The following is a 55095-nucleotide window of genomic DNA, read 5'->3' on the forward strand; positions in this document are numbered from 1 at the left end:
GATCCAGAGCCTGAACCTGATCCCCGTGTCGATCAGCTACGAGTACGACCCCTGCGACCAGGCCAAGGCCCGCGAGCTGTACATCCGCGCCACCACCGGCACCTACAAGAAGGCCCCCGGCGAGGACGACAACAGCATCGCCCAGGGCATCACCGGCTACAAAGGGCGGGTTCACATCAACTTCGCCCCCCCGGTGACCGAGTACCACGAGGACACCAAGCAGCTGGCGCAGGCAATCGACCGGCAGATCCTCGGCGGCTACCGGCTGTTCCCGGTGCATTACCTGGCCTATGCGATGTGGGCGGAGAAGGATGCGGCACTCGAAGTGCCGAGCGCGGAGAAGCTGTTCCCGGCCGATGAACTGGCCAAGGCCAAGGAAGAGTGGCAGCGCCGCCTGGACGCCTGCCCGGTCGAGCAGCAGCCGTACCTGGTGCAGCAGTACGCGACACCCGTGCGCAATCAGTACCAGGTGAAGCGTCAGCCGGCATCGGTCTGACGAGACGTGGGAGCGGGCTTGCCCCGCGATAGTGTCAACTCAGGTGACAGCGTCGCCCGAAAATATGCAATCGCGGGTCAAGCCCGCTCCCACGCAGCAACCGAAACGCCTTTAGATCCAGGTGCTGAACCAGGACAGCAGCAACGCCATCGCCAGGCAGCAGAAACCGAGGATGTAGTAATAGCGCGGCACCCGCTGCTCGAGTACGTCCACCACACCTTCATCCATCGCCAGGCTTTCCTTCGCGAGCGCCTCGCGGCGTCGGGCGCCATGCAGCAGCAGCCCGCCCGGGCAGGTGATCAGCAACGCCAACAGATTGATCAGCTTGGCCGGATGAGCGGCCAGGAAGCCCCAGAGCACTTGCAACGACATTACGCGACCTCGATATCACGTGTGGCAAAGCCCGGCATTCTACCCAAGCCGACTTCAACCACCGCCACTTTGCGACCAGCTGTCATCCAGGCTCTGTACGAAATGTATCTGCACTCGCCCATACTGCGTTGAAACGGGGCTCGGAATGCTCATGTACTCTAGTACAGTCGGGCGCGACCCCGGCCGTTCCTCTCCCCGTTTCGCCTTGTCTGGCCTTCGCGCAGACACATTTCGTACAGCCCCTAATTTCATCTGTCACACGCTCGTCATCAACACAGGCCACCCTGTCGGCCTTCAACTGACCGGAGCTTGTCATGCTGCACGCCGAAAACCAGGACCGCCTCTACCTCGTGGCCCAGAGCGACGAACAACAGGCGCTGATCGACGGCTTCGCGATCAACGTCCAGGACCGTCAGTGGCTGGTGTATTGCGCCCTGGGCGGGCATGCCCACGACGACCTGCCGGAGATCGACCCGCACACTGGCATCAGCCTGCTGGACTTTCACGTCCAGGCCGCCTGATCGGCCTACTTACTCGCCCAGCACCTGACCGACGGTCGGGTCCTTGAACAGGCGGGTCAGGGCATCACTGAGCACGTCACTCACCAGCTTGGTGTTGGTTTCCTGGTTCGGCGCCATGCCGAAGCGCTGGTCCAGCGACGCACCGTAACGGCCGCTGTAGCGACGGTTGGCATTCGACACGTCAGCGCGGAAGGTGGCACCGATGGTCGCCTCGGTCACGTACATCTTGTCCTTGGGCGACTGGTACTTGAGCTCGGCCAGGGTCACGGTCAACTGCGGGGCATTGCCGGCATTCGGCGTCGGGGTGAAGCCCAGCAGGCGCACCGCCGCCTCGGCCTGGGCCTGCAGCTTGGGCACCACGTCATTGCCATTGACGGTGATGGTGCTGGTCTCGGGGTACATGCCACCACGGGTGCCGAGCGACTGCGAGGCGCGCCCGTCGACAACCCTGACCACCACTGGCTGGCCGTGGCCGACCGGAGCCAATTGCTGGGTGAGCTTGGGTTGCGGGCTGAGTTGCTGCGGGCTGTGGGCACAACCGGCCAGACTCAGGCTGGCCACCGCGAACAAACCGACCAACAGACGTTGCAACATGCGCATTTCTCCAGAAAAAGCGGCAAAGGCCCACAGTATACCTAGCGCGCCACACGCCAGCCATCGCCCGGCCCGCTTGTCACAATCGTTTCATGCCCCTGCGTTTATCCTTGCGCCAGCCCTCACTCACAGGACGCCACGTCATGGCCTCGCTCTGGACCCTGCTCTTCCACCGCCCGCGCCACGCCACCTACGCCCGCCTCGACAGCGATGGCACCTGCCTGGCCTTCAAGCACTGCGCCACACCGCCGGGCAACGGCACCTGGGTGCAGGTCAGCGAAGCGCGACTGGCCTGGCTGGGCCACCCGCTACCGGCCAGCGCCCGGGTTTGCGACGGTGCAACGCGCCGTTGGCAGCAACGCACCCTCGCAGCCTGACAAACGCTGCAATAAAAACCCAACAAGTACGCCCTTTCCGCCCGCGACATCGTTATAATCTCCCCCCGATTATAAGGACGTCTCCTGATCGGGCCCCGCATTCGCCGCTTAAACCCGGCACCCTCGACGCTTCGCCCACAGAGAGCCTTCCACTCAGGTCTTGCATTGGCTGTCGTGCCTGCTGTTTCCGGCCGTCCGCTGCGCATGAACCTGCGGGTTGCCATCGCGCAGTCCACTTTTGAGGTTCACGACTCCAAAAGAGCGTGAAAAAACGGTTTTTCACAACTTCACGAGAGTGTGGCGAGCAAATGAACAGTCTGGCATGTGCAAGAGCGGCAGATGTGTACCGAACAGCCCTGAACAGACGGCAAAAGCGCTCATCCCTGATGAACGCCTGAGACCGGTCCATAACGCACGACGGACCACTTGACCATAAGTCGAATTGCCGCACCCGTGGCAATGGGCGTTCAATAGCCGAACACCCAAGACTGATTGGCGGTGTCCGCGGAAGTTGCAAGAACTGCGAAGAGTCGGACATGGCGATCCTGGCCAACCCAGGGATCCTATGCTGTCAATTAGGTGCTGTAGATTGTGGAGACGCGTTAATGGCGCAGAACGAATCGGTTGATGTGGTACTGGTAGGCGCGGGCATCATGAGTGCCACCCTGGCCGTACTGCTCAAGGAGCTCGACCCGACCCTGAAGCTCGAGGTCGTCGAGGCGATGGACTCCGGAGCCGCGGAGAGTTCCAACCCCTGGAACAACGCCGGTACTGGCCATGCCGGCCTGTGCGAGCTCAATTACACCCCGCAGGCCGCCGATGGCAGCATCGACATCAAGAAGGCCGTGCACATCAACACCCAGTTCGAGGTTTCGCGCCAGTTCTGGGCCTACCTGAGCCGCAAAGGCAACTTCGGCTCGCCGCGCGCCTTCATCAACCCGGTGCCGCACCTGAGCTATGTCGAAGGTGACAAGGGCGTCTCGTTCCTCAAGAAGCGTTTCGAGCTGCTCAAGCAGCACCACGCCTTCGCCGAGATGGAATACACCGAAGACAAGGCCGTGATGAAGGACTGGATGCCGCTGATGATGCCCGGCCGCCCAGCCGACCAGCACATCGCCGCCACCCGCGTGATGAAAGGCACCGACGTCAACTTCGGCGCCCTCACCAACAAGCTCCTCAAGCTGCTTGGCGACTCGCCGGATGCCCAGGTCAAGTACAGCAAGAAGGTCGTCGGCCTGCGTCGTAACGGCAGCGGCTGGACCGTGAGCATCAAGGACGTCAACAGCGGCGGCAGCCGTGAAGTGGACGCCCGCTTCGTCTTCCTCGGTGCCGGTGGCGCCGCCCTGCCCCTGCTGCAGGTGTCCGGTATCCCCGAGAGCAAGGGCTTCGGCGGCTTCCCGGTCAGCGGCCAGTGGCTGCGTTGCGACAACCCGGAAATCGTCAAGCAGCACCAGGCCAAGGTCTACAGCCAGGCGGCGGTCGGCGCCCCGCCGATGTCGGTGCCGCACCTGGACACCCGCGTGGTCGACGGCAAGAAATCGCTGCTGTTCGGACCATACGCCGGCTTCACCACCAAGTTCCTCAAGCACGGCTCCTTCATGGACCTGCCGTTGTCGGTGCGCATGGGCAACATCGGCCCGATGCTGGCCGTGGCCCGTGACAACATGGACCTGACCAAGTACCTGGTCAGCGAAGTGATGCAATCGATGGAGCAGCGCCTGGAATCGCTGCGCCGCTTCTACCCGGAGGCGAAAGCCGAGGACTGGCGCCTGGAAGTGGCCGGCCAGCGGGTGCAGATCATCAAGAAGGATCCGAAGAAAGGCGGCATCCTGCAGTTCGGCACCGAGCTGGTCTCGGCCGAGGACGGCAGCCTGGCCGCGCTGCTTGGCGCATCGCCGGGCGCCTCGGTGACCGTGTCGATCATGCTCGAGCTGATCGAGCGCTGCTTCCCCGAGCAGGCCAAGGGTGCCTGGGCGGCCAAGCTCAAGGAGATCTTCCCCGCCCGTGAGAAGACCCTGGCCACCGACGCGGCCCTGTACCGCAAGATCAGCGCTGAAAACGATGTGGCGCTGGAGCTGGTGGAAAACAGCCCGGCCAAGCATTACGCCTGATCCGGCTGAAACGAAAAAACGCCCTTCGGGGCGTTTTTTGTTTGCGGGCAAATCCTCGTGGGAGCGGCGGTGCGCCACTCCCACGCAACGCCACGGATCAAACTCGGGCGTTGTCGATGATCTCGATGTACTCCGGCGCATTGCGCTGGTCGGCGATGGCCTCGACGAAAGTCTTGCCATGTTCGTCCTTGCCATCCAGGTCGTAGCCGGCCGCCACGAAGAAACCGACGTAACGTTCGAAGTCGTCGACGCGCAAGCCGCGGTATCCCTTGATCAGCTTGTGATGCGAAGGCGAAGTCAGGCCATCGGCCGGCTCGAACTGCAGGAACGTCTTGATGTACTCGTCGCTGATCTCGTCACCAATCACTTGTTTCTTGTCTTTACGCATCGCCGACTCCAACTGGACCATCACGGACATTTTCGAAGGACGGCAGTTTACCCCCCGGCGACGGCGAGCCTCAACGCGTACGTACGGTGCCGGTGTGCAGGTCGGCCCAGATATGGCCGTTGGCATAGGTGAGGAACTGTACGTAGAGCGTCTCGTTACGCAGCAGGTCCATGACCGCACGGTAGTTGGCCAGCGGGTAGTTGAGCGTCAGGGTACGGGTCTTGTCGTCGTACACCGGTTTCTTCAGGCTCTTGCCGCCCTCGCCGTCGAAATTGAGCAGGACCTGGCCGATGGTCGAGCCCTTGCTCAGCGGTTTGCCCTTCAGGCGCACCAGCAAGGAGGAGGTGATCGGGATCGGCTGCTGGTCGGACTGGCGCTGGGTGCCGACCACCACACTGTAGTCGGTGACCTGCAGCAGTTGCTGGCTGGCCGGTGCTTCCTGGCGCAGTGAGAGGTCGTCAGGCGGGAGGAACTGGCTGTGCAGCGGTGCGGCGGCAAGCGGCAGGCTCACCGCCATCAAGAGGGGGACGATCGCACGCATGTAGGGCTCCTTGGCATGAGCAGGCACTCTACGCACAGGCCCTGTCGCGGAGCAAGCCCGGCCCTGAAGTAAGGGAGCGGGCTCAAGATTGGGCACAAGCTCAATCGAACTGCGCGCGCATCCAGGCGTGATACTCGGCAACAGCCGCTTCACCTTCACGCGGCGCCCAGTGAGCGTGCTCCCCCTCGCCCACCGCCCGGTACGGCCCGGCCTTGCACTCGAACATGACGCTGTCGGCCTCGAGCACCACCAGGCCATGGTAGGTGCCAGGCACCAGGTCGACCCCAAGACACTCGCCGCCCGCCTGCAGCACACGTTTGTCGGTGACCTGTCCCAGGTCATCGAAGATCAGCAACCCCAAGCGCCCCTTGAGGACGATCAGGACCTCGGCCTTGTCGTCACTCAGGTGCCTGTGCGGTGGGATGTAGGTAGCTGGCTGCAAACCCACCGCCATGCGGTGGCAGGGCTCTTCCATCTGGTGGAAGTTGTGGTGCTGACGGCCACGCGGACTCTCGGCGGCCTTTTGTACCAGCCCGACGAACAACGACTGATCGAGGAACGCAGGCTGGCGCATGCTCACATCCCCTTGACGGCGAAGAGGCCGTTGGCGTTGCGCCAGTAACCCTTGTAGTCCATGCCGTAGCCGAAGACGTAGCGATCGACGCACGACAAGCCGGTGTAGGTGGCCTTCAAGTCCGGGCTGGCCTTGCGGTCGTGGTCCTTGTCGATCAGCACTGCGGTGTGCACGGCGCGGGCGCCGGCGTGCTTGCAGAACTCGATGATGGCGCTGAGGGTGTGCCCTTCGTCGAGGATATCGTCGACGATCAGTACGTCACGGTCGATGAACGACACTTCCGGCTTGGCCTTCCAGAACAGCTCGCCACCGCTGGTGGTGTTGCGGTAACGGGTGGCGTGCAGGTACGAGGCCTCCAACGGGAACTGCAGGTGGGTCAGCAGCTTGCCAGAGAAGATCAGGCCACCGTTCATCACGCAGAAGACCACCGGGTTCTTGTCGTGCAGGTCCTTGCAGATCTGTTTACCGACCTCGGCGATGGCGGCCTCGACCTCGGCTTCGTTGTACAGGCAATCAGCCTCGCGCATCACTTGACGGATATGCTCGAGATCGGCGGACATGGCGCTCTCCAGGGGGTGCGTTTTGGAAAAGCGGGCAAAGGTACGCATCCGCTCGTCCCAGATCAAGCCTTTATGGACTAACGTGCACAATGACTGCACGACATCAAGGACTGAATAGATTAATCTAGCGCGGTTTTTTTGCCCGCCTCCCGGAGCCCTCCCCCTATGCCTACTCGTGAGATCCGCCATCCGCTGATCCGCCACAAGCTCGGCCTGATGCGCCGTGCCGATATCAGCACCAAGAATTTTCGCGAACTCGCCCAGGAAGTCGGTGCACTGCTGACCTATGAAGCCACCCAGGACCTGCCGCTCGAAACCTACGAGATCGACGGCTGGTGCGGCAAGGTGCAAGTCGAGAAAATCGCCGGCAAGAAGATCACCGTAGTGCCGATCCTGCGCGCCGGCATCGGCATGCTCGACGGCGTGCTCAGCCTGATCCCCGGCGCCAAAGTCAGCGCCGTGGGCGTGGCCCGCAACGAAGAAACCCTCGAGGCCCATACCTACCTCGAGAAGCTCGCGCCGGATATCAACCAGCGCCTGGCCCTTATCATCGACCCGATGCTGGCCACCGGCAACTCGATGGTCGCCACCATCGACCTGCTGAAAAAAGCCGGCTGCAAGGAAATCCGCGCCATGGTCCTGGTCGCGGCGCCCGAAGGCATCGAAGTGGTGGAAAAAGCCCACCCGGACGTGCAGATCTATACCGCCTCGATCGACCAGCGCCTCAACGAGCACGGCTACATCGTGCCGGGCTTGGGTGATGCCGGCGACAAGATCTTCGGCACCAAGCAGAAGGACGCCTGACCATGCAGGACGGCTTCAACGACCCGCTCTGGCGCCAGGTCGTTTCGGGCGCGCAGATGCTCTTCGTGGCATTCGGCGCGCTGGTGCTGATGCCGCTGATCACCGGCCTCGACCCCAATGTGGCGCTGTTCACCGCCGGCATCGGCACCCTGCTGTTCCAGCTGGTCACGGGCCGTCAGGTTCCGGTGTTCCTGGCCTCGAGCTTCGCTTTCATCACCCCGATCATCCTCGCCAAGGGCCAGTTCGGCCTGGCCGAGACCATGGGCGGCGTCATGGCGGCAGGCTTCGTGTACACCTTCATGGGCCTGATGGTGAAGATCAAGGGCACCGGTTTCATCGACCGCATGCTGCCGCCGGTGGTCATCGGCCCGGTGATCATTTCCATCGGCCTGGCCATGGCCCCGATTGCCGCCAACATGGCGATGGGCAAGGGTGGTGACGGCGCTGCGCTGATGCCGTACAAGACCGCCATGCTGATCTCCATGCCGGCACTGCTGACCACGCTGATCGTGGCCGTGTTCGGCAAAGGCATCTTCCGCCTGGTACCGATCATTTCCGGCGTGCTGGTGGGCTTCGCTCTGTCGTTCGCCTTCGGCGTGGTCGACACTGCCAAGATCGCCGCGGCCCCATGGCTGGAACTGCCCAACTTCACCGCGCCAGCCTTCAACTGGCAGGCCATTCTGTTCATCGTGCCCGTGGCCCTGGCCCCGGCGATCGAACACATCGGCGGGGTGATTGCGGTGGGCAGCGTGACCGGCCGCGACTACCTGAAAAAACCCGGCCTGCACCGCACGCTGCTGGGTGACGGCCTGGCCACCACGGCAGCCGGCCTGTTCGGCGGCCCGCCCAACACCACCTACGCCGAAGTGACCGGCGCGGTGATGCTGACCAAGAACTACAACCCGAAGATCATGACCTGGGCCGCGGTCTTCGCCATCACCCTGGCCTTCATCGGCAAATTCGGCGCATTGCTGCAGAGCATTCCGGTGCCGGTGATGGGCGGCATTCTCTGCCTGTTGTTCGGCTCGATCGCCGCGGTGGGCATGAACACCATGATCCGCCACAAGATCGACCTGGCCGAAGCCCGCAACCTGGTGATCGTCTCGGTGACCCTGGTATTCGGTATCGGCGGCGTGCTGATCGGCAGCGGTGACGGCCCGGACGACTGGGGCCTGAAGGGCATCGCCCTGTGCGCCGTGGTGGCCATTGCCCTGAACCTGATCCTGCCGGGCAATGATGGCTGGAAGAACAAGAAGCTGGATGATCAGTTGCCTTGAATGACGAAGTAGCTGCACCTATGTGAGAGCGGGCTTGCCCCGCGATGGCGTCAGCCCAGGCCATCGCCATCGCGGGGCAAGCCCGCTCCCACGCAGCACCACGAACTCACGCTCAGGCCTTCTCGCACATCCCCGCCAGCACCCTCACCCACTCCGGGTGATCGTTCAGGCACGGCACCAGCACCAGTTCCTTGCCGCCGGCCTCGATGAACTGCTCACTGCCGCGCATACCGATCTCTTCCAGCGTCTCGATGCAGTCGGCAACAAAAGCCGGGCACATCACCAGCAACTTCTTCACCCCCGCCTTGCCCAGTTCATCCAGCCGCGTTTCGGTGTAGGGCTCGATCCACTTGGCCCGGCCCAGGCGCGATTGGAACGATACTGACCACTTGCCGTCCGGAATGCCCATCTTCGTCGCGAAGGCCCTGGCCGTGGCCAGGCACTGGCCGCGATAACACACCGCGCGCATCTCGGCGCTGGCGTCCTTGCAGCAGTCGGCGGCCTGGAAGTCGTGATTGCCGGTGAGGTCGAGCTTTTTCAGGTGTCGCTCAGGCAAACCATGGAAGCTCAGCAACAGGTGATCGTAGTCCTGCTCGAGGTACGGGCGGGCGCTGGCGACCAATGCCTCGATATAGTCGGGATGCTCGTAGAACGGCTGGAGCACGCGGGTCTGCAGGGGCAGCCGGCGCTCGGCGATGGTCTGCTTCGCCAGTTCCACCACCGTGGTCACGGTACTGTCGGCGAACTGTGGATAAAGCGGTGCCAACGTCACCTTGCGCACACCTTGCGCAGCCAGGCGCTCGAGCACGCCAGGCAGTGCCGGCTCGCCATAGCGCATGGCGATCTCCACCGGGCCATGGGGCCAATGCTCGACCATCGCCTGGCGCAGGCGGCGGGTCAGTACCACCAGGGGCGAGCCTTCGTCCCACCAGATCGACCCATAGGCATGGGCAGACTGCTCCGGCCGCTTGATCAGGATCAGCGACACCAGCAACCGCCGCACCGGCCAGGGCAGATCGATCACGTACGGGTCCATCAGGAACTGGTTGAGGTAGCGGCGCACGTCGGCCACCGAGGTGGAAGCCGGCGAACCGAGGTTGACCAGCAGCAGGGCATGATCGGTCATGCAGCGTCCTATGTCAGAGGCGGCTGGACAGGTTGTCCAACGCCGATTGCAGATCGTTGAAACGGAACGTGAAACCCGCCGCCAGCAGACGCACAGGGCGGGCGCGCTGGCCACCGAGCAGCAGCGTCGACATCTCGCCGAGCCCGGCCTTGAGCAGCAGCGCCGGCATCGGCATCCATGCCGGACGATGCAAGGTGCGCCCCAGGCGCTTGGCGAACTCGCGGTTGCGTACCGGCTCCGGCGCGCAGGCATTATAGGGACCGCTGGCTTCCTTTTGCTGCATGAGAAAATCAATCAAGGCGATTTGATCGTCGATATGCACCCAAGGCATCCACTGCCGACCATCGCCCAATGGCCCGCCAAGGCCCAGTTTGTAGGGCAGGCGCAGGCGTGACAAAAAGCCGCCATCGGCAGCCAGCACCAGGCCGGTGCGCACCAGCACGACGCGGATACCCAATGCCTGCGCACGCAGGGCAGTCTCCTCCCAGGCGATGCACAGCTGGCTGGCGAAGTCCTCCTTCACCGGGGCCGAGCTCTCCGTGAGCTCGCGCTCGCCGCCGTCGCCGTACCAGCCCACCGCTGAGCCCGAGATCAGCACCGACGGGCGCTGGTCGCGGCGCTCCAGCCAGGCCAGCAGCTGCTCGGTGAGCGCCACCCGGCTGGCCCAGAGCAGGGTGCGGCGCGCCGCAGTCCAGGGACGATCGGCGATGGGCGCGCCGGCCAGGTTGATGACCGCATCCACTGGGGCGTCGGCGGCGATATCGTCCAGCCGCGCGACGCCACGCACTCCAGTGCCACAGATTTTCGCCACCTGTTCCGGCCGGCGGCTCCAGACCGTCAGCCGATGGCCCTCGGCCTGCCACCGTTGGCAAAGGTGTTGGCCGATAAGGCCGGTACCGCCGGTCAGCAATATATGCATGGCTGTGTCCTCACAGTTGGCGGCCGTGGTCTATTTTTAAGATCAAGGCACTTTTTTGACCGATCGCTCTCGGATAAACATAGGCCACCTGCCTATCGAGCGGAATAACCTTATACAAACATTGTGCATTGTACAGGTTTGCCTGGCAGCGTACGCTGCGTAAAGCTAGGTTCGAAGAGGCCATCATGACAGTACCCATCGCCATCATCGGAGCCGGTATCGCCGGCCTGTCCGCAGCCCAGGCCCTGCAGAAGGCCGGGCAGACCGTCCACCTGTTCGACAAGGGCCATGGCAGCGGAGGCCGCATGGCCAGCAAGCGCAGCGAGGCCGGAGCCCTCGACCTGGGCGCGCAGTACTTCACGGCACGTGACCGGCGCTTCGTCGAACAGGTCCAGCACTGGGTCGCCTCAGGCTGGGCCGAGCAGTGGAAACCGCAGTTGTACAACTACCGCGATGGCGAACTGACGCCCTCCCCCGACGAACAGGTCCGCTGGGTCGGCGTGCCGCGCATGAGCGCCATCACCCGTGGCCTGCTCAAGGATGTCACGGTCAATTTCGGCTGCCGCATCGCCGAAGTGTTCCGTGGCAAGCAGTACTGGCACCTGCAGGACACCGAAGGCTGCAGCCATGGGCCGTTCAGCCGCGTGGTGATCGCCGTGCCGGCCCCTCAGGCCACACCGCTGCTGGCGGCCGCGCCGAAACTCGCGGCGGTTGCCGCCGGTGTACAGATGGAGCCGACCTGGGCCATCGCCCTGGGCTTCGAGACACCACTCGACACCCCGATGCAGGGCTGTTTCGTCCAGGACAACCCGCTCGACTGGCTGGCGCGCAACCGCAGCAAGCCAGGCCGTGACGAGCAACTCGACACCTGGGTGCTGCATGCCACCTCCAGCTGGAGCAGGCAGCATATCGACCTGGCCAAGGAGGAAGTGATCGAGCAACTGCGGGGTGAGTTCGCTGAACTGGTCGGTTGCGTGGTGCCCGCGCCAACCTTTGCCCTCGCCCACCGCTGGCTCTACGCCCGCCCCACCAGCAACCATGAGTGGGGCGCGCTGGCCGATGCCGACCTGGGCCTGTACGCCTGTGGCGACTGGTGCCTGTCCGGGCGCGTCGAGGGCGCCTGGCTTAGCGGCCAGGAAGCCGCCAGGCGCTTGTTGGAGCACCTGGAATAGGCGCTCATTAAACTTATACAAAAAAATTGTTTGTATAAGTTTTCATCTGTGCTGAAATTGCCTTGTACAAATTGTGCTGCCTGTACAAGTCATTCGGAGACAGTGATGAACGCTCCCACGCCCAACGGCAAGCCACGCCTGGCCATCAGCGCCTGCCTGACCGGCCTCAACGTGCGCTACAACGCCGGCCACAAGGCCTCCAGCCTGTGTCTTGACCTGCTCGATAAGCACTTTGACTGGGCGCCGCTGTGCCCCGAAGTCGCCATCGGCCTGGGCACCCCGCGCGAACCTATCCGCCTGGTGGGGGACCCTGCACATCCAGCGGTCACCGGCACGCGCAACAGCACCACCGACCTCGCCGGCCCACTGCGCGCCTACGGTGAGCAGATGGCCGGCGAACTGGACGATATCTGCGGCTACATTTTCATGCAAAAGTCACCGTCCTGTGGCCTCGAACGGGTCAAGGTCTATCAGGAAGACAGCCGCCCGCCTCACCATGGCCGCGGTGTCTATGCCGCGGCTTTCTGCGCCCTGCGCCCGGACCTGCCGGTCGAGGAAGAAGGTCGCCTGCACGACCCGGTACTGCGAGAAAACTTCATCGCCCGTGTGTATGCCTACGCCGACTGGCAGCAGCAGCTGCGCCAGGGCATGAGCCGCGGCGCTCTGATTCGCTTCCATGCCCGCTACAAGTACCTGTTGATGGCCCACAACCCCCAGGCGTACCGAACCCTTGGCCGCCTGCTTGGCAACATGCGCCGGGACGACGACCCGTTGCAACTCGGCCTGCAATACTTCAGCCAGCTGATGCAGGCCCTGCGCCGATGCGCCAGCCGCGGCACCCACGGCAATGTGCTGCAGCACCTGAGCGGGTACCTGCGCAACAACCTGGGCCAAAGCGACAAGGCCGAGCTGCAGCAGGTCATCGGCCAGTACCAGAGAGGCGTAGTGCCGCTGGTGGTCCCACTGACCCTGCTCAAGCACCATTTGCGCTGCCATCCCGACCCTTACCTGTTGCAACAGGCCTACCTGCAACCCCACCCGGAAGACCTTGGATTACGCAATGCCATCTGACGAACTGCTGCCCATCGGTGAGGTGGCGCGGCTCACCGGCGTCAATCCGGTCACCCTGCGCGCCTGGGAGCGTCGCTACGGCCTGATCAAGCCCCAGCGCACACCCAAAGGCCACCGCCTCTATCCACAAGACCAGGTACAAAGGGTCCAGGCCGCGCTACGCTGGCTGGAGCGCGGCGCCGCAATCAGCCAGGTGCGCGAGCTGCTGGACAACACCAAGGCCGCCACGCCAACCCTCCAAGGCGAATGGGGCGAAAGCGTCGAGCAATTGATCACGGCGATCGCCCGCCTTGCCCAGCGCCCCCTGGACCAGCTGTTGAACCAGATGATGGCCCTCTACCCTGCCGTGACCGTGTGCGAATACCTGCTCCTGCCCCTGCTGGAGTCCCTCACCCTGCGCTGGCAAACCCATTTCGATGCCCGCCTGGAGCAAGTGTTCTTTCACACCTGGCTGCGCAGCAAGCTGGGGGCGCGGGTCTATCACGACGGCCACTCGCTCACCGGCCCCTGCGTGCTGCTCGCCCGTACGGACGATACAGCCTTCGACCCGGAGTTCTGGCTCTGCGCCTGGCTGCTGAGCAGCAATGGCCACCCTCTGGAGATTCTCGAGTGGTCGGTCGAGCCTCGTCAGCTGCGCCAAGCCGTGGAGCGCTTACAGCCACAAGCGCTGCTGCTGCACCTCGGACGCCGCCCCGACCTCGCCGCACTGGGCCGCATGCTGAAGGAGATCACCGTGAGGAAACTCCTGGGCGGCGGCCGGGTCACTCTCCATGAGGCCGAGCTACGCGCATTGTCGCTATCCGATCTGTACTTGTTCGATAGCCCGCAAGCTGCCTTGCGCGGCCTTCAACAACCCTGACCAACTTGGGCTCGTTTTCCATGCAATTGATATGGCTACGCAATGACCTGCGTGTGGACGATAACACCGCTCTCGCGGCCGCCTGCCAGCGCGGCCCGACCGTGGCCCTGTGGGTCGCCAGTCCTGGCCAGTGGCTGGCCCATGACGACGCACCCTGCAAGGTCGACTTCTGGCTGCGCAACCTGCGGCTGCTGCGCCAGTCACTCGCGGCGCTGAATATTCCGCTGTTGATTCGCCAAGTCGATACCTGGGAAGACGTCCCGCAATGCGTGCTCGATGTCTGCCGCCAGCACAGCATCGAGGCCGTGCACTGGAACGAGGAATACGGCATCAACGAGACCCGGCGCGACGAAGCGACTCGGAACCTGCTGCAACACGCAGGAATTGGCGCTACCGCCCACCTCGACCAGTTGCTGTTCAGGCCCGGTAGCGTGCTGACCCGCGCAGGCCAGTATTTCCAGGTCTTCAGCCAGTTCAAACGGGTCTGCCTGGAACATCTGCACCGCAGCCTCCCCTCTCTCGTTCCACCTGTACGTCGTCAAGAGATGCTGGGTATTCACGGCGACGCCATACCCGAGCATATCGAAGGCTTCGAAGCACCTTCCGACGCCCTGCGCCAGCACTGGCCCGCCGGTGAGGATGAAGCACGGCAGCGGTTGCAGCGTTTTGTCGACGAAACCGTCGAGGATTACGCACAACTGCGCGACTTGCCCGCCAAGGCCGGTACCAGCCAGCTTTCGCCTTACCTGGCTGCGGGTGTGGTCTCGCCACGTCAGTGCCTGCACGCGGCCCTTGGGAGCAACCGGGGTGAATTCGACAGTGGCAGCGTCGGTGTGCAGACCTGGGTCAACGAGCTGCTATGGCGCGAGTTCTACAAGCACACCCTGGTGGGTTATCCCCGGGTCTCGCGGCATCGCGCCTTCCGCCCACACACCGAGGCGCTGCCTTGGCGTGATGCGCCTGGCGACCTGCAAGCCTGGAAGGAAGGCCGCACCGGCTTCCCTATCATCGATGCAGCCATGCGTCAGTTGCTGCACACCGGCTGGATGCACAACCGGCTGCGCATGATCGTCGCCATGTTCCTCAGCAAGAACCTGCTGATCGACTGGCGATATGGCGAGAGGCATTTCATGCGCCACCTGATAGACGGCGATCTGGCCGCCAACAACGGCGGCTGGCAGTGGAGCGCCTCTACAGGCACTGACGCAGTGCCCTATTTCCGCATTTTCAATCCTGTTACCCAGTCGCAGCGCTTTGACCCGAAGGGCATGTTCATTCGTCGATGGCTGCCGGAATTGAAGGGCAGGGACGATAAATCGATTCACTACCCGGTGAAATCTCCCGATCTATTTGCTACTAATAATTACTCGGGCCCGATAGTCGATCTCGATAGCAGTCGCCAACGCGCATTGGAAGCCTTCAAAAGCTTGTCCAGCTGGCAGGATCAGGGGGCATAGAGCATGACACGTCGCTTCTGTATTACGGGCGCCAGCCACGGACTTGGCCTGGCCTTGGTGGAGCAGTTGCTCGCGCGCGGGCACGAGGTTGCCGCCAGTGGCAGGGATAGCCAGGAACTCGACAACCTGGGCCAACGCTACGGTGGGCACTTGGTGCGCCTTGGGGACCACTTGCCGGACGCCGCCCTGCGCCTCCCGAGCCGCTGGAGCGCGCTGGATTGCCTGATCATCAATGCCGGAACCTGCGATTACCTGCCCGTCGATGTGACGGATGCGCAACTGTTCGAACAGATCGTCAGCAGCAACCTGCGCGCCACCGAACAGAGCCTGGTCGGCGCATTGCCGCATCTGGCCAAAGGTGACCAACCCCAGGTCATGGCCGTTCTAAGCCGTTACTCGGCATTGCAGTTGTACGAGCCGAACCAGCCAGCCAGTGGCAGCAACAGCCTGCCACAGTGGCTTCGTCTGCAGCGTCCCGCCCTGAAGGCGCTGGGTATAGACCTGACCGTGGTGGCGCCACAATCGCTGAAAACCCCGGTGACCTCGGCACAGGTCATTCCGGAGCCCTGGGCGGCGCAAAGTGCTGCCCAGGAGTTGCTGGCACGCCTGGGTCAGCGTCAACCCGAACTGGTGCTTGAGGTTCTCGAGCCAGGCGAGTTGTGGCCGCTACCGAAGCACAGCTGATACATGCAGGTGCGGGCTTGCCCGCTCCTGCATGGGTCAGCTCAAGGCAGGAAGCGCTGCACGCTGCCAGGCTGATGCCATAACAACGGCAAGACCTTCTGCAGGCGCTCCGGCTCTCCACTGCTCCAGAATGCAGTCGCCTGCGCCGGGCCCTCGCCGAGGAGCCCGCGTGCCTCCAGCAGCCTTTGCAGTTGGCGCGCCACGGCAGCCCCGGTGTCGATGATCGCCACCTCAGCAGGCACCATTTCGGCCAGCATCGGCCGCAGGAAGGGATAGTGGGTGCAGCCCAGGATCAAAGTGTCACAGCCGGCCGCCAGTAACGGCTTCACATAGCCTGACAGCAATTGGCGCAGCTGCTCACTGAACAGGTCGCCCGCCTCGATACGCTCGACCAGCCCGGGGCAAGGCTGGGTGACCACCCGCACATCATTGGCGAAACGGTCGAGCAAGGCGGCGAACTTGGCGCTCTGCAGGGTACCGGTGGTCGCCAGCACACCGACCACGCCGGAACGGGTCGCCGCCGCCGCCGGCTTGACTGCTGGCTCCATGCCCACCAGCGGCCAGTCCGGGTACAGCTCGCGCAGGTCAGCCACCGCAGCCACGGTGGCGGTGTTGCACGCCAACACCATGGCCTTGGCGCCCTGCTCGTGGAAAAACCCGGCGATGTGCCGCAGGCGCTGGCGAATGTAGTCCGGCGATTTCTCGCCATACGGCACATGGCCGCTGTCGGCCACGTACAACAAGGACTCGCTGGGCAGCAGGCGCTGGATTTCGGCCAGCACCGACAAGCCGCCGACGCCGGAGTCCATCACGCCCACCGGCGCCGTGCGCTCAGCCATGGCGCGTGGCACACACGGCGCAGGCCGGATCGCGCTTGACCCGCAGCTCGCGCATGCGGGTACTCAAGGCGTCGATCAGCAACAGGCGCCCCACCAGTGGCTCGCCAAAACCGGCCAGCAGCTTCAGGGCCTCCAGTGCCTGCAGGCTACCGACCAGCCCCACCAACGGGCCGATCACCCCGGCCTCGCTGCAAGTCAGTTCGGCTTCGCTGCCATGGCCATACAGGCAGTGGTAGCAGGGGCTGGTGTCGCGCCGTGTGTCGAATACCGACAACTGGCCCTCGAGGCGGATCGCCGCGCCGCTGACCAGCGGTTTGCCAGCGGCGACGCAGGCGGCGTTGACCGCCTCGCGAGTGCTGAAGTTGTCGGAGCAATCCAACACCACATCGACTGCCGCCACCGCGGCGGCCAGCGAATCCTCGTCCAGCGCCTGGCGATGGGCAATCAGGCTGACTTGCGGGTTGATCGCCTGCAGACGCCTGATAGCCGAGTCGACCTTGCTCATGCCGACGCTGTCGCTGTCGTGGATCACCTGGCGCTGCAGGTTGGTCAGGTCGACGGTGTCGAAATCGGCCAGGTGTAGCTCACCGACACCCGCCGCGGCGAGGTACAGTGCCACCGGCGAACCCAGCCCGCCCAGGCCGATGACCAAGGCCTTGCCGTGTTTCAGGCGCAACTGGCCGTCGATATCCACCTGCGATAACAAGATCTGCCGGCTGTAGCGCAACAGCTCCTGGTCGCTCAGCATGGCAGGCGCCCCAGGCTGATGCGCTCATGGCCACCCAGGTCAACGCGGCTGACCACCTCGGTGAAGCCGCCGATCACCAGCAATTCACGAACCGCGGCGGATTGATCGTAGCCATGTTCGAGCAGCAGCCAGCCACCAGGCAACAGATGCCCTGGTGCCTGGGCGACGATCACGCGCAGATCGTCCAGCCCGTCTTCACCGGCCACCAGTGCGCTGCTGGGTTCGAAACGCACGTCACCGGCCACCAGGTGCGGGTCGGCGGCGCGGATGTAGGGCGGGTTGCTGAGGATCAAGTCGAAACGCTCACCGGCGAGGGCGTCGAACCAGTGGCTGGCACGCACCTGGACATTGCCCAGGCCCAGGCGCTGGCGGTTGCGCTCAGCCAGGGCCACGGCCTCGTCGATACGGTCCACCGCCGTCACCTGCCAACCAGGACACTCGCTGGCCAGGGCCAGAGCGATGGCCCCGGTGCCGGTGCCCAGGTCGAGCACCCGGGCGGGCTTGGGCGCAACCAGCTCCAGGGCGGTCTCCACCAGCAGCTCGGTGTCCGGGCGCGGGATCAGTGTGTGCGGCGCCACTTCCAGGTCCAGCTTCCAAAACCCTTGCTGGCCGAGGATATAGGCCACCGGTTCACCGGCGCGACGGCGCTCGAGGTAGCCGGCGAAGGCGGCTGCCGCCTCGCTGCTGACGATGCGCTCGGGCCAGGTGTGCAGGTAGCTGCGCGATTTGCCCAGGGCCGCGGCCAGGAGCAGCTCGGCGTCCAGCCGTTCGGTCGGCGAATCGGGCAACTGTGCATTGCGCAACAAGCTGGCGATGATGGTCATCTCAGTCCCCCAGGGCAGCCAGCTGATCGGCCTGGTATTCGGCCAGCAACGGTTCGATCACCGCGTCTACGCCACCGGCGAGAATATCGTCGAGCGAGTAAAGGGTGAGGTTGATGCGGTGGTCGGTGACCCGGCCCTGCGGATAATTGTAGGTACGGATGCGTTCGGAGCGGTCGCCCGAGCCGACCAGCAGCTTGCGCTCGCTGGCAATGGCGTTCTGCGCGGCGCTCGTCTGCATGTCGTTGAGCTTGGCCGACAACCAGGACATGGCGCGGGCACGGTTCTTGTGCTGCGAACGTTCTTCCTGGCACTCGACCACGATGCCAGTGGGCAAGTGGGTGATGCGGATCGCCGAATCGGTCTTGTTGACGTGCTGGCCACCGGCACCGGATGCGCGGTAGGTGTCCACGCGCAGGTCGGCCGGGTTGATCTCGATCGCCACCTGCTCATCGGGCTCGGGCAAAACCGCCACGGTGCAGGCGGAGGTATGGATACGGCCTTGCGACTCGGTTTCCGGCACACGCTGCACGCGATGCGCACCGGACTCGAACTTCAGCTTGCCGTAGACGCTGTCCCCTTCGACCCGGGCAATGATCTCCTTGTAGCCACCGTGCTCGCCTTCGTTCTCGGAGAGGATCTCCAGGCGCCAGCCGCGCTTCTCGGCATAGCGCGAGTACATGCGGAACAGGTCGCCGGAGAAGATTGCCGCCTCGTCGCCACCGGTGCCGGCACGGATTTCCAGGAACACGTTGCGCCCATCGTTAGGGTCCTTCGGCAGCAGCATGCGCTGCAGCGTCGACTCAAGGCCCACCAGTTGCTCCTTCGCCTCGCGCACCTCCTCGACCGCCATCTCGCGCAGGTCAGGGTCGGCGTCCTTGAGCAACGCCTGAGCACCTTCGAGGTCGTCCTGGACCTTGCGCCACTCTTTATAGGCCCCGATGACCGGTTCCACTTCGGCATATTCGCGGGAATAGGCGCGAAAGCGCGTCTGGTCGGAAATGACTTCGGCATCACCGAGCAACGCGGTGAGTTCCTCGAAGCGGTCCTGGAGCGTGTCCAGTTTGTTCAGCAGCGACGCTTTCATTGCGGGGATTTGTCCGTCGAGCCCTCGTCGAGGGCGAAGAGTTCCTGGGCCATGGCCAGCGCATCGACGCGGCCTTCGGCGGAGAGCTTTTTCAGTTGCACGCTGGGAGCATGCAACAGCTTGTTGGTCAGGCCCCGGGCCAGCTGCATGAGCACGTCCTCGGGGTTGCCGCCATTGGCCAGCAGGCGCTGGGCCTTCTGCAGTTCCTCGTCGCGCAGGCGCTCGCTCTGCTGGCGGTAGGCCTTGAGCACGTCCACCGCCGCCAGCTCGCGCAGGCGCACCATGAAGTCGTCCGCGCCCGCCGATACCAGTTCCTCGGCGGCCTGGGCCGCGCCCTGGCGGCTCTTGAGGTTTTCCGCGACCACTTCATGCAAGTCGTCGACGGTATAGAGGTAGACGTCGTCCAGCTCGCCGACCTGCGGTTCGATGTCTCGCGGCACGGCGATGTCGACCATGAAGATCGGCTTGTGCCGGCGCTGTTTCAGCGCACTCTCCACCGCGCCCTTGCCCAGGATCGGCAACTGGCTGGCGGTGGAACTGATGACGATGTCACTGTTGGCCAGCTCCTGCGGGATGTCCGCCAGCAGCACCGCATGGGCACCGAACTGCTCGGCGAGGATACTGGCGCGCTCCAGGGTACGGTTGGCCACGACGATACGCCGCACGCCCTGCTCGTGCAGGTGACGGGCGACCAGGGTGATGGTCTCGCCGGCGCCGATCAGCAGCGCCTGGCTGCGGCCCAGGTCGGAGAAGATCTGTTTGGCCAGGCTGACCGCGGCAAATGCCACCGACACCGGGTTCTCGCCAATGGCGGTGTCGGTGCGCACCTGCTTGGCGGCACTGAAGGTGGCCTGGAACAGGCGCCCGAGCAGCGGCCCGACGGTGCCCGCCTCGCGCGCCACGGCGTAGGCCGACTTCATCTGGCCGAGGATCTGCGGCTCGCCGAGCACCAGCGAATCGAGGCCGGAGGCCACCCGCATCATGTGCCGGACCGCGTCGTGCTCCTCGTGGACATAGGCGCTGGCGCGCAGCTCGTCGAGGCTCAGCTGGTGATAGTCGGCCAGCCATTGCAGCACAGCATCGGCGGCAAGGTGGTCCTGTTCTATATAGAGTTCGCTACGGTTGCAGGTCGACAGGATCGCCGCTTCGCGGCTGGCGGTCAGTCGGCACAGCTGCTGCAGGGCATCGACCAGCTGCTCGGGCGTAAACGCCACGCGCTCGCGTACGTCTACCGAGGCAGTCTTATGGTTGATACCAAGGGCAAGAAAGGCCATGCAAGATCGCTGGTTGGGACGTGAAGCCGATAATTGTCCTACTTCGCAGGTTTTAGAACAACCACCGTTCGCTATTGTGCTAATGCGGCCAGGCTATCGGCTGTCCCGCCACCTCTATCTGCCTTTGCCTTTTTAGAGCATGTGTATTGAAAGCTGCATGCGCATTCATTCGTAGCGGCGACTCACAGTCACCTTTCCGCCCTTACGGCGGGTTACTTTGGACGGCCAAAGTAACCAAAGCCGCCCAGCTCCATTCATCCAGCCCCTACGCTTCGCTCCGGGGTCCCCTCACTCCGGTCTTGCTCCCGGGAGGACCGCGCTGAACGCCCCATCCTGGGGCGCAGCGCTTGACGGGCATCCATGCCCGTCACCTCCCTCCGCAAGACCTGCGTTCGGCCTCCTGAAGTCGCAATTGGCGTTGCCTGAACTACCGCGCGCTTAGAAGCAAAAGCAAAAGCAAAAGCAAGGGCAAGGGCAAGGGCAAGGGCAAGGGCAAGGGCAAGGCCGTTTGCGAACCACCACCGCCATACATTGTCCCTATACTCCGAAGCGCCGCTTCACACCACGACCTTCGCAGGTGGGTTTGCCATCGCGCTTGTGTCATCATGCTCCGACCGCCGGTTTAGCCTCTTTATAAGCCCCTATGAACAAATCCTACGCATTGCTGCTTGCCCTCGCCCTGCTTCAAGGCTGCCAGAGCCTGGCCCCGAAGACGGACGTCCAGACGCCCGCCCCCGTAGCCGGCAAGAGCGCGGAAAAGCCCGTGGTGTACGGATCGTTCAAGCAGGACACGCTGTACAGCCTGCTGGTGGCTGAGCTGGCCGGCCAGCGCAACCGCTTCGACATCGCCCTGGCCAACTACGTCGACCAGGCCGAGAAGACCCAGGACCCGGCTGTCTCCGAACGCGCCTACCGCATCGCCGAGTACCTGGGCGCCGACGAACCGGCCCTGGACACCGCGCTGATCTGGGCCCGCAACGTCCCGCAGAACCTCGACGCCCAGCGCGCCGCCGCCATCCAGCTGGCCCGCGCCGGGCGTTACGACGACTCCATGACCTACATGGAGAAGGTGTTGCAAGGCCAGGGCGATACCCATTTCGACTTCCTCGCCCTGTCGGCCGCCGAGACCGACCAGCATACCCGCGACGGCTTGATGCAAAGCTTTGACCGCCTGCTGGTGAAATACCCCGAGAACAGCCAGCTGGTGTTTGGCAAGGCCTTGCTGCTGAACCAGGATGACAAGCCGCAACAGGCCCTCGACCTGCTCGAGGCCCACCCGCCACAGAATGGCGAGATCGCCCCGGTGCTGCTGCGCGCCCGCCTGCTGCAGGCCCTGGACCGCGGCCCGGAGGCCCTGCCGCTGCTGCGCGGCGCAATCCGCGACAACCCCGAAGACAAGCGCCTGCGCCTGACCTACGCGCGCACCCTGGTCGAGCAGGACCGCATCGACGACGCCAAGGCCGAGTTTGAGAGCCTGCTCCAGCAATACCCGGAAGACGACGAGATCCGCTACTCGCTGGCCCTGGTATGCCTGGAGACCAAGCACTGGGACGAGGCCGAAGGCTACCTGCAGGAGCTGGTCGAACGTGAGGCCAACGTCGATGCCGCCCACCTCAACCTCGGCCGCATCCGCGAAGAACGCAGCCAGCCGGCAGCCGCCCTGCGCGAGTACGCCCTGGTCGGCCCCGGCCCGGACTACCTGCCGGCGCAACTGCGCCAGGCCGATATCCTGATTGCCAACGGTCGCAGCGCCGAGGCCTCGAAACTGCTCGCCGAGGCCCGCGAGGCGCAGCCGGACTACGCTATCCAGCTGTACCTGATCGAGGCCGAAAGCCTGGGCAACAACGGCAAGGAAACCCAGGCCGGCCAGGTACTGGAGCAGGCGATAAAACGCTACCCGGACGACCTCAACCTGCTCTACACCCGGGCCATGCTCGCCGAAAAACGCAACGATCTGGCGCAGATGGAAAAAGACCTGCGCGCCATCATTGCCCGCGAGCCGGAAAACGCCATGGCCCTCAACGCCCTGGGCTACACCCTGGCCGACCGCACCACCCGCTACGGCGAAGCCAAGGCGCTGATCGAAAAAGCCCACCAGCTCACCCCGGACGACCCGGCCGTGCTCGACAGCATGGGCTGGATCGCCTATCGCACGGGCAACCTCGAGGAAGCCGAGCGCCAGCTGCGCCTGGCCTTCGAACGCTTTCCCGACCATGAAGTCGCCGCCCACCTGGGCGAAGTCCTCTGGGCCAACGGCAAACGCCGCGAAGCCCGCCAAGTCTGGGCCAAGGGCTTCGAAGCCCAGGCCGACAGCCCCATCCTGCGCAAGACCCTCCTGCGCCTGACCGGATCCGAGAGCCTGTAAATCATGTTCCTGCGTCATTGCATCACCTTCACCCTCATCGCCCTGCTCGCCGGCTGCGCCGGTTTCGGCAGCAAGGAAGCCGTGCAGGGCCAGGGCAACCCGCAGCTGTGGCGCGAGCACAAGCAGCAGTTGGGCAATCTCGACGGCTGGCAGATCAACGGCAAGGTCGGCATCCGCGCCCCGCGTGATTCGGGCAGCGGCACGCTGTTCTGGCTGCAGCGCCAGGACTACTACGACATCCGCCTGGCCGGCCCCCTGGGCCGCGGCGCGGCACGCTTGACCGGGCGCCCCGGCGGCGTAGTGCTGGAAGTCGCCAACCAAGGTCGCTACGAGGCGGCTAACCCCGAGGCGCTGCTGGAAGAACAACTGGGCTGGCGCCTGCCGGTGTCGCACCTGGTTTGGTGGGTGCGCGGCCTGCCCGCCCCGGACAGCAAGAGCCAGCTGACCCTCGACGGCGACAGCCGCCTGGCCAGCCTCGCCCAGGACGGCTGGAAGGTCGAATACCTGAGCTATGTGGAGCAGAACGGCTACTGGCTGCCCGAGCGCCTGAAGCTGCACGGCGAGAACATCGACGTGACCCTGGTAGTCAAGGACTGGCAGCCACGCCAGCTGGGGCACTGATTCGATGCAAATGCTGACACTGCCGGCCCCGGCCAAGCTCAACCTGTGGCTGCACATTACTGGGCGCCGCGCCGATGGCTATCACGAGCTGGAAACCGTGTTCCAGTTTCTCGAGCACGGCGACGAACTGAGCTTCGCCCTACGCGACGACGGCCAGATCCGCCTGCAGACTGAAATTGACGGCGTGCCCCACGACAGCAACCTGATCGTCCGCGCGGCGCGGATGCTACAGGCACAGTCCGGCACTCCGCTCGGCGCCGATATCTGGCTGCGCAAGGTGCTGCCCATGGGCGGCGGCATCGGTGGCGGCAGCTCCGACGCGGCGACTACCCTGCTGGGACTCGCGCACCTGTGGCACCTGGACTGGAACGAAGATCGCCTGGCGGCCCTGGGCCTTTCGCTCGGCGCCGATGTGCCGGTGTTCGTCCGCGGACATGCTGCCTTCGCACAGGGTGTCGGCGAGCAACTGACCCCGGTCGACCCCGCCGAACCCTGGTATGTCGTGCTGGTGCCGCAAGTGTCTGTCAGCACAGCGGAAATTTTTTCGCATCCAGAGTTGACACGTGATTCCCTCCCCCTTAAGATGCGCCCCGTTCCCGAGGGAAACAGTCGAAATGACTGCCAACCGGTAGTAGAGCAACGGTATCCTGAAGTTCGCAATGCGCTGATTTCACTGGGTAAATTCACTGAAGCTCGAATGACCGGCACTGGAAGTTGTGTGTTTGGGGCCTTCCCAAGCAAAGCCGAAGCTGATAGAGTTCTGGCCCTTCTTTCAGAGACCCAAACAGGGTTTGTGGCGAAAGGAAGCAATATTTCGATGTTGCATCGCAAGCTGCAAAGTCTGATCAAGAAGTCGAGTTCATAAGAATTCGCAGCAACAGATACAGGGGCGTCGCCAAGCGGTAAGGCAGCAGGTTTTGATCCTGCCATGCGTTGGTTCGAATCCAGCCGCCCCTGCCATTTCTTATACTCATCCAGGTTACCCTCAGCCTTCAGGTACTGCGCGTGTCCAAGATGATGGTCTTCACGGGGAATGCAAACCCCGATCTGGCTCGGCGTGTCGTACGTCAGCTGCATATTCCACTGGGTGATGTTTCTGTCGGTAAGTTCTCCGACGGCGAAATCAGTGCTGAAATCAACGAAAATGTCCGCGGTAAAGACGTCTTCATCATTCAGCCCACCTGTGCCCCTACCAACGACAATCTGATGGAACTGGTAGTGATGGCCGATGCCTTCCGCCGCTCCTCAGCGTCGCGAATCACTGCCGTGATTCCTTACTTCGGATACGCCCGCCAGGATCGCCGTCCGCGTTCGGCACGTGTAGCCATCAGCGCCAAAGTCGTCGCTGACATGCTCACTGTCGTGGGTATCGACCGTGTACTCACCGTCGACCTTCACGCTGACCAGATCCAGGGTTTCTTCGATATCCCCGTCGACAACATCTACGGCTCGCCCGTACTGGTCGACGACATCGAAGACCAGCGTTTCGAGAACCTGATGATCGTCTCCCCGGACATCGGTGGTGTGGTGCGTGCTCGCGCCGTCGCCAAGTCCCTGGGCGTCGATCTCGGGATCATCGACAAGCGCCGCGAAAAGGCTAACCACTCCGAGGTTATGCACATCATCGGCGACGTCGAAGGACGCACCTGCATCCTGGTAGACGACATGGTCGACACCGCCGGCACCCTGTGCCACGCGGCCAAGGCCCTGAAAGAACACGGCGCTGCCAAGGTTTACGCCTACTGCACGCACCCTGTCCTGTCGGGCCGCGCGATCGAGAACATCGAGAAGTCGGTACTGGACGAGCTGGTGGTGACCAACACCGTTCCGCTGTCCGCCGCTGCTCAAGCCTGTGACCGTATCCGCCAGCTGGATATCGCACCGGTTGTCGCTGAAGCGGTACGCCGCATCAGCAACGAAGAATCGATCAGCGCGATGTTCCGCTAAGCGGAACACGTGTTGGTATGAAGCGCCCCGCCCCAGCATTCGTTGGGGCGGGGCTTTTTTGCCATCCCCGTTGGCGCTGGTCGCAAACGCCCTCGGGGGGCTATTTTGGAGAAGCAAAATGACTGATTTCATCCTGAACGCCCAAGCGCGTACTGACCTGGGGAAAGGTGCGAGCCGCCGCCTGCGTCACTCCGCCAACATCCCTGCCGTTGTCTACGGTGGCGATAAAGAAGCCCAATCCCTGACCATCGTGGCCAAGGAAATCGCCAAGCTGTTCGAAAACGAAGCTGCCTTCAGCCACGTTATCGAACTGAATGTCGACGGCGCCAAGCAGAACGTCGTGGTCAAGGCCATGCAGCGTCACCCGGCCAAAGGCTTCATCATGCACGCCGACTTCGTTCGCGTCGTTGCTGGCCAGAAGCTGACCGCCAAGGTCCCGGTTCACTTCGTCGGCGAAGAAGCCCCGATCAAGAAAGGCGGCGAGATCTCGCACGTTGTTTCCGAGATCGAAGTTTCCTGCGAAGCCAAAGACCTGCCTGAGTTCATCGAAGTCGACCTGGCCAACGCCGAAGTCGGCACCATCATCCACCTGTCGGACCTGAAAGCTCCGAAAGGCGTAGAGTTCGTTGCTCTGGCCCACGGTGATGACAAAGCTGTTGCCAACGTCCACGCCCCGCGCGTTGCCGCTGAAGCTGCTGAAGGCGCTGCCGAGTAATCCACTCGCACGCCGGCGTTGATCGGGTTACAGTGCCGCGCGCACCGTAACCCACCAACTCCAAGGAAGAGCCCCTGACGTGACCGCCATCCAGTTGATCGTCGGCCTGGGTAACCCCGGCCCCGAATACGAACAGACCCGGCATAACGCAGGGGCTCTTTTCGTTGAACGCCTCGCCAGCGCCCAGCGCGTCTCGCTGTCCGCTGACAAGAAGTATTTCGGCCTGACGGCTAAGTTCAGCCATCAAGGCAACGATGTTCGTTTGCTGATCCCCACCACCTACATGAACCGTAGCGGCCAGTCCGTGGCGGCTCTGGCCAATTTCTTCCGCATCAAGCCGGAAGCGATCCTGGTGGCGCACGACGAACTCGACCTGCCCCCCGGCGTCGCCAAGCTCAAGAGAGGCGGCGGCCATGGTGGGCACAACGGCCTGCGCGACATCATCGCGCAGCTCGGCAACCAGAACGACTTCCACCGCCTGCGGCTTGGCATCGGCCACCCGGGTGACGCCAAACTGGTCTCCAACTTCGTCCTGGGCCGCGCGCCGCGCGCCGAGCAGGAGAAGCTCGACGCCAGCATCGATTTTGCCCTCGGCGTGATGCCCGACGTGCTTGCCGGCGACTTCGCCAAGGCGATGCGCGAACTGCACAGCCAGAAGGCCTGACACTTTTAGATAGGGGAATACCCATGGGTTTCAATTGCGGCATCGTCGGCCTGCCCAACGTCGGCAAGTCCACCCTGTTCAACGCCCTGACCAAGTCCGGCATCGCGGCGGAGAACTTCCCCTTCTGCACCATCGAGCCGAACAGCGGCATCGTGCCGATGCCCGACGCACGCCTGGCCGCGCTGGCCGAGATCGTCAAGCCGAACCGCATCCTGCCGACCACCATGGAATTCGTCGACATCGCCGGCCTGGTCGCTGGCGCCTCGAAAGGTGAAGGCCTGGGCAACAAGTTCCTCGCCAACATCCGCGAGACCGACGCCATCGCCCACGTGGTGCGCTGCTTCGAAGACGAGAACGTGATCCACGTTTCCAACAGCGTCGACCCCAAGCGCGACATCGAGATCATCGACCTCGAACTGATCTTTGCCGACCTCGACAGCTGCGAGAAGCAACTGCAGAAGGTCGCCCGCAACGCCAAGGGCGGCGACAAGGATGCCCTGGCACAGAAGGCCATCCTGGAAAAACTGATCCCGCACTTCACCGAAGGCAAGCCGGCACGCAGCCTGATGAAGAACATGGCTGACGACGAGAAGGCCGTCATCCGCGGTTTCCACCTGCTGACCAGCAAGCCGGTGATGTACATCGCCAACGTTGCCGAAGATGGCTTCGACAACAACCCGCACCTGGACGTGGTCAAGGCCATCGCCGAGGAAGAAGGCGCGGTCGTGGTACCGGTGTGCAACAAGATCGAAGCCGAGATCGCCGAACTCGACGACGGTGAGGAGAAGGACATGTTCCTCGAGGCCCTGGGCCTGGAAGAGCCTGGCCTGAACCGCGTGATCCGCGCCGGCTACGAGCTGCTCAACCTGCAGACCTACTTCACTGCAGGCGTGCAGGAAGTGCGTGCCTGGACCGTGCGCGTGGGCGCCACCGCGCCGCAGGCGGCCGGCGTGATCCACACCGACTTCGAGAAAGGCTTCATCCGCGCCGAAGTGGTGGCCTATGACGACTTCATCCAGTTCAAGGGTGAGAGCGGCGCCAAGGAAGCCGGTAAATGGCGCCTTGAGGGCAAGGACTACATCGTCAAGGATGGCGACGTGATGCACTTCCGCTTCAACGTCTGAGTACCGCTCGGCGCCCTCCCATCGCGGGGCAAGCCCGTTCCCACGTAGTCTGCACTGGACGCGTGGGAGCGGGCTTGCCCCGCGATGCATTTGTGCAGGGAAAAAATGAGTGTCAACGCGACTGACTGCCAGCACCTGTAGGCCGACGTGCTTCACTCACTTCCTGCAACCGGCTACACTCCCCCTTGCTTGAACCGGGATAACCGAAGCACTGCCTCGAAACCCGATGGACCTGACCCTTGCCGGTCAACCGTCGGGACAAATGGGTCCGGACCTTGGCCGGCCTGTTTATCGGAGGCAATACAATGAGCCCGCGTATTTGGCTGCTGGCCCTGGCGACTTTCGTCACGGGCATGGCAGAAAACATCACGGTCGGCATCCTGCCGGCCCTGGCCGATGGCCTGCAAGTCCCACTCGGTATCGCCGGGCAGCTGACCACGGTGTTCTCCCTGAGCTTCGCCCTCGCCGCGCCCTTCTCTCCCCTGCTGACCACACGCCTGCCATTGCGCCGCCTGCTGTGCGCCACCCTGGCGATTTTTGCCCTGTGCAACCTGGCAGCAGCCTTGGCGCCTGGCTATACCGCGTTGTTGGTGGCGCGCATAGGCATGGCCGCGACCAGCGCCCTGACCTGCCTGACTTGCACCCTGATGGCCACGCGCATGGTGCCCGAGGCCCTGCGTGGCCGCGCCATCGGGGTGATCTTCATGGGCATCTGCAGCTCGCTGGTGCTGGGGGTGCCGGCCGGGATGCTGCTGTGCGACGTGCTGGGCTGGCGTGGCGTCTTCACCGGGCTGAGCGTGCTGGCAATGGCAGTGCTGCTGATGGCCTGCCAAGGGTTGCCGCAGTTGCAGAGCAGCGAACGCATCGCCCTGCACAGCTATGTCCGCCATCTGCGCGACAGCCGCCTGATGGCAGCCCAGGGCGTGTCGTTGCTGATGATTGCCGGGCACTTCACGGTCTTTGCCTACCTGGCCCCCTATGCCCACCAGGTCGCCGCCATTCCGCTGCAATGGCTGGCGGCAGTGTTCGCCGCCTTCGGCATCGCCGGTGTTTCGGGCGGCTATGTCGGCGGCTGGATGGCGGACCGGCTCGGCGCAGGCCGCTCCATCGCGCTGGCGCCGCTGCTCTATCTCGCCAGCTTGCTGGTACTGCCCTTGAGCGTGGACACACCAGGGTTGTTCCTGGCGACCATGATGCTCTGGGGCGGGCTGAGCTGGACCACCTCACCGGTGGTGCAGAGCTACCTGGCGACCCGTGGCCCGGACACCTTCCCAGCCGGCATGAGCCTGAACATGTCGGCCATGCACCTGGGCGTCGGGCTGGGTTCAGCCATCGGCGGCGTGGTGATCACCGGGGCGACGCTGGCGGCCACCCCCTGGGCCGGCGCCGCGCTGACCGCCTTGGCGGCGGGCCTGGCGTTCTGGTCGGCCCGCCCTCCTGCCGAGCCAGGCTTCAGCGAGCGCGAACCGGCGTAGCGACCTGCTGCTCCTGCTCGAAGGCGTCGGCCAGGTAGTCGATCAGCTTGCGCACCGCGGGCATCAACCCGCGCCGGGAAGGGAACAGCGCCACCACCTCCCCTTCCCGTGGCGCCCAGTCGTCGAGAACATGTACCAGCCGCCCGTCAGCAAGGTCAGCACGCACCGCCTCCTCGGGCAGCAGCACCACGCCCACGCCGGCCAGGGCGGCCTCGCGCAGTACCGCGAGGTCGTCCGACACCACGCGGGGACGATGGCGCACGGCAGCCTCGGCGCCAGCAGGCCCGACCAACATCCAGGTCGCGTCCTGCACATTGGCGCCCCAGTTCAGGCTCGGCAGGAGCTGGAGCCCTTCCGGCGACACGGGCCGCCCGTGTTCGGCCAGCAGGCCCGGCGCAGCCACCAGGCACTGACGGCTCGGGGCCAGGCGACGCATCACCAGCTCGCTGCTTTCCAATGGCTGGTGCTGCACGCTCAGCACCAGGTCAAAGCCCTCGCCGATCACATCCACCCGACGGTTGTAGCTCTTGACCAACAACTCGACCACCGGACATTGCGCCATGAAGCGCGCCAGCATCGGCGCCAGGCGTGAATCGAGCAGCGCGGTGCTGCTGGCCAGGCGCACGATGCCACGGGGCTCGGCGCGGTTGCGCTCGACGGCATCCTCGGCGGCGACGGCCTGCTCGAGCATGCCCAGGCAATGGCGGTAATACTCCAGGCCCACCTCGGTTACCTGGAACTGCCGCGTGGAGCGCTGGATCAGGCGCACGCCCAGGCGCTCCTCGAGCTTGGCCACGCGCCGGCTGAGGCGTGACTTGGGCAGGCCAAGGATGCGCCCGGCGGGCGCGAAGCCGCCGTGCTCCACCACCTTGGCATAGAGATAAAGGTCGTTCAGGTCGAACATCGGCAACACTCGTCCACGGCTCACCGCTGCATCATCCGCCATTCTCCAGGGATCGTCACAGGGGCCGTGGGCGTCATCAGGCCCGGGCCCCGGCAACGGGGCCCGGGCTGGCGGTCATTTGGCCAGCTTGCTGTAGCTGGTCATCAGGTTGCGGTAGTCGGGGATGTGGTTGGAGAACAGCGTGCCCAAGCCTTCGATGTCGTTGCGCCAGTCACGGTGCAGCTCGCAGGCCACGCCGAACCAGGTCATCAGCTGGGCGCCGGCGGCTTCCATGCGGCGCCAGGCCGAGTCGCGGGTCAGTTCGTTGAAGGTGCCGGAAGCGTCGGTGACCACGAACACCTCGAAGCCCTCCTCCAGCGCCGACAGCGCCGGGAAGGCCACGCACACCTCGGTGACCACACCGGCGATGATCAGCTGCTTCTTGCCGGTGGCCTTCACCGCCTTGACGAAGTCCTCGTTGTCCCAGGCATTGATGTTGCCGGGGCGGGCGACGTAGGGCGCCTCGGGGAACTGCTCCTTGAGCTCGGGTACCAGCGGGCCGTTGGGGCCGGTCTCGAAGCTGGTGGTGAGGATGGTCGGCAACTTGAAGTACTTGGCCAGGTCGGCCAGCGCCAACACGTTGTTCTTGAACCGGTCCGGGTCGATGTCGCGTACCAGCGACAACAGGCCGGTCTGGTGATCGACCAGCAGTACCGCGGCGTTGTTCTTGTCCAGACGCTTGTATTGGAATGCCATGATGGATCTCCTTGCTTGGATGGGAAACAGCCAGGTTCAGTTGCGTTGCGAGTCCAGTTGCTCATGGCCGGTGACGACGGCCTGGGCCTTGGCGTAGCTCTCGATCAACAGTTGATAGTGCGGGAACACCGCACTGTAGGCCTCGGCCCACTGTGCGGCATCCGGGCGGTTCCAGGTGCGCTGCACCTCGGAGCAGACGGCGGCGGTGTCCATCGGCACCACGCCGGCCTGGACCACCCGCGCCAAGGTCACTTCCTGGGCCATCTTGGAGTAGGTGCCTGACGCGTCGATGACCGCGAACACCTGGTAGCCGGCGGCCACCGCGCTGATGCTGGGGAAGGCCATGCACACGCTGGTGATGGTGCCGGCGATGATCAGTTGCTTGCGCCCAGTGGCCTTCACCGCAGCGACGAACTCGGGGTTGTCCCAGGCGTTGATCTCACCTTTGCGGGCCACGTATTGCGCGTGTGGCGCAGCCTCGTGGATTTCCGGGATCAACGGGCCGTTGGGACCCTGGGGTACCGAGGCGGTGGTGATGACCGGGATCTTCGCCAGGCTGGCGACCTTGGCCAGGGTGATGGCGTTGGCCCGCAGTGCGGTCATGGGCATGTCCTTGACCGTCTGGAACAGGCCACTCTGGTGGTCGATCAGCAGCATCGTGGCGTTGTCGGGGTCGATGCGTGGCACTTGGCCTTCGAAGTTGGCGGCTTGCGAGAAATTGCTCATCGTTCTCTCCTCTTGGTGTGAGAACAGGCCATCCTGGCCGCTGCGGTCGGGCCGCGCCCCACACATCCACAGTGGGGACTATGAGAGTAGGCAACGCAGGCTGAACGAAGCGACCGTCAGTCGGCGGGCCGTGGCAAATGCCCGTGTGGCCTGTGGCCAGGCGGGCGGCAGGGCTAACGGTAGAGAGCAGAGACGCGGGCCGGTAGGCCCATGGGTGAACCCTCAGAGTTGCGCTGGGAGAACGATGATGAAATGCCAGCGCGCAATCACCGATCCGATGGATCGGCAATTTTCAGCAGCGCTTGGTCGATAACTTAGTCGGTTACTTGGTCGGTCAGCCCATTGGTTCACGATTTCCTGAACTGATTATTTGTCCACAGCGATTTTTCCCCCCGCCTGCCCCCACCAGAATCGCTTCACCAACAATCACAATAAACCGTGAGGCCACTCCCGTGGACCAGACACTCCAGGTACGGCAGGCCGCCGCCGGCCTCGTAGCCGCCTTCGCCAGCAACAACACCGCCCGCTACTTCGCCTGCTTCAGCGAAGACGCCACCTTCCTCTTCCACACCTTGCCGCAACCGCTGCTGTCGCGCCGTGCCTATGAAGATCTCTGGGCCAGCTGGCAGGCGGACGGTTTCGCCGTGCTCGGCTGCGAGTCGAGCAATGTCCAGGTGAGCCTGCAGGGCGACGTGGCGATCTTCATGCACGACGTGGCCACGCGCCTGCGCGTCGCCGGCGAGATCCTCGACCAGAACGAGCGCGAGACCATCGTCTTCCGTCTGCACGGCGACCGCTGGCTGGCCTGTCACGAGCACCTGTCGGTCGTCTCGCCGGCCTGATCCCCTTTCAAGCGGCCCTGCCGCACTGCCATCGCACCCACAACAAGGCCGCCCGACGGCCGACAACATTCGCGCTGGAGCATCACCATGAGCCACTCGACCGGTATCGAGACCAATGGCGTCGAACAGATCCCCGACGATCAACGCGACGCCGCCCCGCTGGACCTGTTCCGCCTGATCTTCGGCGGTGCCAATACCTTCGCCACCGCCGTGCTGGGCAGCTTCCCGGTGCTGTTCGGGCTGTCGTTCCAGGCCGGGGTCTGGGCGATCCTGCTCGGCGTCGGCGTGGGTGCGCTGATCCTCGCGCCGATGGGCCTGTTCGGCGCGCTCAACGGCACCAACAACGCGGTATCGTCCGGCGCGCACTTCGGTGTGCACGGGCGTATCGTCGGCTCGTTCCTGTCGCTGCTGACCGCCGTCGCGTTCTTCTCGCTATCGGTATGGAGCTCCGGCGATGCCCTGGTCGGCGGCGCCAAGCGCCTGGTCGGCCTGCCGGAAACCGACCTGACCCTCGGCCTGGCCTACGGCCTGTTCGCGATACTGGTGCTGGTGGTGTGCATCTTTGGCTTCCGCTTCATGCTGTGGGTCAACAAGATTGCGGTGTGGGCCTCGAGCCTGCTGTTCCTGCTGGGCATCTTCGCTTTCGCCGGGCCCTTCGATGCAGGCTACGCCGGCAGCGTCAACCTCGGCCAGGCAGGCTTCTGGGCGGCGTTCGTCGGCGCGGCGATCCTGGCCATGAGCAACCCGGTGTCGTTCGGCGCCTTCCTCGGCGACTGGTCGCGCTACATCCCGCGGCAAACGCCCAAGTCGCGCATCATGCTGGCGGTGATCCTCGCCCAGGCCGCCACGCTGATCCCGTTCCTGTTCGGCCTGTGCACCGCCACCCTGGTGGCCAGCCAGGCACCGGACTACATCGCCGCCAACAACTACGTCGGCGGCCTGCTGGCGATCTCGCCGGGCTGGTTCTTCCTGCCGGTGTGCCTGATCGCGGTGATCGGCGGCATGTCCACCGGCACCACAGCGCTGTACGGCACCGGCCTGGACATGTCCAGCGTGTTCCCGCGCCTGCTCAGCCGCGCCGCCGCTACCTTGTTGATCGGCGTGCTGGCCATCGGCTTCATCTTCGTCGGCCGCTTCACCTTCAACCTGGTGCAGAGCGTGTCGACATTCGCCGTGCTGATCATCACCTGCACCAGCCCGTGGATGGTGATCATGATCCTCGGCCTGATCACCCGCCGCGGCTTCTACCATGCCGACGACCTGCAAGTGTTCACCCGTGGCCAGCAAGGCGGTCACTACTGGTTCGACCACGGCTGGAACTGGCGCGGCATGGGCGCGTGGATCCCCAGCGCGGTGGTTGGCCTGTGCTTCGTCAACCTGCCCGGGCAGTTCGTCGGCCCGCTGGGCGAGCTCGCCGGCGGCATCGACCTGAGCCTGCCGGTGACCCTCGGAATCGCCGCCGTGCTGTACCTGATCCTGCTCAACCTGTTCCCTGAACCTGCTGGCGTGTATGGCCCCCTGGGCCCGCGCTGGGTGCGTTGCAAAAGCACGCCGTTAAAGCCCGTGACCACTGCCGAAATGGCCTGACTGGAATCCGACCATGACCACTCCTCACTACATCGACGGCCGCTGGGTCGAAGGCCAGGGCAGCGACTGTATCGTTGTCCACAACCCGTCCGACGGCCAGGCGTTCGCCGAACTGATGGCCGCCAGCAGCGCCCAAGTCGACCAAGCCGTTGCCGCCGCGCGCCGGGCCCTGGCGGCCTGGAAGACGGTCAGCGCCACCGAGCGTGCCAACTACCTGCGCGGCTTCGCCGAACAGCTGGGCCAGCGCCGCGACGAATTGATCACCCTGCAGATGCGCAACAACGGCAAGCCGCGCCACGAGGCCGAGATCGACCTCGACGACGCCATCGCCACCTTCGCCTACTACGCCGACCTGGCCGAGCAGTTACCGGCGAAGAACCGCGACGTACCCCTGGCCGCGCCGGGCTTCACCGCCCGCACCCGCCTTGAGCCGGTGGGCGTGGTCGGCCTGATCGTGCCGTGGAACTTCCCGCTGGTGACCAGCGCCTGGAAGCTCGCCCCGGCCCTCGCGGCCGGCTGCACCGTGGTGCTCAAGCCCTCCGAAATCACCCCGCTGATCGAGCAGGCCTACGGCCAGATCGCCGAGGTGCTTGGCCTGCCGGCCGGCGTGCTGAACATCGTGGGCGGCAAGGCCGAGACCGGCGCTGCGCTGAGCGGCCACAACGGCCTGGACAAGCTGTCATTCACCGGCAGCAACGGCGTCGGCAGCCAGGTGATGCGCGCCGCCGCGGCCCAGTGCCGGCCGGTAACGCTGGAGCTGGGCGGCAAGTCGGCCATCGTGGTGTTCGACGATTGCGATGTCGACCAGGCGGTGGAGTGGATCGTCGCCGGAATCACCTGGAACGCCGGGCAGATGTGCTCGGCCACCTCGCGCCTGCTGGTGCAGGACGGCATCGCCGATGCCCTGCTGCCGCGCTTGCAGGCGGCGCTGGCGGCGTTGCGCGTGGGCAACCCGCTATCTGAAGAAGTGGACATGGGACCGCTGACCAGCCAGGCGCAGTGGCTCAAGGTCGCCGGCTATTTCGCCACAGCCCGCGAAGAAGGCCTGAAGTGCCTGACCGGCGGCACCGCACTGGACCGCGACGGCTGGTTCGTCAGCCCGACGTTGTATGTGGATGTACCGGTAAGCAGTCGCCTTTGGGGCGAAGAAATCTTCGGCCCGGTGCTGTGCGCGCGGCGCTTCGGCAGCGAGGCCGAGGCCATCGCCCAAGCCAACGACAGCCGCTTCGGGTTGGTCGCCACCGTGTGTTCCACCGACCTGGAGCGCGCCGAGCGCGTGGCCGATGCGCTGGAGGTGGGGCATGTATGGATCAACTCTGTGCAGGCGGTGTTTGTCGAAACTTCGTGGGGCGGCACCAAGGGCAGCGGGATCGGGCGTGAGCTCGGGCCTTGGGGGCTTTCGGGGTATCAGTCGGTGAAGCATGTGACGCGGTGCTTGGGGTGATTTTTAAGCGTCCCTTTTAAAGAAAGGGGGAGGCAGGCAGGTGTTCGACGACTGCCTTGCAGCGCCTGTCAGATCGAGCGCCGTCCACACGGCGCATCGCTGGCAAGCCAGCTCCCACATTTGTTTCGGGCCAGTCTCTCCTGTGAGGTTATCGCTGCCCGCCTTGGTGGATGTCTTGAGAAAGGTGGAGCGCCGTGGTGCCCCCACTGAAACTGCGTCGTACTCACAAGGCGTACAGCCGCGGCAGCGCAGGCATAACTGGCCCGAAACAAATGTGGGAGCTGGCTTGCCAGCGATGCGCCGCGCGGGCGGCGCTCGATCTCATAAGCGCTGCAAGGCTATTGGCGAACACATGGTCGCCTTTTCGCGATATCACTTAGAACATTAGCGGGGCCAGTCGCATCGGTGCGCCGATGCGACTGGCCCCGCGATTGGCCTTATGCCGGTTCGTCGGCCTGGCGCCCGTTCTCCTGCACCAGCACCATGCTCGCCGGCGACGACAGGGCGATGCCTTCCTCACGCAAGCGCCCGAGGATAGTGAACAACAGGTCGCTGCGCGTGCCCGATACCTGTCGAGGCGAAGCGACATAGCCGCTCACCCCGATGACCATGCCACTGCTGGTCAGATCCTTGAAGGTCACCGAGGTGGCCGGCGCGTCGAGGATCGACTCATGCTCCTTGTACGCCGCCAGCAGTACCTCGCGCACTTTCGCAGGATCGGTCTCCAGCGGCAGCGTCAGGGTGATGCCCACCACCCCAAGAGCATTGGCCATGGTCACATTACGCACGTTCTGCGAGATGAACTGCGAATTGGGCACGATCACCGTCGAGCGGTCGGACATCTGGATCTCGGTGGCGCGCACGTTGATCCGGCGAATATCACCCTCGACACCCGCCAGGCTCACCCAGTCGCCCACCTTCACCGGGCGCTCGGTGAGCAGGATCAGGCCGGAGATGAAGTTCTGCACGATCTGTTGCAAGCCGAAACCGATACCCACCGACAGCGCACTGACTACCCAGGTCAGGCTGGTCAGGTTGATGTGCAGGGTGGACATCACCAGCATGGCCAGGAACAGGAAGCCCAGGTAGCCCACCAAGGTCACCAGCGAGGCGCGCATGCCGGCGTCCATGTCGGTTTCCGGCAGCAGGCGTTCGCTCAGCCAGCGCTTGACCACGCGAATGGCGAACCAGCCACCGAGGAAGATCGCCACGGCCAGGAAGATGTCCTGGGGCACGATGTTCAGGTTGCCCAGCACTTTGCCACCGGTGCCGTCCCAGTCCGCCAGGCTCAGCAGCAGCTCGCCCGGGCTGGTGCCCGATGGCATGAATATCAGCAACGCGGCGGCGAACAGCAGCAGTGTGCGGCCGATGCCAGCCAGCACCGTGCTGGCCTGGGCCTGGTGGCGTTGCTGCAGGCCGAGCGCCGAGGCCAGCGCCAGGCCACCTGGCTGCCGCGGCGACAGCAAGGTTTCGCACAGGTCGCCGAACACGGTCACCAGCAGGTAGGCGCAGGTCACCACCACGCTGACCCACAGCAGCTTGGCGGTGAGGAAGTAGGCCAGCGTCAGGTAGCCGGCGAGCAGGGTCAGCAGGATAGCCGCCACCCAGGCCACGATCACGAACGGGATCAACCCGGCCAGGCCCTTGGGACGCTCAAGGTCGTGCAAGCGATGGGCACGGCGATAGCGCAGCAGGGCCACGACGAACAGCAGCGACACCACCAGCGCGGTCAGGCCATTGGTGGCCAGGGTCAGCGCCAGGCTGGTGCCGATCACGCTGTTGATGCGTTCCTGGGTCAGCAGCACCATCAGCGCCAGGGCCAGCACTTTGGGGAACCAGCCCAAGGCGCTGGCCACCTCGTCGGCGATCGGCGGCAGGCGCCAGGACGGGCGCTGCAGCATCAGCATGGCGCGGCCCAGCCCCGAGATGAAGGCACTGAAGATCACCAGCGCAAGAATATGGTTAGTCAGGCTGGCCAGGTCGGCGCCAAGCTCCGCGCTGCTCTCCAGGCCCCAGCGCAGCAACGACACGGAGCCGGAGATAGTGCCCAGCGTAGCCAGGCTGACGCTCAGGGCCAGGGCGCTGCGGCGCAGACGGCCTTCGGGCAGCCAGCGGATCATGGCGTCGGCCAGCAGGCGCTCCAGCAGCCGCCGCACCAGGGTCCAGACCAGCACCGCCGCCACCAGCGCGGTGATGAACAACCAGCGGTGTTCGGCACTGAAGGCGCTGGCCATGGCGTCCGACACCTCGCCGCGCAGGTCGCGCAGGCGCGCCACGTCGTCATCGGTGGGGCGGATCAGGCTCGACCAGAACGCCGGGCTCAACGGGCTGGCGGCGCGGCTGGTGATCTGCGAGTTGAACAGGCTGCGGCGCAGGTTGACGATCTGCGTGGACAGGTCACGGGCCGACTGGGTCAGCGTGGTGGCGTCCTTCTGCTCGGCGACCACCTTGTTCTTTTCGTCAGTGAGCTGCTTGCGCTGGCGGGTCAGGCTCTCGGCCTCCTCGGCCATGGGTGGGCCGAGCACGTTGAGCTGGTCGTCCAGGCGCTGCACGTCGGCGGTGCGCTGGGTGGCCAGCACATCGGCCTGGCGCTGCACCTGCAGGGCCGACTGGCGCAACTGCGCGAGCAGATCGTCGTTGGCGTTGCTGGTAACGCCCTGGCGGATCTGGTCGAGCCGCTCGCTCAACTCGTCCAGGCTGGCGTTCTCGTCCAGCACCTGCTGCTCGGCCACGGCCAGGCGCGATGCCGGCGTGGCCGGGGCAGCCCAGGCCGGGACGGCCAGGCATAACAACAGGGCGAAAATCCCCGCACAGAATCGGTCAAGGCTGACACGCCTCATCGAATGTTCCTCTACGCAACTCGACAGGGCGTGAATTCTACTCGGTCCGCGCGCTCAGGAGAGTGCCGTCTCTCGGTCCAGCAGTTGGCGCTTGCGCTCGATACCCCAGCGGTAGCCACTGAGGTCTCCGTCACGGCGCACTACCCGGTGGCACGGAATCGCCACGGCGATCGCGTTGGCCGCGCAGGCCTGGGCCACCGCCCGCACCGCCTTGGGCGCGCCGATGCGCTCGGCGATGTCGGTGTAGCTGACCGTGGTCCCAGGCGGCACCTCGCGCAGCGCTTGCCAGACCCGCTCCTGGAACGCCGTGCCCTGCACATCCAGGGGCAACGCCAGGCCCAGCGCCGGCGCCTCGACAAAGCCGATCACCTCGGCCACCAGCCGCTCGAAAGTGTCATCGCCGCCGATCAGCCGGGCCTTGGGGAACTTGTCCTGCAGGTCCTTGAGCAAGGGCTCGGGCTCGTCACCCAGCAGGATCGCGCAGATGCCCCGCTCGCTCTGGGCGACCAGGATCGCCCCCAGCGAGCACTGGGCCACGGCAAAGTGGATGGTGGCACCCTGGCCGCCGGCACGGTACTCCCTCGGGCGCATGCCCAGCCGTTCGGCGGCGCTCTCGTAGAAGCGGCTGTTGGAGTTGTAACCCGCGTCGTAGATGGCCTCGGTGACGCTGTCGGCGGCATCCAGGCGCTCGCGTAGACGCTGGGCGCGAAAGGCCGAGGCGTAGGCCTTGGGGGTCAGGCCGGTCTCGGCCTTGAACAGGCGATGCAGATGGAAGGGGCTGACGTTCAGCTCGCTGCCGAGCTGGTCGAGGTTGGGCGCGGTTTCACTGGCCTCGATCAGGCGGCAGGCGCGGGCTACCAGGTCGGTGCGCCGACTGCCCTGCGCGGCCTTGCAGCGTTTGCAGGCGCGGTAGCCAGCTGCCTCGGCCTGGCCGGGGTCGGCAAAGAACTCGACATTCTCGCGCTTGGCCAGGCGCGACTTGCAGGCGGGCTGGCAGTAGACGCCGGTGGTGCGCACGGCATAGACGAAATGGCCGGTCGCGGCGGTGTCGCGGGAGTGCACGGCGTGCCAGCGTTCAGCGTCGGTGGTGTAGGTGGTCGGGGCGTGGTTCATGGCGCCTCTCCTTGGTTCGATGCGCTGAGCTTGGCGGCTTGGCCGACAGTGAACACTCCGAATCTTGCGTTATCTTCAACGAACCCGCGATAGGGCCGTGCAGGCGGATGACACTTCAAGCCCGCCACAGGTACCAGGCCGCCACGGTCCGGTACGGGCTCCACGCCCCGCCCAAAACCCGCATCTGCGCGGGCGTCGGCGCCTTGTCCAGCCCCTTCATGCGCCGATACCCCTCGCGCACGCCAAAGTCGTCCACCGGCAGGATATCCGATCGCTCCAGGCTATAGATCAACAGCATCTCCACCGTCCAACGCCCGACTCCTCGCAGCGCCACCAGGCGTTCGACCAGTGCGGCATCCGACATATGCAGCGCCTCTTCCCGGCTGGGCACCACACCCTCCACACGCGCCTGGGCAATCCCGTGAACCGTGGCGATCTTGCTCGCGGATAGCCCACAGGCGCGCATCGCCTCCGGCGTCAACGCCAGCAACTGTTTGGGCGAGGGAAACGCTCCATCCGGGAACAGCGCCAGCAGTCGCCCGAGGATCGCCTCGGCCGCCCGCGCATGCAACTGCTGGTAGGCGATGGCCCGCACCAGCGCCTCGTACGGCTCGCGCCCGGGGGTGGCCCGATGCAGGCAGGGCCCGACGGCGGCAATATGCCGCGCCCAGTGCGCATCCTGCCCGGCCAGCCAGGCAGAGGCATGGTCAAAGGCCTGCGGGGAAAGGTCTGCAAGGATCATCTTCGGCGTTCGCATGGATACGATCTCCGAGCCTAGCCCAACCGTTCATCGGTGAAACGCTCAATCTTGCTTATCTAATCGCTGGCATACCATTGATCCGCCAGTAGCGCCGCGCATAGAATTGAGAACTATTAACAATCACATTATCCGGGCAGGCTCTCCAGACGATGCAGATCGAAGACACGCTGAAACCGGCCGAGGTCGATCTGCTCTATCAGGCCCATCATCGCTGGCTGCGCGGCTGGCTCGGCGCCCGGGTGGGTTGCCGGGAGAACGCCGCGGACCTGGCCCAGGACACCTTCGTGCGCCTGCTCAAGGCGCGCCAGGCCTCGCCACTCAAAGAGCCACGCGCCTACCTGAGCAGCATCGCCCGTGGCCTGATGATCGACCAGTTCCGCCGTCGCGCCCTGGAAAAGGCCTACCTGGAAAGCCTGGCCAACCTGCCGGAACAAGAGGCGCCCAGCGAGGAGCAACGCCTGTTGATCCTCGATACCCTCGAACGCCTCGACCTTGCCCTGCAACGCCTCAAGCCCCGGGCCCGCCAGGCCTTCCTGCTGGCCCAGCTCGACGGCCTCAGCCTGGCACAGATCGCCCAGCGCCTGGACGTTTCCCGGGCCACCGTGGAACGCGACCTGGCCAAGGCCCTGGGCGTCTGCTACCGGATGCGCTATGCCGACGCCTGACCAGACACCGACCCAGGCCCAGGTCGACCAGGCCATCGAATGGCTGGTCAAACTGCGCTACGACAGCCCCGGCCCACGTACCGAACAGCAGTTCCAGCGCTGGCTGGCCAGCCACCCGCAGCATGCCCAGGCCTGGCAGCGGGTCAGCAGCCTCGGTGACGAACTGGCCAGCCTGCCAGCCGAGCTGAGTCGGCAGACCCTCGCCGGTACCGAGCGCCGACGCATGAGCCGGCGCGACCATCTCAAGCTGCTGTCGGTATTGGCACTGGGCGGCGCCGCTGGCTGGGCGGCGCGTGAACCGCTGGGCCTGTCCGGCTGGATGGCCGACAGCCGCACCGCCACCGGCGAGCGCCGTGAACTGCTCGGCAGCGACGGCAGCCTGATCCGCCTGAACACCGCCAGTGCCATCGACCTGCGCTACAGCGCCGACCAACGCCGGCTGACCCTGCTGCGCGGCGAAATCAGCCTGGACAGCAACGTCAATGACAACCGTCCGTTCAGCATCGACACCCCGGTTGGCACCCTCGGTACCCAGGGCGGCCAGCTGCTGCTGCGCGAGAACGCCCAGGGCTTGCTGGTGGCCGTACGCCGCGGCGAGGTGACGTTGTTCCCCGCCTCCAGCGCCGCGCATTCGGTCAAGCCTGGCGAGGTGCTGCAGGTGTTCGCCCAAGGCGACTACCGGCCCGCCACCGTGCATGGCGATCCCTGGGGCTGGACCGACGGCGTACTGAGCGTGCAACAGATGCCCCTGGGCGAGTTCATCGACGAGCTGTCGCGCTACCGCCCCGGCGTGTTGCGCTGCGCGCCGGAGGTGGCCGGGCTGAAGGTTTCCGGCACCTACCAGCTGGCCGACACCGACCAGGTCCTGCTGCTGGTCGCCCGCAGCCTGCCGGTGCGAATCGACTATCGCACACGCTATTGGGTGAGCATCGGCGCCGCCTGAACAATTGATGAAAATAAATGAGGTGGAATCTCATTCTCGTCCGGCCTGAAGGAAAACAAGCCCGAACAGTGGTCTGACAACCTTCAGGAGCGCTTCATGATTCACCCGTGTTCCCCTCGCAATGCCACCCTGCGCCATGCCATCCACGCTGCCGCCCTCGGCCTGGGCATGGCCTGCGCCGGCGTGCTGCCGACAGTCGCCGTCGCCGCGCCCGCCAGCCAGAGCCAGCAGCGCGACTGGAACATCCCGGCCGGCCCGTTGGCTGCCGCGCTGGACCAGCTGGCGCGTCAGGGCGGGCTGAACCTGTCGTTCGACGCCGGCAGCCTGCAGGGCAAGGCCACTCAAGGCGTGCAGGGCCGGCATGACAGTGCGCAGGCATTGCAGATCCTGCTGCAGGGCAGCGATGTGCAAGTCCAGCAGGAAAGCGAGAAGAGCTTCCTGCTGATACCCGCCCTGGAGGTGGGCGATGCCCTGCAACTGGGCGCCACCAGCATCTCCAGCAACCGCCTGGGCGAGACCACCGAGCACAGCGGCTCCTACACCACCGGTGCGGTGACCATCGGCAAGACGCCGCAGAGCATCCGCCACACCCCGCAATCGGTGACCGTGGTCACCCGCCAGCGCATCGACGACCAGAACATCACCAACCTCACCAACCTGCTCGAGCAGACCCCTGGCGTGGTGGTCAACCTGACCGACAGCGAGCGGGTGCAGTACTACTCACGCGGCTACCAGATCGACGCCATCCAGTACGACGGCGCCACCGTGGTGCAGAGCAGCGGCGGTGGTTCGTTCATCCAGAGCGATTCGGCGATCCTCGACCGCGCCGAGGTGTTGCGCGGCGCCACCGGCATGCTGCGCGGCGCCGGCAACCCCTCCGGCACCGTCAACCTGGTGCGCAAGCGCCCCACCTATGAGTTCCAGGGCGAAGGCAGCGTCACCCTCGGCACCTGGGACGCCCAGCGCTACGTCGCCGACCTATCCGGGCCGTTGACCGAGACCGGCAACGTGCGTGGCCGGGTGATCGCGGTGCATGACGAGAAAGACCACTTCCAGCAATCGCGCCAGGAGCGCAAGGATGTGCTGTACGGGGTCATGGCCTTCGATCTCGACGACAGCACCACCCTGACCACTGGCCTTGAGTGGACCCAGCTCGACGCCACCGGCGCCTGGGGCAACCTGCCGGCTGACTACGACGGCTCGCCATTGCCGTTCGGCCGCAGCACCTACCTGGGCGCCGACTGGAACCGCTGGAACCGCAGCAACCTGCAGACCTTCGCCGAGCTCGAGCACCGTTTCGACAACGACTGGACGCTCAAGCTGATGGCCCAGCGCACTCACTTCGAGCTGGACGACAACGGTTTCAAGCAGACCTACTTCAGCCGCGCCACCGGCACCGCCAACCCGACCCGCAACCCTTACCTGATGAGCTACCAGGTAACCGAAGGCGATGGCGGCGAGAGCCTGCAGAACAACCTCAGTGCCACCCTCAACGGCCCGTTCGACCTGCTCGGCCGCAGCCACGAGCTGATGCTGGGCGTCGAGCGCATCCGCAACGACTCCTATGCCTCGGCCACCAACAATGTGCAGTCGGGCGTGTTCGATATCCGCACCTGGGACCCGAAGACCAGCCTGGCCAATCCGAGCATCGACATCACCGCCCACCCGGTGCGCACCCGCACCACCCAGGAAGGTGCCTACGCCACATGGCGCATCTCCCTGGCCGATCCGCTCACCGCGATCATCGGCGCCCGCGCCAACTGGTACGACTACGAGCAGGAAAACAACACCAAGGCCAACGGCAAGTTCAGCGTCGACAACGAGATCGTGCCCTACGCAGCACTGATCTACGACCTCAACGACAACTTCAGCACCTACGCCAGCTACACCGAGATCTTCAACCCGCAGACCAACACCGATGCCGCAGGCTCCGTGCTCGAGCCGGTCACCGGCGAAGCCTACGAGACCGGGATCAAGGGCGAGTTCTACGAGGGCCGGCTGAACACCTCGCTGGCGTTCTTCCGCATCTACCAGGTCGGCAACGCGCTGGACGACCTCAGCGGGCCGAACCCGTGCCTGCCCAACTACACCAACGGCTTTTGCAAGGTCGCCGCGGGCAAGAACCGCAGCCAGGGCTTCGAGCTGGAGATTTCCGGCGAAGTGCTGCCGGGCTGGAACATGACCGGCGGCTACACCTACAACACCACCGAATACCTAAAGGACACCACCGGCAACAACGGCAACCCGATCCGCACCACCGACCCCAAGCGCATGCTGCGTCTGTTCACCAGCTATCGCCTGCCCGGTGAGCTGCAGGCCTGGACCGTGGGCGGCGGCGTGCAGGCGCAGAGCGCCATCTACAACCGCAGCGGCACAGCCGAAGCTTCGCAGTCGGGGTATGCGGTGTACAACGCGATGGTGAACTACCGCTTCAACGACAACTATTCGTTGCAGTTGAACGCCAACAACCTGTTCGACAAGAAGTACTACCGCCAGGTGGCGCCAACGCCGACCGGGTACTACTGGGGCGACCCGCGCAATGTGTCGGTGACCTTGCGCGGAACGTTCTGAGCTGACCATGGCCATCGCGGGCCTGCTCCGCGATGGCTGGGGATCAGTCCGCCACTGCCTGAAGCTTGCCTGCCCGGCGATAAGCCTGGCGGGCGAAGCACACGAACAGTCCCGCCATCAGCGCCAACGCCATGGGCAAGCCATGGGGCGCCACGTCCATCGCCGCGCCGCTGACCAGTGGCCCGACCAGGCTGCCGACGCCCCACAGCAAGCCGACGCTGGCGTTCGCCGTGACCAGGTCCTGGCCTTTGAAGCGCTGCCCGATCAGTACCAGCGCCAAGGTATAGATGCCCCCCGCCACCGCGCCGAGCACCACCAGCAGCGGCCATAGCAGCCAGGTCATCTGCAGCAGCCACGGCAAGGCGATACCGATACTCATCGCCACCAGCCCGCACACCAGGTGCAGCCCGGTACGCTCGACCCGGTCGGCGAGCCAGCCCAGCGGCAACTGGAAGAGCATGTCGCCGGCGAACACCACGGTCACCATCAGCGCCGCCACGCCCACGGCGATACCATGGCTGGTGGCGTACACCGGCAGCAGCGACAGCACCACGGCATCGAAGAACGAGAAGAACAGCACCGCCACGCACAAGGCCGGGGCCACACGGAAGAAACCGGCCAGGCCGAAGCTCTTGGCGTCTTCCTCATGCTCGACATGATCGTTGGGCACGGTGAACAGGATGCACAGCAAGGCCAGGCCATAGCAGAGGGTGACCACGCCGGTCAGCCATGGGCTATTGGCGCCCAACAGCGCAAGCAACGCCGGGCCAAGCACCTGGAAGCCGGTGAAGCTGGTGGCATACAGCGCCATGATCTTGCCGCGGTTGTGCTCCGGGCACAGCTCGTTGACCCACGACTCGCCAAGGATGATCGCGATGCCCATGCCGATGCCCAGCCCAAGGCGCAGCAGCGCCAACCACAGCATCGAGTCGAAGGCCCACTCGAGCAAGGCGATGCTCAGGGTGCACAGGCTGAAGCTGAGCAGGTAGATGACGCGGCGGGTCAGGTACTTGCAGCAGGCATCGACCATGAACGCCGAGAGCATCATGCCGGCCGCCGGGATCGCCGAGATGATGCCGATCTCCAGGGTTCCCGCCCCGGCCTCGTGCAAGCGCAACGACACCAGCGGCAGGCTCGCCCCGAGGCTGAAACCGACCACCGACACGGCGAACAACAGGCCCGCCAGCAAACGCATGTTCATGTACCACTCCTTGCAAGCCGGCGCGCAGGGGCTCTGGCCCTGGCCGACTGGAAAATCCGCTGAAAGATGTTCGAACGCAGACGCCCGCAATCACGCCGCAATGGCGCGCTACGCAGGGGCGCGGATCAGTTCAGGGCAAGGTGTGGCGAGAAGGTGAAGGCGAACAGCACGCTGCGTCGACGCTTGAGCACCGTGTCGCTCGGCCACGCGCGGCGCGCCGTCGGGGCGACAGGCTGGCGGTGCGGGCGGGGACTACGGGTACGGCGCATTGCATCGGCTACGCAGGGATTGAGGAGGCGGCACTCTAGGCCAGGGAGTGCAGAGTCGTCAATTGGGTACTCGAAGCATGCACAACTCAACGCCTAGCGTGGCGCCCTGCCGGCCTATCACTGCGAATCCCTGTTAACGTATCAGACGGCTCTACTGAAATAGGCTTGGAACTGAGACTAAGAAGCTGCTTGAACACAGGAAGCACTGGCAACACGACCGCATGGTGATTATCTCCATCTACCGAGCGAGGCGTAGGTACTCCCTTCATGTACCCCGTCGTCTGAGCCCCAGTGATGTTTGACCATTCCTGAATAAAAGATGCTCCCCCTGAAGGCAATGCTGCCGCCGAGTAGCAAGCCATCACATGTGTTTTCTGCCCCTTCAGCGAAATCCCGTTGTCTTCAAGCAGAGTTTTTAGCCGATCTGGGGTGTAGCCTAGTTCGTCACCCAATAATAAGCCGGGCTGTCCATGGGTAAGAACATTGAGAACAGTTTCACCTGATTGATCGGGCTGTTCGGAGTAGAACACCATGATTCCATCTATGACCTGGCCTTTCCCGCCATAGTCTTTACCGAGTAATTTCAGCATCTTCGTCCAGTTGAAATGCCCCGTCGGGTCCGCACCATTCACAGGATCCCCAGATACGAAAGCATAAATATTGACCCCTCCCAATCGAAACGGGCTTTCACTGTCAGGAGAGCAGAAGCGCATCAGGATTGGGCTATAGAAACGATATCCATTACCTAAGGGATACCGCTCTGTTGCTGCGTCCAAGTGCTGCCCCTTGAACGCAATTCCTGACATACGCACTTGCCTTTTATATCCATGTGGGGTGTAGCTGACATGATGATCTGCGTACCCGACAACAGAGGCTGAGCTATCGATTGCCAATAGGTTTGATTGCTGTCTATCTCTGATCGTGGTCATGCAAACCGTCTGCCGCTTGGATAATGCAATAATAGTTCCACGAAGATACAGTCCTTACTACTGACAAAAATCACAGGTAGACCGTAACAATCACTGTATGGTCACGATGCCCTCAGTCGGAATGCTTTGGCCTCATGGGAGGAATTGGGACTGACTGGACGCAGTACAGTCCCCGCTGCGCCTCAGCGCTTGCCAGTAGACGGCAAAAACACCGCCAGCAACCCAAACAACGGCAGGAACGAGCAAACCCCGTACACATATTCGATCCCACGCAGGTCGGCCACATATCCCAGTAGCGCCGCGCCGATCCCGCCGAAACCGAACATCAGCCCGAAGAAGATCCCGGCGATCATCCCCACATTGCCCGGCACCAGCTCCTGGGCATACACCACGATGGCCGAGAACGCCGAAGCAAGCACGAAGCCGATCAACACACTGAGCACGGTGGTCCAGAACAGGTCGGCATAGGGCAGGGCCAGGGTGAACGGTGCCACGCCGAGGATCGAGAACCAGATCACCGCCTTGCGCCCGATGCGGTCGCCGATGGGCCCGCCGAAGAAAGTGCCCGCCGCCACCGCGCCCAGGAACAGGAACAGGTGCAGCTGCGAACTGGCCACCGACAGCTGGAACTTCTCGATCAGGTAGAAGGTGAAGTAGCTGGTGAAGCTGGCCATGTAGAAGTACTTGGAAAACACCAGCAGGCCCAGCACCACCAAGGCCATCATCACCCGCTGGCGCGAGATGCCGTGGGTGGCCTGCACCGCCTTGCGCGCCTTGGCCTGGTTCAGGTGCTCCTTGTACCAGCGGCGCAGCATCAGGGTCACGGCAAAGAAGAACAGCCCGGCCACGCCGAACCAGGCCACGTGGGTCTGGCCGAAGGGAATGACGATTGCCGCCGCCAACAACGGGCCAAGGGCGGAGCCGGCGTTGCCGCCAACCTGGAAGCTCGACTGGGCCAGGCCGAAGCGCCCGCCCGAGGCCAGCCGGGCAATGCGCGAAGTCTCCGGGTGGAAGGTCGAGGAGCCGATGCCCACCAGCGCCGAGGCCAGCAGGATCATCGGGAAACTGCCAACGAAGGCCAGCATCACGATACCCACCAGGGTGCACAGGGTGCCCAGCGGCAACAGGTTCGGCGTGGGCCGCTTGTCGGTGAAGAAGCCCACCCACGGCTGCAATAACGAGGCAGTGATCTGGAAGGTCAGGGTGATCAGGCCGATCTGGGCGAAGCTCAGGTTGTAGTTGGCCTTGAGCATCGGGTAGATCGCCGGCAGAACCGCCTGGATCAGGTCGTTGATCAGGTGCGCCAGGGCGCAGAAACCAATGATGCTCATCACCAGCGGCGTGGCCGGGTTTGCCGGGCTACTCGCGCTGGAAGTCGGTGTGCTGCTGATGGCCATGGGCTGGATGTCCGTCTGCGGGTTGGGATCCGATTATCGTGAAACAAATAGATACGAAGCTACCTTTTTATTTGCGCGAGCCTTCCATCCGACACGTACTTGTAAATAATTCTCAATATATTTAGCATCCTTTCTCCTCTTCCCTGTGAACGCTGGGCGAAACCGCCCGCCCTCTGCGAGCAGACCGATCCCATGAGCCCGATGCCCGCCTTGCAGCCCACGCCCGACCCCGAGCAGGAAGCCCTGGACTGGTTCTCGCGCCTGCGCCAACCCGGCTGTGACGAGGCCCTGCGCCAGGCGTTCGCCAGCTGGTGCCAGGACCCGCTCAACGCCAGGGCGTATGCCCAGCTCGAAGCTTACTGGCAGCAGTTGCAGGTGCCGGCAGCCCGGCCACGACCACGGGTCGCCAAGGTGCGCCGCAGCCGTGCCGGGCTGTGCCTGGCGCTGCTGTTCCTGATGCTGGTGGCGGCACTCGCCTGGATTTACTGGCCGCTGATGCAGCGCCTGGGCAGCGAATTGCACACCGACAGCGGCGAACGCCGCAGCGTGCGCCTGGCCGACGGCTCGACCCTGCACCTGGACAGCGCCAGCGCGATGAATGTCGACCTGCGTGGCCGCACCCGCCAACTGCACCTGGTGCAGGGCCAGGTCTACCTGGAGGTGAGGCTCGATGGCCGGGCCATGGAGGTGCAGGTCGATGACACCCGGATCCAGGTGTTCGGCACTCGCCTGCAGATCGCCCGCCATGCCGAGTACGACGAACTGGTGGTGCTCAGCGGCAAGGCCGCGGTCCTGCAGGGCGGTGACCAGCGCATGGTCAGCGCCGGCGAACGGGTGACGTTCAGTGAATCCCGCATCAATTCCGTCGAGAAGATCGACGCCAAGCTGGTCGATGCCTGGCGCAACGGTCAGTTGAAGGCCCGGAACCTGCCGCTGGGCGAAATATTGGAGCGCCTGGCCAACTACCGTGGCCAGCGTGTCTGGATGATGAACGAGCCAACGGCCTACCAGCGGGTCAGCGGTGATTTCGACCTCGACCACCCGGCGCAGAGCCTCGAGCGCCTGGCCGCCGATCAGCAATTGCGCCTGCACAACCTGTTTGGCCACTGGCTGATCGTGCGCTGAAGCGCCCTTCTCGGCTAAGCGTTTGAAAGGTTGGAAAATTTTTTTGAAAACGTTGTTGACAGGATCGCGATTCGAGCTAATAATGCGCGCCAAGTTGGCTACATAGCTCAGTTGGTTAGAGCATAGCATTCATAATGCTGGGGTCCGGGGTTCAAGTCCCTGTGTAGCCACCACCTTCTAAAAGGGCTTATCGAAAGATAAGCCCTTTTTCTTTGCCCGCGAAAACGTTACTTCACTCCCGCCACCACCACGGCCAGCCCCAGGCCGATCAAGGCCACCCCGATTACCCGGTCAACCGTGCGCTGACGCTCGATCATCGCCGCACGCAATCGCGCACTGGAGAAGAACACCGCCACCAGGCTGAACCAGGCCCAATGGGCGAACGACATGAACGCACCATAGGCGAAGTCCAGCGCCAGCGGGCTGCCCGGCCGCACTACCTGGGTATAGGCGCTGACCACGAACAGCATGGTCTTGGGGTTCAAGGCGTTGGTCAGAAAGCCCGTGCGCAACGCGCTCGCCACACTGGACGCACCTTGCGACAGGCCGTCTAGCTCAATGCGCGTGGTATTGGTCAGCGACTTGTAGCCCAGGTAGAGCAGGTAGCCCGCCCCTACCACCTTCATGGCCAGGAACAGTGTGGGGGTTTGGCTGATGATCACGGCAATGCCGAGCACCGTGTACAGCACATGCACCTGCACACCCAGGGCGATGCCCGCCGCAGCGGCGAGACCGGCCTTGCGGCCTTGCGCGTAACTGCTGCGGGTAACCATGGCGAAGTCGGCACCAGGGCTGATGACGGCCAGGATGGTGAACAGGGCAACGGCGATGAGTTCGTTCACAAACAGGGATCCTCGATGAAAATTCACGGAAGATGGGATTATCCTGTTACCTGGAACGAGTAAAAATCGATTTATAGTCTGGCTAATCTGCTAGTTTTACTCACCTATCTGCATTGAATCGACTGGCCTATCGCGGGGCAAGCCCGCTCCCACGCGTGCTTCACGCCGCACTCGTGGGAGTGGGCTCGCCCCGCGATAAAGCCAGAACAGGCCAGCCCATGAAACAGCCTCCCCTTACCGCCTTTCGCTACTTCGACATCGCCGCCCGCACTGAAAGCTTCGTGCGCGCCGCCGAGCACCTGCATGTCACCCACGGCGCCGTCAGCCGCCAAGTGCGCCTGCTCGAGGAAAGCCTCGGCGTGGCTTTGTTCGAACGGCGCAACCGGGCAATCTTTCTCACCCCCGCCGGTCGCGAGCTGCACAGCACCACCCAGTCGATCTTCGAGCAATTGGAGGGCGCCGTGCAGCGCCTGCAACAGCAGGCTGAAGACAACGTGCTGGTGGTCTCCTGCGAGCCGACCATCGCCATGCGCTGGCTGATCCCGCGCCTGCCGCGCTTTCACGCCGCACACCCCGACCTGCAACTGCATCTGGTGGCGGCCGGTGGGCCGGTGGACTTCGCCCGTGGCGGCATCGACCTGGCACTGCGCCGGGACGACTTCCACTGGGATCGTCAGCTGCACAGCCTGAAAATCTGCGATGAATGGATCGGGCCGGTAGCAAGGCCAGACCTCAACGGCCAACGCCTGCTCCATAGCAGCACTCGCCCAGATGCCTGGGCGACGTGGCTGCGCCTGAGCGGCCAGCACCTCCCGCACAGGACACGCAGCGACTTCGAGCACTTCTACCTGTCGCTGCAGGCCGCCAGCGCCGGCATGGGGATGGCCATCGCCTCGGCACTGATGGTGTGCGATGAGCTGAACAACGGCCAGATGGAGGCCCCTTTCGGCTTTTTGCGCGACGGCTCCAGCTATCACCTGCTCAGCCCGCTACCACTGGACGACGGCAGCAAGCGCCAGCGCTTCGCCCAGTGGGTCGGTCAAGAATGCCGTATCTGCCTCGCTCACCTGGGCTTGCTGCAGAACGACGAACCGCCCCCGCCATCGCCGCCCCAGGTGCGATAGCCGGCCGTGTCGATATGGATGCGCCCCGAGGGGTAACGGCCAAGCCCCATGTTCCAGGCACGGCCGTGCTGCTGCCAGAAACGACACAGCGGGTTCGGGTCGGCCCAGGGCGGCAGCAGCAGGTCGACGGCGAAGGCGCGCATATGCGCGCTGCTCGGCGCGCCGCCGGCACAGGCATTGAGCCGGGGATCGCGGTAGGCCGACACCACTTCGAACTGACGCAGGACACCCTGCTGGTCCAGGGTCTGGATCAAGGCCAGCGTCGAGCGCACCGCCGGCCAATGGCTCGCCGGCGGCACCGCAAAGGGTGAAGCCTGGCACAGGCGCCAGTCCGAGGCCGAGCGCAGCAACTGATGGATCGGCACCACGCCATACAGCCGGGCGTCCACCAGCATTTCACGAAACCGGCGGTTCTCGTGGTCCCCGGCCCACTGGGCGAACATCCACACATCACGTTCATCGGCCTGGACCGTACCCAGCCCGACCAGCGCGCTAGCCAATAGCCATATCCTGGCGCTTTTCATTCCCCCACCTCTTCATCCACCATGGGCAGTCCGCCGTCCTGGCGGCCACTGACAAGGAGTTAAGCATGCACAAGATTGCTGTATCGGGCCTGGCCGCCCTCGCCTTCAGCGGCCTGGCCATGGCCGACGCGCAGATCGACCTGGGCGATGCCCAGCGGGTCACCCGGTTGTTCGCATACCCCAACAACTGCAACGTGATCTGCTACCGCGACTGGTCACTGGAGAAGACCGTCGAGCACTACCTCACTCAGAGCGTGCAGCGCGACGGCTATGCCAATGCCAAGGTCACGGTGAACCGCGACAACGACAAGCTGCACGCCAGCATCACCGGCGTGCCGGCCAGCTATATCGAACCCTTGCGCAAGCTGCTCGACAGCGGCGAGCTGGCCTACCAGGGCGCCACCCGCCTCAACCAGAAAGGCGGCTGGGACTATAGCTGGTACCTGTTCCTGCCCTTGGGCATGGCCCTGGAGAATCGCCGCAGCATCGAGTTGCTGCACTTCCCGCCGGACTATTCGCTGACCCGCTACCAGGACTACCTCAAGTCCAACACCACCGACCGCTGGGCGGAGCTTCTGACCTTCAATGGTATCGAGGCTACCCAGACCCCGGCCTACCAGACCATCGTCGACATCGCCCCGATCGCCGCGCCGGCCAGCGCCGGCAAGGACCTGGAAGGGGTCTACAGCTACTTCAACGACTACCAGGTGCGCATGGTCAAGGAAGTGACCCTGACCCACGATGGCAAAGGCGCCTTGCCGATGGTCGCGTTCGGCGCGCCGGTACGGGCCTGGATCCAGCAACAGTATGGGCCGAAGGTGAACGTGCTCGGCCTGGTGAGCATCAGCCCCGAGGCCAACAGCGCCAAGGTGCCCGTGCTCGGCGCCAACCACCCGAGCGCGATCTGGTACGCCGCCGACCCGAAAAGCTACGACGGCGACCAGGACAAGGCCGACGCGGCCGGTTTAAAGATGATGGGCCAGGACCTCTCCGCAGCCTGCTGGCAGGCCGGCATGGGGCGCAACCCCCAGACCGATGCCAAGCTCACCCTGGATGCCTGCACCAGCAAGTGGCAGGTCACCCAGAAGAAGCAGACCTGCGAACTGTTCTACCGCACCATTCGCGAGATGACCCCGGAGCAGGCGGCGGCCAAGTGCAATACCGGGGCGGTGACGCGCAGCTTGCGAGATCTGCGTAAACCAATCGAAGTGCAGCACCCAGAGATCTGAGTCACTTGCACAAGGGGCCGCGATGCGGCCCTATCGCCGGCAAGCCGGCGCCCTCACCGGGCGCCTGACGCCATCTTTGTGGGAGCTGGCTTGCCAGCGATGGGCGCGTAGCGGCCCCACTACAAGACAGCTCGCGAAATCAATCTTCGAGCAGCGTACAGGCCATCACCAGCGCATCTTCCCGCCCACCCGCCATCGGATAGTAGTCACGGCGCCGACCGACTTCATTGAAGCCATAGCGCTCGTACAAGCGATACGCCGACTGGTTGCTGGCGCGCACTTCCAGGAAACACTCGCGACCATTGAGCTGGTAGGCCCGCGCCATCAGGTGTTCGAGCAGGCGCAGGCCCAGGCCACAGCCCTGGTTTTCCGGCTTGACGGTAATGTTGAGCAGGTGCGCCTCATCGATGATCACGTTGATCACGCCGTGGCCGACCTGCTGCTGGCCGTCGAACATCAGCCACACTTCGTAGGACTTCAGTGCATCTTGAAAGATGCCGCGGGTCCAGGGATGGCTGAAGGCGGCATATTCGATCTTCAGCAGGGTATCCAGATCCGCCTCGGTCGCCGGGCGGAAACTGATCGAGTCACTCATTCAACACATTTCCAGCGCGCCATCAGCTGGCGCATGGCTTTCCAGACGTCCGCCTTGCGCTGCGGCTCGTCCATCAACAGTTCAAGGCCGGGCAAGGCCCAGGCATCGCCGAGCAGGTCGACCTTGAGTTCTCGGTAATAGGCTTCGTCGTCGGCCTGGCCGGCGAAGCGAATGGCCGGCAGGCCGATCAGCCACAGGCAGGCGCACGGCGCCTCTTCCAGGCGCGCGGCGATAAAGCCCTGGACAAAGTCCCGGGCGGCGTCCGGGCCCTGGTCCATGTTGCCGCGCATCAGCAACGGCCAGCGTACTGGCTCGCCAATGATCTGCGGGGCGTCCGGCAGGCCGGCGGCGCGTAGCATGTCCTTGAGCAGCAGGTAGGACGGGTCGCGGCTCTGGAACGGCTGGCCGGTGGCCAGTTCCACCAGCAGCAGACAGTCGCCGGCACGCAGCAACTGCAGGGCGAAGCGTGGCGGTGGCACAGGCGCCGGACGCGGCGCGGGGGGCTCTGCCTCGGCCTCGACCGGCTTGGCGGCGGGTTTCGGCGCACTGCCCGGGCGCGGGATCTCGATCTTCGGCCGCTCGGCACGCGCCTGAGGGGCTGCCGGGGTGGCGCTCGGCGCAGCTGCAGGAGCGGCCGGTCTCACCTCGAAGTCAACCTCATCGACCGGCGCCACCGGTAACAGCAGCTCTGGCCGCGACGGCGCGGCGAACGGCAGTTCGGCGCGCGGCAGCCAGTGCACCACTTGCATGGCGGACAGGTAGGCGCGGCGGCGGGACTCGATCAGCAAGGCGCGGGTATCCGGTGGATAGTCGAAACAGTCGGGCATTCTAACGCTGTTGACCTGGATGCGCCGCAACAGATTGTCGGCCATCGCGGGGCAAGCCCGCTCCCACGCCTGCCTTAGGACGTGGGAGCGGGCTTGCCCCGCGATGAGGCCGGTGAATCCCCCAAAAGGATCAGGGTTATCCCCATAACAGACCAAGGGGTGAAATCCTCCCCCCCGGATGCAGTACAATCGCCGCTTTTATTTGGCAACGAGTCGACCCGCCAATGATCGAACCCAAGCGCGTCCTGCGCGCCCTAGCCGAACACTGGGCCTTGATCGAGCCGCTGTGCGAGCGCTTCGACCAGGGCACCCTGAGCCTG

56 protein-coding genes and 2 tRNA genes (2 of these 58 cut by a window edge) are annotated in these 55095 nt (G+C 64.5%); 31 read left to right on the forward strand and 27 right to left on the reverse strand.

What is annotated here, in order from left to right; translation table 11 throughout:
* A protein-coding gene (locus LOY42_RS22470; protein WP_110703086.1) for a 1-acyl-sn-glycerol-3-phosphate acyltransferase crosses the window boundary here: on the forward strand, nt 1–496 show its 3' portion. The gene continues 671 nt to the left of window position 1, outside the view; only the last 496 of its 1167 coding nucleotides appear in the window; its start codon lies beyond the left edge, outside the window; its stop codon occupies nt 494–496.
* A 111-nt stretch (nt 497–607) separates the two neighbouring features.
* Here the strand turns inward: LOY42_RS22470 and LOY42_RS22475 are convergent, their stop codons facing one another.
* A complete protein-coding gene (locus LOY42_RS22475; protein WP_139668615.1) occupies nt 608–868 on the reverse strand; it encodes a hypothetical protein in 261 nt (86 codons plus the stop codon).
* 314 nt (nt 869–1182) lie between these two features.
* Here LOY42_RS22475 and LOY42_RS22480 point away from each other — a divergent pair, with 314 nt between their 5' ends.
* The gene (locus LOY42_RS22480; RefSeq protein WP_046857121.1) at nt 1183–1389 is read left to right on the forward strand and encodes a hypothetical protein; all 207 of its coding nucleotides are present in this window, start codon (nt 1183–1185) and stop codon (nt 1387–1389) included.
* A 9-nt stretch (nt 1390–1398) separates the two neighbouring features.
* On the opposite strand, the gene LOY42_RS22485 is transcribed toward LOY42_RS22480, so the two are convergent.
* Complete coding sequence (locus LOY42_RS22485; protein WP_023630961.1) at nt 1399–1983, reverse strand: YajG family lipoprotein; 585 nt, start codon at nt 1981–1983, stop codon at nt 1399–1401.
* Between the two features lie 143 nt (nt 1984–2126).
* Between LOY42_RS22485 and LOY42_RS22490 the strand changes: the two genes are divergently transcribed.
* Nucleotides 2127–2360 (forward strand): hypothetical protein, encoded by a 234-nt coding sequence (locus LOY42_RS22490; RefSeq protein WP_139668614.1) that lies wholly within the window; start codon nt 2127–2129, stop codon nt 2358–2360.
* A gap of 605 nt (nt 2361–2965) precedes the next feature.
* Nucleotides 2966–4471: a malate dehydrogenase (quinone) gene (gene mqo / locus LOY42_RS22495; RefSeq protein WP_111531677.1), complete on the forward strand. Its 1506-nt coding sequence runs from the start codon at nt 2966–2968 to the stop codon at nt 4469–4471.
* Nucleotides 4472–4568: 97 nt separating this feature from the next.
* Here the strand turns inward: mqo and LOY42_RS22500 are convergent, their stop codons facing one another.
* The 4 genes from LOY42_RS22500 to LOY42_RS22515 all read right to left on the reverse strand — a co-directional run bounded on the left by LOY42_RS22500 (nt 4569) and on the right by LOY42_RS22515 (nt 6534).
* Nucleotides 4569–4859, reverse strand: coding sequence for a PA4642 family protein (locus tag LOY42_RS22500; RefSeq protein ID WP_110703080.1), 291 nt, complete (start codon nt 4857–4859; stop codon nt 4569–4571).
* Nucleotides 4860–4929: 70 nt separating this feature from the next.
* The gene (locus tag LOY42_RS22505; protein ID WP_111531676.1) at nt 4930–5400 is read right to left on the reverse strand and encodes a hypothetical protein; all 471 of its coding nucleotides are present in this window, start codon (nt 5398–5400) and stop codon (nt 4930–4932) included.
* Between the two features lie 100 nt (nt 5401–5500).
* Nucleotides 5501–5974: a WbuC family cupin fold metalloprotein gene (locus tag LOY42_RS22510; RefSeq protein WP_110703074.1), complete on the reverse strand. Its 474-nt coding sequence runs from the start codon at nt 5972–5974 to the stop codon at nt 5501–5503.
* A 2-nt stretch (nt 5975–5976) separates the two neighbouring features.
* Entirely contained in the window at nt 5977–6534 is a 558-nt protein-coding gene (locus LOY42_RS22515; protein ID WP_023630749.1) for a hypoxanthine-guanine phosphoribosyltransferase, read from the reverse strand.
* A gap of 165 nt (nt 6535–6699) precedes the next feature.
* Between LOY42_RS22515 and upp the strand changes: the two genes are divergently transcribed.
* Nucleotides 6700–7338 (forward strand): uracil phosphoribosyltransferase, encoded by a 639-nt coding sequence (upp, locus tag LOY42_RS22520; RefSeq protein WP_023630748.1) that lies wholly within the window; start codon nt 6700–6702, stop codon nt 7336–7338.
* Nucleotides 7339–7340: 2 nt separating this feature from the next.
* Nucleotides 7341–8615: a uracil-xanthine permease family protein gene (locus LOY42_RS22525; RefSeq protein ID WP_038707351.1), complete on the forward strand. Its 1275-nt coding sequence runs from the start codon at nt 7341–7343 to the stop codon at nt 8613–8615.
* 112 nt (nt 8616–8727) lie between these two features.
* Here LOY42_RS22525 and hemH read toward each other — a convergent pair whose 3' ends face one another.
* Together hemH and LOY42_RS22535 are read right to left on the reverse strand one after the other, a co-directional pair.
* The gene (hemH, locus tag LOY42_RS22530; RefSeq protein WP_258599357.1) at nt 8728–9741 is read right to left on the reverse strand and encodes a ferrochelatase; all 1014 of its coding nucleotides are present in this window, start codon (nt 9739–9741) and stop codon (nt 8728–8730) included.
* 13 nt (nt 9742–9754) lie between these two features.
* Nucleotides 9755–10660 carry a TIGR01777 family oxidoreductase gene (locus LOY42_RS22535; protein ID WP_139668608.1) on the reverse strand — a complete coding sequence of 302 codons (906 nt, stop codon included), beginning with the start codon at nt 10658–10660 and terminating at the stop codon, nt 9755–9757.
* Nucleotides 10661–10845: 185 nt separating this feature from the next.
* On the opposite strand from LOY42_RS22535, the gene LOY42_RS22540 reads away from it, so the two are divergent.
* The 5 genes from LOY42_RS22540 to LOY42_RS22560 all read left to right on the forward strand — a co-directional run bounded on the left by LOY42_RS22540 (nt 10846) and on the right by LOY42_RS22560 (nt 15903).
* On the forward strand, nt 10846–11832 hold the full coding sequence (locus tag LOY42_RS22540; RefSeq protein ID WP_102685305.1) for an NAD(P)/FAD-dependent oxidoreductase: 987 nt from the start codon (nt 10846–10848) through the stop codon (nt 11830–11832).
* A 105-nt stretch (nt 11833–11937) separates the two neighbouring features.
* Nucleotides 11938–12903, forward strand: a complete 966-nt coding sequence (locus LOY42_RS22545) for a DUF523 and DUF1722 domain-containing protein (protein ID WP_139668606.1) — start codon at nt 11938–11940, stop codon at nt 12901–12903.
* Complete coding sequence (locus LOY42_RS22550) at nt 12893–13762, forward strand: MerR family transcriptional regulator (RefSeq protein ID WP_139668604.1); 870 nt, start codon at nt 12893–12895, stop codon at nt 13760–13762. The genes LOY42_RS22545 and LOY42_RS22550 overlap by 11 nt, the downstream gene beginning before the upstream one ends.
* Nucleotides 13763–13782: 20 nt before the next feature.
* Entirely contained in the window at nt 13783–15219 is a 1437-nt protein-coding gene (gene phrB / locus LOY42_RS22555) for a deoxyribodipyrimidine photo-lyase (protein ID WP_139668602.1), read from the forward strand.
* A 3-nt stretch (nt 15220–15222) separates the two neighbouring features.
* Nucleotides 15223–15903, forward strand: coding sequence for an SDR family oxidoreductase (locus LOY42_RS22560; protein WP_258599361.1), 681 nt, complete (start codon nt 15223–15225; stop codon nt 15901–15903).
* Between the two features lie 41 nt (nt 15904–15944).
* Here the strand turns inward: LOY42_RS22560 and murI are convergent, their stop codons facing one another.
* Genes murI through hemA form a run of 5 tightly spaced genes read right to left on the reverse strand, consistent with a single transcriptional unit; the run spans nt 15945 to nt 20672 of the window.
* The gene (murI, locus tag LOY42_RS22565; RefSeq protein WP_139668598.1) at nt 15945–16742 is read right to left on the reverse strand and encodes a glutamate racemase; all 798 of its coding nucleotides are present in this window, start codon (nt 16740–16742) and stop codon (nt 15945–15947) included.
* Nucleotides 16735–17490, reverse strand: coding sequence for a molybdopterin-synthase adenylyltransferase MoeB (locus LOY42_RS22570; protein WP_139668596.1), 756 nt, complete (start codon nt 17488–17490; stop codon nt 16735–16737). Before LOY42_RS22570 ends, murI begins: the two co-directional genes overlap by 8 nt.
* Nucleotides 17484–18314, reverse strand: coding sequence for a peptide chain release factor N(5)-glutamine methyltransferase (gene prmC / locus LOY42_RS22575; protein WP_139668595.1), 831 nt, complete (start codon nt 18312–18314; stop codon nt 17484–17486). The genes LOY42_RS22570 and prmC overlap by 7 nt, the downstream gene beginning before the upstream one ends.
* Nucleotide 18315: 1 nt before the next feature.
* A complete protein-coding gene (prfA, locus tag LOY42_RS22580) occupies nt 18316–19398 on the reverse strand; it encodes a peptide chain release factor 1 (RefSeq protein ID WP_258599364.1) in 1083 nt (360 codons plus the stop codon).
* On the reverse strand, nt 19395–20672 hold the full coding sequence (gene hemA / locus LOY42_RS22585; protein WP_102685314.1) for a glutamyl-tRNA reductase: 1278 nt from the start codon (nt 20670–20672) through the stop codon (nt 19395–19397). Before hemA ends, prfA begins: the two co-directional genes overlap by 4 nt.
* A 643-nt stretch (nt 20673–21315) precedes the next feature.
* Here hemA and LOY42_RS22590 point away from each other — a divergent pair.
* The 9 genes from LOY42_RS22590 (at nt 21316) to LOY42_RS22630 (ending at nt 29583) form a co-directional block, all read left to right on the forward strand.
* Complete coding sequence (locus LOY42_RS22590) at nt 21316–23037, forward strand: tetratricopeptide repeat protein (RefSeq protein WP_139668594.1); 1722 nt, start codon at nt 21316–21318, stop codon at nt 23035–23037.
* 3 nt (nt 23038–23040) lie between these two features.
* Nucleotides 23041–23658 (forward strand): lipoprotein insertase outer membrane protein LolB, encoded by a 618-nt coding sequence (gene lolB / locus LOY42_RS22595; RefSeq protein ID WP_102683836.1) that lies wholly within the window; start codon nt 23041–23043, stop codon nt 23656–23658.
* A gap of 4 nt (nt 23659–23662) precedes the next feature.
* On the forward strand, nt 23663–24523 hold the full coding sequence (gene ispE / locus LOY42_RS22600; RefSeq protein WP_139668593.1) for a 4-(cytidine 5'-diphospho)-2-C-methyl-D-erythritol kinase: 861 nt from the start codon (nt 23663–23665) through the stop codon (nt 24521–24523).
* A 20-nt stretch (nt 24524–24543) separates the two neighbouring features.
* Nucleotides 24544–24618 (forward strand) — tRNA-Gln (locus LOY42_RS22605).
* A gap of 45 nt (nt 24619–24663) precedes the next feature.
* A complete protein-coding gene (locus tag LOY42_RS22610) occupies nt 24664–25605 on the forward strand; it encodes a ribose-phosphate pyrophosphokinase (protein WP_016391678.1) in 942 nt (313 codons plus the stop codon).
* A 118-nt stretch (nt 25606–25723) separates the two neighbouring features.
* Nucleotides 25724–26320 carry a 50S ribosomal protein L25/general stress protein Ctc gene (locus LOY42_RS22615; protein ID WP_046857141.1) on the forward strand — a complete coding sequence of 199 codons (597 nt, stop codon included), beginning with the start codon at nt 25724–25726 and terminating at the stop codon, nt 26318–26320.
* A 79-nt stretch (nt 26321–26399) separates the two neighbouring features.
* Nucleotides 26400–26984, forward strand: a complete 585-nt coding sequence (pth, locus tag LOY42_RS22620; RefSeq protein ID WP_023629555.1) for an aminoacyl-tRNA hydrolase — start codon at nt 26400–26402, stop codon at nt 26982–26984.
* Between the two features lie 23 nt (nt 26985–27007).
* Nucleotides 27008–28108, forward strand: coding sequence for a redox-regulated ATPase YchF (gene ychF, locus LOY42_RS22625; RefSeq protein ID WP_023629554.1), 1101 nt, complete (start codon nt 27008–27010; stop codon nt 28106–28108).
* A 305-nt stretch (nt 28109–28413) separates the two neighbouring features.
* Nucleotides 28414–29583: an MFS transporter gene (locus LOY42_RS22630; protein ID WP_258599371.1), complete on the forward strand. Its 1170-nt coding sequence runs from the start codon at nt 28414–28416 to the stop codon at nt 29581–29583.
* Here the strand turns inward: LOY42_RS22630 and LOY42_RS22635 are convergent.
* The 3 genes from LOY42_RS22635 to LOY42_RS22645 all read right to left on the reverse strand — a co-directional run bounded on the left by LOY42_RS22635 (nt 29561) and on the right by LOY42_RS22645 (nt 31948).
* Nucleotides 29561–30487, reverse strand: a complete 927-nt coding sequence (locus tag LOY42_RS22635) for a LysR substrate-binding domain-containing protein (protein WP_258599373.1) — start codon at nt 30485–30487, stop codon at nt 29561–29563. The genes LOY42_RS22630 and LOY42_RS22635 overlap by 23 nt on opposite strands.
* Nucleotides 30488–30601: 114 nt before the next feature.
* Complete coding sequence (ycaC, locus tag LOY42_RS22640) at nt 30602–31222, reverse strand: isochorismate family cysteine hydrolase YcaC (protein WP_023632674.1); 621 nt, start codon at nt 31220–31222, stop codon at nt 30602–30604.
* A gap of 36 nt (nt 31223–31258) precedes the next feature.
* A complete protein-coding gene (locus tag LOY42_RS22645; RefSeq protein WP_258599375.1) occupies nt 31259–31948 on the reverse strand; it encodes a hydrolase in 690 nt (229 codons plus the stop codon).
* Between the two features lie 452 nt (nt 31949–32400).
* On the opposite strand from LOY42_RS22645, the gene LOY42_RS22650 reads away from it, so the two are divergent.
* From LOY42_RS22650 to LOY42_RS22660, 3 genes are all read left to right on the forward strand, one after another.
* Nucleotides 32401–32790, forward strand: a complete 390-nt coding sequence (locus LOY42_RS22650) for a nuclear transport factor 2 family protein (protein WP_139668569.1) — start codon at nt 32401–32403, stop codon at nt 32788–32790.
* Between the two features lie 87 nt (nt 32791–32877).
* Nucleotides 32878–34377, forward strand: coding sequence for a cytosine permease (locus LOY42_RS22655; RefSeq protein WP_258599377.1), 1500 nt, complete (start codon nt 32878–32880; stop codon nt 34375–34377).
* A 13-nt stretch (nt 34378–34390) separates the two neighbouring features.
* A complete protein-coding gene (locus LOY42_RS22660; protein WP_258599379.1) occupies nt 34391–35821 on the forward strand; it encodes an aldehyde dehydrogenase family protein in 1431 nt (476 codons plus the stop codon).
* A 437-nt stretch (nt 35822–36258) separates the two neighbouring features.
* Here the strand turns inward: LOY42_RS22660 and LOY42_RS22665 are convergent, their stop codons facing one another.
* From LOY42_RS22665 to LOY42_RS22675, 3 genes are all read right to left on the reverse strand, one after another.
* A complete protein-coding gene (locus tag LOY42_RS22665) occupies nt 36259–38661 on the reverse strand; it encodes a DUF3772 domain-containing protein (RefSeq protein WP_258599381.1) in 2403 nt (800 codons plus the stop codon).
* Nucleotides 38662–38715: 54 nt separating this feature from the next.
* Nucleotides 38716–39774, reverse strand: coding sequence for a bifunctional DNA-binding transcriptional regulator/O6-methylguanine-DNA methyltransferase Ada (gene ada / locus LOY42_RS22670; RefSeq protein WP_258599383.1), 1059 nt, complete (start codon nt 39772–39774; stop codon nt 38716–38718).
* 115 nt (nt 39775–39889) lie between these two features.
* Nucleotides 39890–40516: a DNA-3-methyladenine glycosylase gene (locus LOY42_RS22675; RefSeq protein WP_139668846.1), complete on the reverse strand. Its 627-nt coding sequence runs from the start codon at nt 40514–40516 to the stop codon at nt 39890–39892.
* A gap of 167 nt (nt 40517–40683) precedes the next feature.
* On the opposite strand from LOY42_RS22675, the gene LOY42_RS22680 reads away from it, so the two are divergent.
* From LOY42_RS22680 to LOY42_RS22690, 3 genes are all read left to right on the forward strand, one after another.
* A complete protein-coding gene (locus LOY42_RS22680; RefSeq protein WP_046857166.1) occupies nt 40684–41199 on the forward strand; it encodes a sigma-70 family RNA polymerase sigma factor in 516 nt (171 codons plus the stop codon).
* A complete protein-coding gene (locus tag LOY42_RS22685; protein WP_258599386.1) occupies nt 41186–42142 on the forward strand; it encodes a FecR domain-containing protein in 957 nt (318 codons plus the stop codon). The genes LOY42_RS22680 and LOY42_RS22685 overlap by 14 nt, the downstream gene beginning before the upstream one ends.
* Before the next feature lie 96 nt (nt 42143–42238).
* Nucleotides 42239–44713: a TonB-dependent receptor gene (locus LOY42_RS22690; RefSeq protein ID WP_258599388.1), complete on the forward strand. Its 2475-nt coding sequence runs from the start codon at nt 42239–42241 to the stop codon at nt 44711–44713.
* A gap of 43 nt (nt 44714–44756) precedes the next feature.
* Here LOY42_RS22690 and LOY42_RS22695 read toward each other — a convergent pair whose 3' ends face one another.
* The 4 genes from LOY42_RS22695 to LOY42_RS22710 form a co-directional block, all read right to left on the reverse strand.
* Nucleotides 44757–45914: an MFS transporter gene (locus LOY42_RS22695; RefSeq protein WP_258599390.1), complete on the reverse strand. Its 1158-nt coding sequence runs from the start codon at nt 45912–45914 to the stop codon at nt 44757–44759.
* 125 nt (nt 45915–46039) lie between these two features.
* On the reverse strand, nt 46040–46183 hold the full coding sequence (locus tag LOY42_RS22700; RefSeq protein WP_258599391.1) for a hypothetical protein: 144 nt from the start codon (nt 46181–46183) through the stop codon (nt 46040–46042).
* Nucleotides 46184–46269: 86 nt separating this feature from the next.
* Complete coding sequence (locus tag LOY42_RS22705) at nt 46270–46989, reverse strand: RHS repeat-associated core domain-containing protein (protein WP_408981065.1); 720 nt, start codon at nt 46987–46989, stop codon at nt 46270–46272.
* A 305-nt stretch (nt 46990–47294) separates the two neighbouring features.
* The gene (locus tag LOY42_RS22710) at nt 47295–48509 is read right to left on the reverse strand and encodes an MFS transporter (RefSeq protein WP_258599395.1); all 1215 of its coding nucleotides are present in this window, start codon (nt 48507–48509) and stop codon (nt 47295–47297) included.
* 201 nt (nt 48510–48710) lie between these two features.
* On the opposite strand from LOY42_RS22710, the gene LOY42_RS22715 reads away from it, so the two are divergent.
* Nucleotides 48711–49634 carry a FecR domain-containing protein gene (locus tag LOY42_RS22715; protein ID WP_198755565.1) on the forward strand — a complete coding sequence of 308 codons (924 nt, stop codon included), beginning with the start codon at nt 48711–48713 and terminating at the stop codon, nt 49632–49634.
* A gap of 96 nt (nt 49635–49730) precedes the next feature.
* Nucleotides 49731–49807, forward strand: a tRNA-Met gene (locus LOY42_RS22720).
* A 54-nt stretch (nt 49808–49861) separates the two neighbouring features.
* On the opposite strand, the gene LOY42_RS22725 is transcribed toward LOY42_RS22720, so the two are convergent.
* Entirely contained in the window at nt 49862–50476 is a 615-nt protein-coding gene (locus LOY42_RS22725; protein WP_198755556.1) for a LysE family translocator, read from the reverse strand.
* Between the two features lie 218 nt (nt 50477–50694).
* On the opposite strand from LOY42_RS22725, the gene LOY42_RS22730 reads away from it, so the two are divergent.
* On the forward strand, nt 50695–51600 hold the full coding sequence (locus LOY42_RS22730; RefSeq protein WP_258599398.1) for a LysR substrate-binding domain-containing protein: 906 nt from the start codon (nt 50695–50697) through the stop codon (nt 51598–51600).
* Here the strand turns inward: LOY42_RS22730 and LOY42_RS22735 are convergent.
* Nucleotides 51540–52124, reverse strand: coding sequence for a D-Ala-D-Ala carboxypeptidase family metallohydrolase (locus LOY42_RS22735; protein ID WP_258599400.1), 585 nt, complete (start codon nt 52122–52124; stop codon nt 51540–51542). The genes LOY42_RS22730 and LOY42_RS22735 overlap by 61 nt on opposite strands.
* A 65-nt stretch (nt 52125–52189) precedes the next feature.
* Between LOY42_RS22735 and LOY42_RS22740 the strand changes: the two genes are divergently transcribed.
* Nucleotides 52190–53353 carry a hypothetical protein gene (locus LOY42_RS22740; RefSeq protein ID WP_258599402.1) on the forward strand — a complete coding sequence of 388 codons (1164 nt, stop codon included), beginning with the start codon at nt 52190–52192 and terminating at the stop codon, nt 53351–53353.
* Nucleotides 53354–53492: 139 nt separating this feature from the next.
* Here LOY42_RS22740 and rimI read toward each other — a convergent pair whose 3' ends face one another.
* Together rimI and LOY42_RS22750 are read right to left on the reverse strand one after the other, a co-directional pair.
* On the reverse strand, nt 53493–53948 hold the full coding sequence (rimI, locus tag LOY42_RS22745; protein ID WP_046857177.1) for a ribosomal protein S18-alanine N-acetyltransferase: 456 nt from the start codon (nt 53946–53948) through the stop codon (nt 53493–53495).
* A complete protein-coding gene (locus LOY42_RS22750) occupies nt 53945–54736 on the reverse strand; it encodes an energy transducer TonB (protein ID WP_258601325.1) in 792 nt (263 codons plus the stop codon). The genes rimI and LOY42_RS22750 overlap by 4 nt, the downstream gene beginning before the upstream one ends.
* A gap of 263 nt (nt 54737–54999) precedes the next feature.
* Between LOY42_RS22750 and mksB the strand changes: the two genes are divergently transcribed.
* Nucleotides 55000–55095, forward strand: partial view of an Mks condensin complex protein MksB gene (gene mksB, locus LOY42_RS22755; RefSeq protein ID WP_046857179.1) — the beginning only. It continues 1191 nt past the right edge of the window; 96 of the gene's 1287 nt are visible here — the first part of the coding sequence; the start codon lies at nt 55000–55002; its stop codon lies beyond the right edge, outside the window.

The organism is Pseudomonas sp. B21-023, assembly GCF_024749165.1.
In the GTDB taxonomy this organism is placed as follows: domain Bacteria; phylum Pseudomonadota; class Gammaproteobacteria; order Pseudomonadales; family Pseudomonadaceae; genus Aquipseudomonas.

Excerpts from the sequence above, each read along its gene's own strand:
- LOY42_RS22475 (WP_139668615.1), bottom strand. The coding sequence starts at position 868 with ATGTCGTTGCAAGTGCTCTGGGGCTTCCTGGCCGCTCATCCGGCCAAG.
- LOY42_RS22480 (WP_046857121.1), top strand. The coding sequence starts at position 1,183 with ATGCTGCACGCCGAAAACCAGGACCGCCTCTACCTCGTGGCCCAGAGC.
- LOY42_RS22485 (WP_023630961.1), bottom strand. The coding sequence starts at position 1,983 with ATGTTGCAACGTCTGTTGGTCGGTTTGTTCGCGGTGGCCAGCCTGAGT.
- LOY42_RS22490 (WP_139668614.1), top strand. The coding sequence starts at position 2,127 with ATGGCCTCGCTCTGGACCCTGCTCTTCCACCGCCCGCGCCACGCCACC.
- mqo (WP_111531677.1), top strand. The coding sequence starts at position 2,966 with ATGGCGCAGAACGAATCGGTTGATGTGGTACTGGTAGGCGCGGGCATC.
- LOY42_RS22500 (WP_110703080.1), bottom strand. The coding sequence starts at position 4,859 with ATGCGTAAAGACAAGAAACAAGTGATTGGTGACGAGATCAGCGACGAG.
- LOY42_RS22505 (WP_111531676.1), bottom strand. The coding sequence starts at position 5,400 with ATGCGTGCGATCGTCCCCCTCTTGATGGCGGTGAGCCTGCCGCTTGCC.
- LOY42_RS22510 (WP_110703074.1), bottom strand. The coding sequence starts at position 5,974 with ATGCGCCAGCCTGCGTTCCTCGATCAGTCGTTGTTCGTCGGGCTGGTA.
- LOY42_RS22515 (WP_023630749.1), bottom strand. The coding sequence starts at position 6,534 with ATGTCCGCCGATCTCGAGCATATCCGTCAAGTGATGCGCGAGGCTGAT.
- upp (WP_023630748.1), top strand. The coding sequence starts at position 6,700 with ATGCCTACTCGTGAGATCCGCCATCCGCTGATCCGCCACAAGCTCGGC.
- LOY42_RS22525 (WP_038707351.1), top strand. The coding sequence starts at position 7,341 with ATGCAGGACGGCTTCAACGACCCGCTCTGGCGCCAGGTCGTTTCGGGC.
- hemH (WP_258599357.1), bottom strand. The coding sequence starts at position 9,741 with ATGACCGATCATGCCCTGCTGCTGGTCAACCTCGGTTCGCCGGCTTCC.
- LOY42_RS22535 (WP_139668608.1), bottom strand. The coding sequence starts at position 10,660 with ATGCATATATTGCTGACCGGCGGTACCGGCCTTATCGGCCAACACCTT.
- LOY42_RS22540 (WP_102685305.1), top strand. The coding sequence starts at position 10,846 with ATGACAGTACCCATCGCCATCATCGGAGCCGGTATCGCCGGCCTGTCC.
- LOY42_RS22545 (WP_139668606.1), top strand. The coding sequence starts at position 11,938 with ATGAACGCTCCCACGCCCAACGGCAAGCCACGCCTGGCCATCAGCGCC.
- LOY42_RS22550 (WP_139668604.1), top strand. The coding sequence starts at position 12,893 with ATGCCATCTGACGAACTGCTGCCCATCGGTGAGGTGGCGCGGCTCACC.
- phrB (WP_139668602.1), top strand. The coding sequence starts at position 13,783 with ATGCAATTGATATGGCTACGCAATGACCTGCGTGTGGACGATAACACC.
- LOY42_RS22560 (WP_258599361.1), top strand. The coding sequence starts at position 15,223 with ATGACACGTCGCTTCTGTATTACGGGCGCCAGCCACGGACTTGGCCTG.
- murI (WP_139668598.1), bottom strand. The coding sequence starts at position 16,742 with ATGGCTGAGCGCACGGCGCCGGTGGGCGTGATGGACTCCGGCGTCGGC.
- LOY42_RS22570 (WP_139668596.1), bottom strand. The coding sequence starts at position 17,490 with ATGCTGAGCGACCAGGAGCTGTTGCGCTACAGCCGGCAGATCTTGTTA.
- prmC (WP_139668595.1), bottom strand. The coding sequence starts at position 18,314 with ATGACCATCATCGCCAGCTTGTTGCGCAATGCACAGTTGCCCGATTCG.
- prfA (WP_258599364.1), bottom strand. The coding sequence starts at position 19,398 with ATGAAAGCGTCGCTGCTGAACAAACTGGACACGCTCCAGGACCGCTTC.
- hemA (WP_102685314.1), bottom strand. The coding sequence starts at position 20,672 with ATGGCCTTTCTTGCCCTTGGTATCAACCATAAGACTGCCTCGGTAGAC.
- LOY42_RS22590 (WP_139668594.1), top strand. The coding sequence starts at position 21,316 with ATGAACAAATCCTACGCATTGCTGCTTGCCCTCGCCCTGCTTCAAGGC.
- lolB (WP_102683836.1), top strand. The coding sequence starts at position 23,041 with ATGTTCCTGCGTCATTGCATCACCTTCACCCTCATCGCCCTGCTCGCC.
- ispE (WP_139668593.1), top strand. The coding sequence starts at position 23,663 with ATGCAAATGCTGACACTGCCGGCCCCGGCCAAGCTCAACCTGTGGCTG.
- LOY42_RS22615 (WP_046857141.1), top strand. The coding sequence starts at position 25,724 with ATGACTGATTTCATCCTGAACGCCCAAGCGCGTACTGACCTGGGGAAA.
- ychF (WP_023629554.1), top strand. The coding sequence starts at position 27,008 with ATGGGTTTCAATTGCGGCATCGTCGGCCTGCCCAACGTCGGCAAGTCC.
- LOY42_RS22630 (WP_258599371.1), top strand. The coding sequence starts at position 28,414 with ATGAGCCCGCGTATTTGGCTGCTGGCCCTGGCGACTTTCGTCACGGGC.
- LOY42_RS22635 (WP_258599373.1), bottom strand. The coding sequence starts at position 30,487 with ATGTTCGACCTGAACGACCTTTATCTCTATGCCAAGGTGGTGGAGCAC.
- ycaC (WP_023632674.1), bottom strand. The coding sequence starts at position 31,222 with ATGGCATTCCAATACAAGCGTCTGGACAAGAACAACGCCGCGGTACTG.
- LOY42_RS22645 (WP_258599375.1), bottom strand. The coding sequence starts at position 31,948 with ATGAGCAATTTCTCGCAAGCCGCCAACTTCGAAGGCCAAGTGCCACGC.
- LOY42_RS22655 (WP_258599377.1), top strand. The coding sequence starts at position 32,878 with ATGAGCCACTCGACCGGTATCGAGACCAATGGCGTCGAACAGATCCCC.
- LOY42_RS22660 (WP_258599379.1), top strand. The coding sequence starts at position 34,391 with ATGACCACTCCTCACTACATCGACGGCCGCTGGGTCGAAGGCCAGGGC.
- LOY42_RS22665 (WP_258599381.1), bottom strand. The coding sequence starts at position 38,661 with ATGAGGCGTGTCAGCCTTGACCGATTCTGTGCGGGGATTTTCGCCCTG.
- ada (WP_258599383.1), bottom strand. The coding sequence starts at position 39,774 with ATGAACCACGCCCCGACCACCTACACCACCGACGCTGAACGCTGGCAC.
- LOY42_RS22675 (WP_139668846.1), bottom strand. The coding sequence starts at position 40,516 with ATGATCCTTGCAGACCTTTCCCCGCAGGCCTTTGACCATGCCTCTGCC.
- LOY42_RS22680 (WP_046857166.1), top strand. The coding sequence starts at position 40,684 with ATGCAGATCGAAGACACGCTGAAACCGGCCGAGGTCGATCTGCTCTAT.
- LOY42_RS22685 (WP_258599386.1), top strand. The coding sequence starts at position 41,186 with ATGCCGACGCCTGACCAGACACCGACCCAGGCCCAGGTCGACCAGGCC.
- LOY42_RS22690 (WP_258599388.1), top strand. The coding sequence starts at position 42,239 with ATGATTCACCCGTGTTCCCCTCGCAATGCCACCCTGCGCCATGCCATC.
- LOY42_RS22695 (WP_258599390.1), bottom strand. The coding sequence starts at position 45,914 with ATGAACATGCGTTTGCTGGCGGGCCTGTTGTTCGCCGTGTCGGTGGTC.
- LOY42_RS22700 (WP_258599391.1), bottom strand. The coding sequence starts at position 46,183 with ATGCGCCGTACCCGTAGTCCCCGCCCGCACCGCCAGCCTGTCGCCCCG.
- LOY42_RS22705 (WP_408981065.1), bottom strand. The coding sequence starts at position 46,989 with ATGTCAGGAATTGCGTTCAAGGGGCAGCACTTGGACGCAGCAACAGAG.
- LOY42_RS22710 (WP_258599395.1), bottom strand. The coding sequence starts at position 48,509 with ATGGCCATCAGCAGCACACCGACTTCCAGCGCGAGTAGCCCGGCAAAC.
- LOY42_RS22715 (WP_198755565.1), top strand. The coding sequence starts at position 48,711 with ATGCCCGCCTTGCAGCCCACGCCCGACCCCGAGCAGGAAGCCCTGGAC.
- LOY42_RS22730 (WP_258599398.1), top strand. The coding sequence starts at position 50,695 with ATGAAACAGCCTCCCCTTACCGCCTTTCGCTACTTCGACATCGCCGCC.
- LOY42_RS22735 (WP_258599400.1), bottom strand. The coding sequence starts at position 52,124 with ATGAAAAGCGCCAGGATATGGCTATTGGCTAGCGCGCTGGTCGGGCTG.
- LOY42_RS22740 (WP_258599402.1), top strand. The coding sequence starts at position 52,190 with ATGCACAAGATTGCTGTATCGGGCCTGGCCGCCCTCGCCTTCAGCGGC.
- rimI (WP_046857177.1), bottom strand. The coding sequence starts at position 53,948 with ATGAGTGACTCGATCAGTTTCCGCCCGGCGACCGAGGCGGATCTGGAT.